The sequence below is a fragment of the Pseudoalteromonas sp. BZA4 genome (assembly GCF_040104395.1).
In the GTDB taxonomy this organism is placed as follows: domain Bacteria; phylum Pseudomonadota; class Gammaproteobacteria; order Enterobacterales; family Alteromonadaceae; genus Pseudoalteromonas.
This window is the reverse complement of sequence record NZ_JBECOT010000035.1, coordinates 1-44863: the sequence shown is the minus strand read 5'-3', so window position 1 is coordinate 44863 and position 44863 is coordinate 1. Positions and strand designations below refer to the sequence as shown.

Genomic DNA, 44863 nt, shown 5'->3' with positions numbered 1-44863 from the left:
ACAATCGCCAACTGGTTGAAGCGATGATCAAAGTGAAGGCGCTAAATAAGATCAACACCCTTGGTCTGCCTAAATATCAGTAAGTTAAGTGAGTTTATTAGAGAGCTGCATTTGATCAACAAGGCCACCTTGAAAGCATTCTGACTATTGTAATTTCATTACTTAGAGATAAGACTTTATACTCATGGCCGATAAAATTACCACCAATTTCAGTGCCAATTACCTAATAACAGCACACTAATCACCCTCTATTCTTAGAGGGCAATCCGCTATCAATAGAGATAGCAAGCTTATTCAAATCAACACCATCCATTTTCTGTAAGTTATGCTGCCATCGAGCAAACCTTTCAAGTAAAATATCACGTTGCTCACTCAGTCTATCATTCTCTGAGCTAAGCCTCTCATTTTCTCTCTCAAGCTTTTCAACTTGTTTTATGAGTTCAGCTATCGTTGCATCATCACTATCCAGTTTTTCAAGAAGATGGGTTAGCTTGTTTGAGCTTTCGAATAGCAACTTAGCTTCATCAATGGCAGCAGATTTTTTATTTCGTAATTCTGTTTTTTTCAAATCAAAAGCATGCTTTATCTCATCATGCTTTGTGAAAGTGTGCCGTGATGGGGGGCGTTTTAAGCCCAATTCTGATTGAAGTTTGTCAGAAAGAAGCTCATAAGTAAGTTTACCACTCCAACCATCGATAATCTCTAGAATCATTTCTTTGTTGTCTGTTACAAAAGCCATGATTACTCCTCCATATCAGCTAACGCTAAAGCGGTAAGATCAAACGTTGGGATAACACTCTGCTCGTCAATATTAAGTGAGCGCTTAACTGGTGAAGGATCTAACTTATCGGGAATTCTGATGGGTGTACCCTCAGGTCTGTTTGGATCTTCCATCATAGCAATAATGGTTTTAATCTTTGATAACCTAAAGCCTGTGGCAGTTACCCAACGATCAGCACCGAAAACTTTATCTCCAGCTTTAACGATTGCATCCTCTAGCTGCTCCTTATTAAGCTTCTCAAGGTTTTTAAGCTCTTCAAGAGTGTTTGGCAGCCCCTTAAGGCATTCATGGTCGCTACAGACCGCACAATCGCCATTTTTAACACACGGGCTTTCTGCATAATTGTGAACGCAATAGCCTAACCCTGTGAACTGAGCGACACCTGAGCGATTAATTCCGAGAGATTTAAGAGAGACTGGTAAGCCTAAATCATGCAACACGATTGCCGGAGGTGGCGACTCTGATGTGTATGGCGATAAAAACTGATTGGCTTGAGCAACCGTCATAACACCTTCACTCTTAACTACATTCCCAATTCGCTTTGTTAAACGAGATTTTTGCTCTTGAGTTCTTCCATCATAGGCCTTATTTTGTTCAATATCAGCGCGCCCAGACCACTTAGCAATAAGCCAGTCCTCTTCACCTGCGAGCTTTAACTTTGTATTAAGCCAGTGTCTAAACTGATGTGTTGTTAATTTTAATTTAGAACCATCTTCATCTTTAATTCCTAACTCAACAAAAATAGATTCGATTGAATCTTCAGATGCATCTCTATCAGATCCTAAAGCATCACTTATTGCACCATGCCCTGTGAGTAGCCACGAAAAAGGTTTTACATTAAACTCTCTATGAAACTCATTTTCTCTAACCAGAGTAATACAGTCCCAAAGCTTAACGTCACCATAGTTAGGAAAATCGCTTGTTTTATATTGCTGATCTACTACGGCTCTCAAGTCATTGTACGAGGGAAATTTGATCTTAATGCCGAGATGCTTTTTACTATATCTATTAACAACATCATTGTTAGGTAGAATGCTAGCATTAGTGCATAGTTCTTTTTTCCAATTTGCAACACCATTTAAATTACTAATTAGTTTCTTTAGCCAAGCGACATTTGTGCCATATGTTACCCAAGTTATGTCGGCTCCTCTCGAGGATTTTCCTGTTTTAAACCCCATAGCATGAGCGAATTGATCATAAGTTAAAGGCTTATCATGTGAGAAATCGTTTGGTGTAATACATTTACTGTGTTTCATGAATAATTTAGGCTTTTCATAAGCAAAGCGAGCTGCATACCTAGCCGGAGCGGATATATCTATTAATCTTTCAAATGCCTGCCTTACAACATCTTCCATTAACTTCGGTATCCACTTTCGTACAGGGTCACCGCCTTTAGCTGGATTCCACATCAGATACCAACGCCCTTTATCACTTTTCTGTAGTGAGTTTATTGTTAAGCCACTTAGTTCTTCGTTTCGGCTTGGCTGGCACATCAACATTACACATAAACTGCTAAAGTATTTTTGCTTTAAAGTCTTAGCTTTATAAAAAGCATCTGCGACCTGAAACATTTGATAATCAGAAGGACATTTATCTTCCTCTGTCTGACGACTCACTTTATCAAGTTTAATTTTTGAGTCGGACGGACGAGGGAAAGGATTTGACCACTCTTGTAAATCTAGTTTGAATCGCTTGTCCTTAATAAACTTCAATATTTTTTCAAATGACAGGCCAATATTGCGCTTGCCTCCAGCACTCAATCCGCTGTTCTTAATCTGCTCTTCCACACGATTAATTACCGTGTTATTGAGGTACATAATATCAATGGCGACTCTACCATTTTGAGTCGCATTTTCTTCTAATGCATTGTGAAGCCATACCAATGAAGAGGCCCACATAACTGAGTCTTTGTGATTGAGCGACTGTTGGTATCGTACATAGGCTTTGGCAAAGTCAGCAAATGGCTGCTTAAATGGTGTATATTTCGAATGATTTTCGCTGTTACCAAATACGATGGTTAATTTCTTTCCTCTTGCTGTATTCCAAGACCACTTATCACATTCCCATCCCTTTTGAATTCCGCTAGGGCTTTCAAACTCATGATCATCAAAAAGCGTTAACTTATTCTTCGAAAACTCAATAAAATCATTGTAATTTTTTTGTAATTCAAGCTTGTGTTTAGGTGTAAATATCAATACATCAGACATTTAACGCTCCCTCTTTTTCCAACTCTTGTTTTCTAGCTTCACACTTTCTGATCACAACTTTGATCGCATCAATGCTGCGATTATGGCCTTGTAACACAAATTCACTTGCGCCCATTTTACGCTTTCGATCACGCTCCATCGTGACATTATTAAGTACTTCAATGTGTGGTGCATTTACCCATGGTTGAAATTTATTGCATGTATAGCAATGAATTGTCCCGTTCGCACAAAAGCCATACTTACCGCAGTTTCCTACCGTTCCACCCTCATCTGAAATTACTCGGCTTCTAGGATCATTCGCGCGGATTGCGTCTTTTTCACTATCGATCAGAGTTCCAGAAAACGCTTGTGCTAAAGGTGTTAAATTGGGTTCTAATGCTTCATCGATTCGATCTGCCATTTCTTCATTAAATTCTGTATATACAGTTACATGCTGAGTATCTTCATGACCTAACTCTTCAGCAATAATATGAGCACTTGCACCTAGCATTGCCATGTTTGTTGCATGAGTATAACGAAATCGCCTTGCGTTTATATGTAAGTCCCCAAAGGCTCCATTCATTTTAATACGTGAAGTTTTAAGAGGGCATAACCTTGCAATGTTTTGGATAAGCTTGCCAGCTCCACTCTTTGTAAGACATAACAAGTCTGGAGTTTTTGACTGAACATTTAGAAAATCTTCAAATTGATTCAACCCTTCAATTTCATTTTCATTTAAAAAAATTGGGATAGTCTTCTTTCGTGAATCAGACAACTTAATACCAAAATGATTTTCGATGAACGAAATACTACTTTCTGACTGGGCTTTTAATACTAGATATAAGTCTTCATTAATGTCATCTTTGACCTGAAATGATTCTCTAAAACTCGCTTTATGTTTTTTAGCATGTGGAATTTTTAGATCGAAGCAACTCATTGCATCTTGTTCTCGCTCAATCAAATCCTCATGATACATATAACGTAATTGTACAGGCCTAGCCCCTGTATATTGCAGCGCAATCAAAAAAGAGTAGCCTTTCAAAGATATAAGTTCCGATGTAAATGCATCAACATACCAGTTAATAAACGCAGTTTGCTCATCAAAAGAGTACGCCCCACTATAAGGGCAACCGATTGCGACCGCTTTTCCTTTTTCTGCCCCTTTTAACTTTATAGAACTGAGCAGTTGAACCGCTTTTTTATCTACCCCCGGTATCCCTCTGTCATGCCAGTCCAATATAAAAGCTCGTATCTGTCCTAATTGCCATTCGTGGCTTTTATCCAATGTAGCTCTAAAGTTGATTATATGCTCTTCATTAATGACATCTGAAACCCCACTTATAGCAAATAAATGCCTTATATTTACGTAAATAGATTGAACATAACCTGCTGACAATTCAGACACATAATTTGCAAGAGCAATTCGAAAGTTATTTATAAACGAAGAGTTCAACTTTAAAGGTGTTAGTAATTTAAAGTTTATTTGTAAGTCTGAATTTAATCTCCAAACATCCTGATAAACATCAAACTCATAGTTACTTTTAGTTAAGCGAATGTCACTTTGACGGTTTTTGATTGCCGCATTAGCTCTTTTCATTTTATCCCTTATAATTAGTTATTATGGCTTTATGTCGCAAATTTTTATGCGTCTTTTTTCGTAACTGGCTTGCTTTCTTTCTAGATGTTCTTTTTAAGTAAAAACGGCCTGATTTCAATGATGAGTGCCCATTTAACTCCGCTCGAATTTCGAGCTCTCGTTGTTCAGAAATTAAATTTTCATGCGAGTACAGCTTCGCTTCCTCATGTAGGCCGGCCTCCTTTAATCTCTTTACTTCTGCACGAACAATCTGTCTTTCTTTATCAATACAATGAGATAGTTGATCATTGAAAAAATGCCGAAACAGGTGTGGAGTAATTCCCCAGAACCGCTCTGGATTGATGCTCTTTATACGGTTGAAAATATCATTTATTGTCTGTTGAATAATTGGTTGACCTGACTCATAGTGCCCAGCCTTACCTTTGTGTGATACAAAAATGAAAGGGTGGGCTTTGGCTGTCTTTGTCTTAGACCGATATGATCTGATATAAATATTTAATAAATCCCTTAACTCTTTTGAAATTTCGATAGTCCGACCAAGTGTTTTCGCTGTTGGCTCCTTTAACCTTGGATCATCCTTACTATCATGTCTCCTAACGACCGAAAGTGTGGGAGTTTTAATGTCTGTACCTATATCACTAATCCGAAGTGCTAACAATTCAGAGCATCTCAAACCTGTCTCATATAAGACTTGGACAATTAAATAATTTCTAAGTTGAATCGTAGAGTTTTTGAATGGGTTGTGCTTTGAATTAGGCTTAGATACTTCAACAAAATCTTCAAATGCATCATCGGGAATACCTGATTTGTCTAGAGGCACACTCTTCAATCGACCGTCTGACATATTCTTCTTAAAATCAGCTTTCATTTTATCTAATGCATCGAATAGTTCTGTAGCAGTTGCTTTATTCTTAAGTCTCTCTTTACCAATAAAGGTTAAGAATTCTGCAATGTGGGCAATTCGAGCAATGTACTGAGGTTTTTTTATCGTTGGCTTTTCTTGCGATTTGGAAAGATAGAATTGGCCCAGATCAACAATATTACTTACAGGTTTTATTTTGAGCGCTTTAGCTTGATAGGTGCAATGCTCTTTTATTTTATTCAAATCGTTACTATTAGGTATCTTGCCATTATATATTTCGTCAAGAAGATCTCTATCGTTGATTTTCTCCCATAACCTGAGGTGTTTAATATTTTTCAAATATTGCACTATTGATGTTACTGCCTTATTCATTCGTAATTTTTGAGTAACAAAATGAGTAACCCAAAAATCAGGAACACCATCATCACCTAACAAAAATGCATAACGTTCACCACTTTTAAATTTTTTCACTACGATACGCATAAGCACCAACTAATCAACATTTTAATTTGTTATAAAGTAATATACACAGCAAAAAATATTTTTCAACATTATTTTTAGTTAAAAAAAAGAGAGCCGCTATTTAGCGGCTCTCCTATACATTTTTCAACATTTTCAACTTTGTCTTAGGTCAGAACGGAATATCGTCATCAAAGTCGATTGGTGGTTCCATTGGGTTTGATGCGCCGCCTTGTGGTGCATTTTGTGGTTTAGGAGCAAAACCGCCTTGTTGAGGTGCGCTGCTTTGCTGCTGACCATAACCGCCACCATACTGGTTATTACTTTGTTGTTGTGGTGCAGATTGCTGTTGTGGACGCTGTTGCTGCTGTGCTGGCGCAGACTGTTGCTGTGGAGCATAGCTATTATTACTTTGTGATTGCTGTGCACCACCGCCGTAACCGCCACCTTGTTGTTGACCACCTTGGTAACCGCCTTGTGATTGACCACCTTGATAGCCACCACCTTGCTGCTCACCACGACCGCCTAACATTTGCATTTGACCGCCCATGTCTACCACGATTTCTGTGGTGTATTTTTCTTGGCCTGATTGATCAGTCCATTTACGCGTTTGTAAACGACCTTCAATGTACACTTGTGAACCTTTACGAAGGTACTCACCAGCAACTTCTGCTAGTTTGCCAAATAACACGACACGGTGCCATTCAGTACGCTCTTGCATTTGCCCTGTGTTTTTATCTTTCCAGCTATCTGTCGTAGCAATGCTGATATTCGCTACGCCATTGCCATTAGGCATATAACGTACTTCTGGATCTTGGCCTAAATTACCAACCAAGATAACTTTGTTCACACCGCGTGCCATGGAACTTCTCCTATAAAACGTTAGATTAAACCAGCCACTTTGCGTGCTTGGTCTAGGTCAAATTCTTTATCATTAATCTTTAAATAGCTGCGATTTTCATCACAGACAACCGTTGCTTCAATTACGCCCGGTAAAGCAACAAGACGAGAAGCAAGCGCTTGTGCCTGCTGCTCTGAACTTAATTCAGTCATTAAGCTAATTATTTTACTTCTTGGTGGGACTTGCATATTCCAAGCAAGGATAAGCCATATTACCCCAACAAGTGCCGCCGCCGCAAACACTGCTTGCGCACTTAATGCTTGAGCAACGTAACCCCCTAATAAACCACCTAAAAAGGCACCAAAAAACTGCGTAGATGAAAATACCCCCATCGCAGAACCTTTCTGGTTTGCAGGGGCAATACGCGAAACAAGTGCAGGCATGGTTGCTTCTAAAAAGTTAAAAGCAATAAAGTAAACCAACATACAAATACCGATGCCAATCACCGAATCAACCCATAACGACATCGCGAGCATGCTTAAAACAAGCAGTGCGATTGAGCCAATAAAGGCTTGTTTTTCTTTTTCTTTACGAATAGCCACAATCATCATTGGTGCCATCAAGAAAAACGCTAAAAACAGTACAGGGATATATAAATACCAATGGTGGTCTGCGACTAAGCCATCTTTTATTAGCTGGCCCGGTAAGGCTACAAATACGGTAGTTAATGTAAGATGAAGCAGCATCACGCCAAAATCAAGGCGTGCTAATTGTGGATGTTTAATTAGTTGCTTAATATCATCAAGGGTAGCAAGTGTGTCACCTTTTGGCGCCTTATTGACAGCATTTGGCACTAAAAACAACACAATTAAAATACCTAAAATGGCCAGTCCTGCAGTAAGCCAAAATACTCCAGCAACTCCCCACGATGCAGCAACAATTGGCCCTAGTAGCATAGCAATGGCAAAGCTCATACCAATACACATACCAATAACGGCCATAACTTTCGGACGCTGTTCATCACGGCTTAAATCAGAAGCAAGCGCCAATAAGGCACTGGCAATTGCCCCCATGCCTTGTAGTGCACGCCCTAGCGTAACCATTTGCACAGACTCAGCGGTTGCAGCAATAACAGAGCCAAGTGCAAACACACAAAGGCCACCAATAATCACTTTTTTACGACCAATTTTATCAGACAACCAACCCATAGGGATTTGCAGCACGGCTTGCGTTAAACCATAAGCACCAATAGCAAAGCCAATCCAAAGCGGCGAAAACCCTTCTAATTGCTGACCATAGATAGCCAATACTGGCATCAGCATAAATAGGCCAAGCATACGGAATGCAAAGACGCTCGCCAACGAAACGGCAGCGCGTTTTTCTCGAGAGTTGAGTGAAGATGCTGTCATGAATTACTTATCTTGCTGTCTATTAAAATTTGAGCGTGGATTCTACCACAAGCGAAAACTAAATAATCACCTGTAAGTGATGATTTTTTCTTTGATCAAGGATTAATCTTATCGCGTATTATGAGATACTGAAAAAATAATTAGGTAATAAAACGAGATAGCATGGAAAACATTGAAGTCCGAGGCGCCCGTACGCACAATTTAAAAGACATCAGCCTAACCATTCCCCGTGATAAGCTGATAGTTATCACTGGCCTATCTGGTTCAGGGAAATCATCTTTAGCGTTTGATACTTTGTATGCAGAAGGGCAACGTCGTTATGTTGAATCACTGTCAGCGTATGCAAGACAGTTCTTATCGCTAATGGAAAAACCCGATGTTGATCACATCGAAGGTTTATCGCCAGCTATCTCTATTGAGCAGAAATCAACGTCGCATAACCCGCGTTCAACGGTCGGTACTATTACCGAGATTTACGATTACCTACGTTTATTATTTGCCCGTGTAGGTGAGCCTCGCTGCCCTACTCACGATTTACCTCTTGCCGCACAAACTATCAGCCAAATGGTCGACACGGTTTTAGCTCTACCAGAAGGTAGTAAGCTAATGCTATTAGCGCCAGTAGTAAAAGATCGTAAAGGTGAGCACGTTAAGCTGCTTGAGCAACTCGCAAGCCAAGGCTTCATTCGCGCCCGTATCGATGGCGAAGTCTGTGACTTATCAGATCCACCAACTCTTGAGCTTCATAAAAAGCATACTATCGAGGTCGTTGTTGACCGCTTTAAAGTTAAAGATGGCCAACAACAGCGTTTAGCTGAATCATTCGAAACAGCCCTTGAGCTATCAGGTGGTATTGCCCATGTAGCGGCAATGGACGATTCACTCAGCGAAGACATGCTGTTTTCTGCTAATTTTGCCTGCCCAACGTGTGGCTATGCCATGAGTGAACTTGAGCCGCGCTTATTCTCGTTCAATAACCCTGCGGGTGCGTGTCAAAGCTGTGATGGTTTAGGTGTGCGTCAGTATTTTGATCCAAACCGTGTTGTGCAAAACCCTGAGCTAAGCTTATCGGGCGGTGCAATCAAAGGCTGGGACAAACGTAGCTTTTATTACTTCCAAATGCTGCAAGCTGTCGCAGAGCATTATAAGTTTGACCTAGAAGTGCCTTTCCAAGAACTTGGTAAAGATGCTCAAAAGGTGATTCTAGAAGGTTCTGGCAAAACTAAAATTGCCTTTAACTATCGTAACGACCGTGGCGACTTAATTACGCGTAACCATGAGTTTGAAGGCGTTTTAAATAATATGAATCGCCGCTACCGTGAAACCGAGTCAAACTCAGTTCGCGAAGAGCTTGCTAAATACCAAACAAGCCAAGCGTGTCCGAGCTGTCATGGCTCTCGATTACGCGAAGAAGCTCGTCACGTATTTATTGGCCAAACAAACCTGCCAGCTATCACCACAATGAGTATTGGTGAAAGCATGGCATTTTTTGATGGTTTGAATCTAACTGGTCAGCGCGCCCAAATTGCCGAAAAAATCCTCAAAGAAATTCGTGACCGTTTATCTTTCTTAATTAATGTAGGCCTTAATTATTTATCACTTGAGCGAAGTGCCGACACCCTGTCGGGTGGTGAAGCGCAGCGTATTCGTTTAGCAAGTCAGATTGGTGCAGGTCTTGTTGGTGTTATGTACGTACTGGATGAGCCTTCAATTGGTTTGCACCAACGCGATAACGACCGCCTACTAAAAACCCTTATTCACTTACGCGATTTAGGTAACACCGTCATTGTGGTTGAGCATGACGAAGATGCTATTCGCGCTGCGGATCATATTATCGATATCGGCCCGGGTGCCGGTGTTCATGGCGGCCATGTTATTGCACAAGGTACCCATGACGATATTCTAGCGAGCAAAGATTCAATCACGGGTCAGTACCTCTCTGGCGAAAAGAAAATTGAAGTACCTGAGGCTCGCCATCAAACTACCGACAAATGGCTTGAGTTATTTGGTGCCACAGGTAACAACTTAAAGAACGTTGATTTACGTATTCCATTTGGCTTAATGACCTGTATCACAGGTGTATCAGGCTCAGGTAAATCGACGCTTATCAACGACACTTTATTTAAGCTGGCTCATACCGAGTTAAATGGCGCAACTACCGCAGAAGCGGCACCTTATAAGTCAATTAAAGGCCTAGATCATTTTGATAAAGTGATTGATATTGACCAAAGCCCGATTGGCCGTACTCCGCGTTCAAACCCTGCAACTTACACTGGCATTTTTACCGGTATTCGAGAGCTATTTGCGGGTACTCAAGAAGCCCGTTCACGTGGCTATAAGGTCGGTCGCTTTAGCTTTAACGTTAAAGGTGGTCGTTGTGAGGCTTGCCAAGGTGATGGCGTGATCAAGGTAGAAATGCACTTTTTACCTGATGTATATGTACCTTGTGATGTATGTAAAGGTCAGCGCTACAACCGTGAAACCCTCGAAGTACAGTACAAAGGTAAAAACATTCACCAAGTACTCGAAATGACCGTAGAAGATGCCCGTGACTACTTTGATAAAATTCCGGCTATTGCACGTAAACTGCAAACATTAATGGATGTAGGCTTGTCGTATATTCGCTTAGGTCAAGCTGCTACTACCCTCTCCGGTGGTGAAGCGCAGCGTGTGAAACTGGCTCGCGAACTTTCAAAACGTGATACCGGTAAAACCTTATATATTCTTGATGAACCAACTACGGGTTTACACTTTGCTGATATTCAGCAATTATTAGTAGTACTTCACCGCTTACGCGATCATGGTAATACCATTGTTGTTATTGAGCATAACCTTGATGTGATCAAAACCGCAGACTGGATTGTCGACTTAGGCCCAGAAGGTGGCTCTGGCGGTGGTGAAATTTTAATTTCTGGTACACCTGAAGACGTTGCCGAGTGTGAGCGTTCACACACAGGAAGGTACTTAAAACCACTACTATAAAAAGGATATTGCGTGCGTAGGTATTTAAAAATTGCAAAATGGCGCGCTAATAAACAGTTTCAACAACAGCAACGTAGCTGGCAGCCTCATAAAACGAGGCTGGTTGAACGATTACAAGCCATTTGGTTTAACTTAAGTACCGCACAAAAGCTCTATCTTTTAGCATTAAGCAGCCTGATTGTTCTGCAATCGGGCTGGTTAAGTGCCACCATCACCATTATTGCGCTTGTTATTGAATTTTGGCCCAAGTTTAACCAACTTTGGCACTCGCTTGCCGGCAAAGCACTAATTTTAATCTTCTATGCCAGTATCGCTAATTTTGTCTTGGCCGGTGCGAGCGGCATAGTTAATGATGTGACTCATGTGTCTTCCAGTCATTTTAACTACACCCATAACTTTGCCACCCTGTTATATTTACCCCCTTGGGCAATGGGAATAACCCTAGGTACTTTATTGTTATTTCAACTTTTTTTACCTTTCTATATCTTTGTTTTATTACTAATAAAGCCATTTGGCTCTGAGCGAATTAAATTTATAAGCCAAAGCTACTCACCTCTATTAACTGCCATCGTGCGCTTTGTTTTAGCATCAGTGGTATTTATTAACCTGATTTCGTTTATCGACGATCAGCCACCTGAAGAAGTGCTCGACAACATGGTTAGCACCTTTTTGGATAGCAAAGTCATTGCCAAAGAATCTGGTGAAGAGCAGCAAATAGCAGTCGAAGAACTCGGTGAAAAGCTTGAGCAACAACTTCCTGAAAGTGAAGAAAGCTCAGCCCCTAACCAAGACGTCAATATAGAAGGTGACAGCGAAACCGCCGAAAACCTTCGTCAGTTTTTAGATACCAAAGGTTACTTTGAGCGTAGCAAACGTTTAATTGCGATGTTTGCTTACAGCTTTGAAGCCGATAGCTATTCACGCTGTTTAAAAGCAGAAAACAGTAAAGCCGTTGAGCTGAATGATTACGAAATAGTGCAAGTAACCCCTGATCACCATGCTGAGTATGGCTATCGATTTGAAGTCATTGCTTGTGACTCGCCAGGCGTTACCCCTGTAGAAAAATAGCGCAGCAATCAATATTACTCGCTTGGCTTACTGATCATCAAAAAGAGCTGGTGCTTGTTGACGCAGCCCACTTGGCCGGTGACGATAGCTTGAGGCTCACTAAAAAATAAAGGCTATGCAATTAAACAGTTGAATGCTGATGAGGAATAACAAGATGGAAAAAACAGACAAAACCGCTGCTGCACTTATCTGTTTGTTTACAGTATTAATCGTGCTGAGTTTTTAATAGATAAAAAAATACCGCTATTAAGCGGTATTTTTATTTCAATAATTTGTGCCAGTTTACGGACAAGGAATAAAACCTACCGCATCGTAGACTGCTTTTAATGTTTTTTCAGCGCGAATACTCGCCTTTTCAGCACCTGACTTCATAATGCTATCAAGTAGTGACTGATCTTCGCGAATTTCTTTAAAGCGCGCTTGGATTGGCTCAATCATATTAACGACCGCTGCTGCAGTGTCTTTTTTCAGGTGACCATACATTTTGTCTTCATATTCAGGCACTAAGTCTTCAATTGAGCGCTTAGTTGCGACTGATAATAAAGTAAGTAGGTTTGATACACCTGGTTTTTCTTCACGATCAAAGTAGATACGAGCTTGCTCGTCTGAATCGGTTACTGCTTTCTTCAGTTTCTTTTCAATCTTCTTCGGCTCATCTAATAACATGATGTAACCGTTTGGATTTTCATCTGATTTAGACATTTTCTTGAGCGGATCTTGTAAGCTCATTACACGCGCGCCAAACTCAGGAATGTAAGGCTCAGGTAGTTTGAACACGTCACCGTATAGGTTGTTAAAACGTGTTGCGATATCACGTGTCAATTCAAGGTGTTGCTTTTGGTCTTCACCCACTGGCACTTGATCTGCTTGATATAACAAGATATCAGCTGCTTGCAGTACAGGGTAAGAGAACAAGCCCACATTCACGTTATTCGCATGCTTAGAAGACTTATCTTTAAACTGCGTCATACGGTTAAGCTCACCCATTTGCGCGTAACAGTTTAACACCCAACTAAGCTGTGCATGTTCTGGCACTTGAGATTGTACGAATAACGCCGCTTTTTCTGGGTCGATACCACATGCAGCATAAAGCGCAATACCGTCCAGCACGCGCGAGCGTAGCTGCTCAGGATCTTGGCGTACAGTAATGGCGTGTAAATCTACTAACATAAAGAAACTCTCGTGGTCTTCCTGTAGCTTAAGCCACTGGTTAATAGCGCCAACATAGTTGCCTATTGTCATACCACCGGTTGGCTGAATGCCACTTAACACTACTGGTTTACTCATGATGTTCCTTTATATTTTTACTAAACTAAAAAGACGAAATTAAAATGCACTTACCTTTGGGTAAGAACGGGTATTATATCTAAGAAATTCTCGCAGAGGTACTCTGGATTGAAATCAGCGAGGTTTTCACCTTGGTTATAGCCATAACCGAGTGCGACAACGTCAACCTTAGCAGCTTTTGCTGCCAAAATATCACTTTTTGAGTCGCCTATCATAACCGCTTTGGCTGGGCTGACATCTAATTGCTGACAAGCAAATAGTAAAGGCTCAGGTGATGGTTTCTTTGCCATATCATCACCACATACAATCAACTGAAAATGACTAGTCAGTGAAAGCTTATCAAGTAACTTTTCGGTAAAACGACGTGCCTTATTGGTGATCACCACTTTAGGAATACCAGCAAGTGCAGCAAGCCCAGTTTCTACATGTTGATAAAGCGCACTGTAGTCACCTACAACTTGGTCATAGTGCTGATAAAACAAATTAATTGCACGCTCAGCAAGGGCTTCATCTAAATGCTCACTGATTTGCATATCGCCACTTAAACCACGCTTTACAAGTGTTTCTATGCCATTACCTACCCAGCTCTCAACTAGCTTTTGTGTAACAACCGGAAATGCGAGGTCAGTTAGAGTCAGATTCATCGCAATGTATAAATCGTAAACACTGTCGACTAAGGTGCCATCTAAATCGAAAAATGCCGCATCGTATTTCATGACTCAACCTTTGCAAGCTCGCTGCGCATCGCATCAATAACAGCTTTGTAATCTGGTTGATTGAAAATCGCTGAGCCTGAAACAAACATATCAGCGCCCGCTTCTGCAATTTCAGCAATGTTATCAACACCAACGCCACCATCAACTTCTAAACGAATATTGCGACCTGAGTCATCAATAATTTTACGCGCTTGGCGAAGTTTTTCGAGGGTACGAGGAATAAAGCTTTGGCCGCCAAAGCCAGGGTTAACCGACATTAATAGTACTACATCAACTTTATCGAGCACGTGCTCAAGGTAGCTAAGGCTGGTTGCAGGATTAAATACAAGCCCTGCTTGGCAACCACTGTCTTTTATAAGTTGCAAGGTACGGTCAATATGCTCGCTAGCTTCTGGATGAAAGCTAATAATAGAAGCGCCTGCTTCAGCAAAGTCGGGAATTAGGCGATCGACAGGCTTAATCATGAGATGCACATCTATCGGGGCTGTAATACCGTAATCGCGCAGTGCTTTACAAATCATCGGGCCAAAGGTTAGGTTTGGCACATAATGGTTATCCATCACATCAAAATGTACAACATCTGCCCCACTTGCGAGTACACGATCAACATCTTCACCTAAACGGGCAAAGTCAGCTGATAAAATAGAAGGGGCTATTAAATACTTTTGTAATGTTTCCAACATGAGAGATTCCATCATAATTTGCGACTGCAAGAAGAGCGCATAATGTAACCCAATCGACAGCTGATTAAAACACCACAGCTAACTGTTAAAACGCTATTACTCAAGGCTAATCCTTTTAGCTTATTGAATTAATGTAAATTTAATCAAAAATTGAACAATCGTTCTATTCAGCTGCTTTCATAAATGCATTTAAATGAAACAAAATATAAACATAAAATTTACTTTAAAAGACTAATTTTATTAAATTTTTATTTAATTCAGCCGTAATTAAGTTTGTTATTTGAGCAATTGTTATGTATGCTTGTCTAAATAACACAAACAAGGGTTATTCTCATGCGTGCTTTTAAAATAGGGATCTTAATCGCGTCCGCACTTACGGTTGCTGCGTTTGTATCTTTTTCATCTGCTGATGAAGACGACTTTTTAGCAGCGGCGTCTGGCTTCTCATGCAATACGCTTAACGCATCATCATCTTCTGCTCAATGTATGAAAGCAGAACAAGAAACAGGATGGTTTTCTTGGTTAACGGGTGATAGCCGCAGCGCTCAGTTCCATTATCTTGATTTACTTGAGTTATTAACAAGTAGTGAAGAGTCAAAGAAAGTTAGCGGTTTAGGTTCTAAGTTCTAAATCGCATGAACAAATTCATTAGTGCATTACAAAGTGTCTTTGCGGCATTTTTTGGTGTGCAATCAGAAAATAAGCGTCAAGCTGACTTTAAAGAGCATTCGCTCAGTACTATTATCGTCATTGCCCTAGTTTTATTCAGCCTGTTTGTAGCAGCGATTTATTTCACCGTTTCTTTGGTGCTAAATACATAGCCATTAGCTCATTCACTTTATTACGCGACCCACCCTTCGGGCTAATCGTGCGTTTTACCTGAATTTCATCTAGTGATGCTTGGCTGTAAATTTTACGAGTCCACACTGTATCGTGGTTAGAAATAAGTACCGGCGTGTTATTTTCGAATGCAGCCTGCTCAGCTAAATTCGCCAAGTTAGCTTGATCATCTAAATTGAAACCGCCTTTAGCGTAAGAAGTAAATGAAGCTGTTTTACTCAAAGGCACATAAGGTGGATCGCAATACACAACCGCATTATTAGGAATAAGCTTAAAGACCTCGTCATAGCCTAAACACGTAAAGGTGGCTTGCTGGGCTTTTTCAGCAAAGAAGTGCATTTCTTTTTCAGGAAAATACGGGCGCTTATATTTACCAAAAGGAACGTTAAAAATACCTTTAAGATTGTAGCGGCACAGACCGTTATAACCATGACGATTCATGTATAAGAATAAAATTGCGCGCTCATACACATCGCTGCTCTGATTAAACTGAACACGGTACTCATAATAGGCTTCTGGATGGTTATTGAGCTCTACAAATAGTTTTTTTGCATCGCTAATAAATTCGTCAGGCGTACGCTTTAGCTCGGTGTACAGGTTGATCAGATCCGCATTAATATCATTTAAAATATAATGCTTAAAATCAGTATTTAGGAATACAGAGCCAGCACCAACGAAAGGTTCAACTAAGGTGTCAGCATCCATACTCGCTTGCTTTAAGCGGGTACGAATATCTTCAACTAGGCTGTATTTTCCACCCGCCCATTTAAGGAAGGCTCTGGTCTTTTGCTGCATCTGCTCTTAACTTCAATTCGGTGTTGCGCGATTTTACACTAATCAGTTTTAATTTACTGATTTAGTGAAGCGATTTCTTGTTTAATTTTACTTATTTTTTTATAAAACGGCTGATTTTTACGCACATTCTCAGAAAGTGTTGTTACGCCCTTCTTAGCCTCATTCAGTGTGGCATAACTGCCATAAGTGACAATCCACCACGGCTTACCGCTCCGTAAGCTTTGGTAAGTATTTACCTGCCCTTGCAAGCCATTTTCATTAATAAACTTATCACTGATCTCTTGCTTAGTCACCGCTAGTAATTGGATTACAAAATTGTCGTCTGGCTGAGACAAATACCACGCATTCCCCACTAATGGCTGCTCAGGCTCAATTGCAGACTCAGCTTGCTCAGCATCGCTGATAATGGCTGCTACAACTTCATCTGTGGTTGGTTGCTCATTCTCTTGTGTAACTGGCTCTGCTGGCAAAAGGCTATCAACAATCGCAGCCACGTTATTGTTATGACTTTCATTGTTATGGTTTTTACTGTCAGAGCCATCAACTGGCATCTCGGCAGCCTGAGTCGTGTTGTTATCATCATTAGTAGCAACTGGCTGCTGGGCTTGAGGCTCATCTTCAACTTGTTCTAGAACAGGCTCTTTGCTTGCTTCTGGGCTATTTATTACTGCTTCTGCAGGCAGTGCTGTTGCCACAGAGCTTGTTGTATCTTGTTGGTAATGTGCTTTCCACCACTCGGTCATATCAGCTTTATATAAAAAGCCAATGATCAACAGCATGGTTGTGATTAAGAGCAAAATTAAATAAAGCAGTTTATAGCTTTTCTCGGGTGTACGAATATCCGCAGTTTGCTGTTCAGGCTCCCAAGCTAGCAATAAGGCTGGGTTACCATACGCTTCTTGTAAAAAGGTGCGAAAAACAGGGTCTTCTTCAACTGGCAGGTTGTCGAAAAACCAACGCATAAGTTGCTTACTTTCGCTCAAGTTAAGCGCTTCAAGGTGAATTTCGACCGCTTGGCTGAACTGGCCGACCGATTGTGATGCAATCAATATGTATAACGTGCTCGGGCTTTGCTTGGCAAGAATTTCTAATTGCTGAATTAACTCTTCAGATAAATGACGCCCTCCATCAATCACCCATAAACAATCACCACAAGGCTGTTGCTTATAGAGTTGATAGAAGTTTTCAGACAAACTTAAAGAATGATCAATTAGCGGATTGCTAAAGCTTTGTTCTAACAGTTCAGTCATAAACTGTTGGTCGGTCATTTTTCCTGACAACTGAACAAACGCTTTATTAAAGTCGAGGTATTTATCAGTAATGAAGGTTTCTAATAAATAGCTTTTACCAAGGCCTGATGGGCCAAGTAAGCAAATTAGATTTTGCCCATATTCAAACTGCAGAGCGATTCGATCAACTAGCGCAGCACGGCTAGGCAATATTTGCGATTGCATTAGCGCGCTATTAAATCACAAACCTGCTGATCAGTAACATCACTTACCAGCGCACATTGACCAAATTGAGTAGGTAGAATAAAACGAATCGTACCTTTTTTGTTTTTCTTATCTTTACGCATGTGCGTTAAAAACTGCTCGCTTGTCATTTCTGCCGGAATATCGACTGGTAAATCATACTCAGCAATCAATTTAACAATGCGTTCAACTTCTGCGGCCGTTAAATCATCACGGGTATGTGCAAGGCGTGCTGCCAGCACCATACCTGCGGCAACGGCTTCGCCGTGTAGCCAGTTACCGTAACCCATTTGTGCTTCGATAGCATGACCAAAGGTATGCCCTAGGTTAAGTAAGGCGCGTAACCCTGCTTCTTTTTCATCTTGTGCAACAATCAAGGCTTTGATTTCACAACAACGGTAAATCACATGCTGTAATGTTTGCTCATCAAGTGATTTAAGGTTAGCGATATTTTGCTCTAGGTAGGCAAATAATTCGGTGTCGTAAATGAGGCCGTATTTAATTACTTCAGCCATACCTGCTGCGAATTCACGCTCAGGTAAAGTATGCAACGATTGCGTATCGATAAACACGGCTTGCGGCTGATAAAATGCACCAATCATGTTTTTACCAAGCGGATGGTTTACTGCCGTTTTACCACCAACCGATGAGTCCACTTGCGAAAGCAAGGTAGTTGGTACTTGAATAAAAGGCACGCCACGCTGATAACATGCAGCAACAAAACCAGTTAAGTCACCTACAACACCGCCACCTAAGGCAATAAGGCAAGTATCACGACCACAGTTATGTTCAAGTAAGAACGCCGATATCTTTTCAAACCACTCAAGTGATTTATATTGTTCGCCATCAGGGATGGTAAAAGATAACGGGTTAAGATCAGCCAACGACGTCATTACATCATCAAGATATAAAGGTGCAATGGTGTCGTTGGTGATAATGATAGGTCGACAATCGCCGATGTGCTCGCGTAGCCGACCAGTCTCTTTAAGAGCAGATTGACCAATATAAATAGGATAACTTCGCTCGTCCAAATTAACTGTTAATTCAAGCATAGCTAGTTTCCTTTTTATTATTGGTTTTTAAAAATCTAATTTCTCGATGATTTGATTAGCAACAACTTTCGCGCTTTGCTCATCAGTGCGGACAACAAAATCAGCAACTTCTTTGTATAACGGTTCGCGTTCTTCAGCTAAGCGTTCTAATACATCACGCGGTGCTTCTTCTGTTTGCAATAATGGGCGACGCTTGTCGCGCTGCGTGCGTGCAACTTGCTTTTCGATTGGTGTCTCTAGGTATACAACGATACCGCGAGCAGATAGCTTGTTACGCACTTCTTTACTGATCACAGAACCACCGCCAGTTGCAAGAACAATACCTTGCATCTCAGTTAGGTCTGAAATTACAGTTTCTTCACGAAGTCGAAAGCCCTCTTCACCCTCAAGATCGAATACCCAAGCAATGTCTGCTCCAGTACGACGCTCGATCTCTTGATCTGAATCGAAAAATTCAAGGTGTAATTGGTCAGCAATGTGACGACCAATTGTGCTTTTGCCAGCCCCCATAGGGCCCACTAGAAATATATTACGTTTCTCAGCCATATCTTTTTAGTACAAACGAACTCTAAAATTTGAAATAAAACCCCGCCTAACGACCTGGCCCCAAAATTAAGGAGGGGATTATCTCAGTAATTGCTTGGGTATTTCAAGTCAATTAGCATAAAAAGCCAGATAACGAGCAATTAAACATGCTAATTGCTCGTTGCTTAAGAAAAAATCACTTATTCGATTTGAATTTTTGGCGTTACAAAGATTAACAGCTCTTTCTTCTCGTTAAATTCACTCGTACTTTTAAACAATGCACCAAGGTATGGAATATCACCTAACAGAGGTACTTTCTTAGTTGAGTTAACGATTTGCTGTTGGAAGATACCACCAAGCACTACAGTTTGGCCGTTTTCTACTAATACCTGAGTTTGGATCTCTTGGGTATTAATTGCCACAGCAGAACCCGTTGGTGTTTGTACCGTATCACCACGTGTATCTTGCGTAATAACGAGATCTAAAATTACTTTGTTATCAGGGGTGATATGTGGCGTTACTTCTAAGCTCAATACTGCTTTTTTGAAGGTTACTGTCGTTGCACCACTTGATGCTGCTTCAACGTAAGGGATCTCAGTACCTTGCTCAATACGGGCTTTTTGTTGGTTAGCCGTCGTAATACGAGGACTTGCTATAATCTCACCACGGTTTTCTTCTTCAAGGGCACTTAGCTCTAAATCTAATATTGTGCCATTGGCTAACTTAGCTATTTGTACACCAATACTACCGGCAGGGCTAGAAACAGGTAAGTTAACATTTAAGCGGTCAGAAATACTCGGAATATTATCGTAAGAGCCAGCACCAAACATGCCACCAGCACCTTCTAGTGTGCCAGAGATAGCGCCGTCACTACCTACATCGCTTATACCCCAGCGCACACCTAAGTCTTCTTGCACATTATCATTCACTGTTACCATGCGGGATTCAATCACCACTTGCTTAACAGGAATATCTAAGGTTTCCACCATACGGCGCACGCTTTCGATGCTTTTCGCTGTATCTTTGATAAGTAAGGTATTAGTACGTTTATCAACAGACACACTGCCTCGCGCAGAAATAATGCTGTTGGTGTCTGTTTTCAATAAGTCAGCAAACTCTTCAGCTTTAGCATAGTTAAGGCGGATATATTCACTATAAAGCGGCTCTAAATCCTCAACTTGCTGTTTTGCCTTAAGCTCTTTTGCTTCACGCGCAGCAAGTTCTTCTGATGGTGCAACCATCAAAATGGAGCCATCCATACGCTTATCAAGACCTTTAATTTTAAGCACTACATCGAGAGCTTGATCCCAAGGAACACCGTCTAAACGTAATGTAATGTTGCCTGTTACTGAATCACTTGTTACTAAGTTAAACTCGTTATAGCCCGCAATAATCTGTAGCACAGAGCGAATAGGAATATCTTGGAAGTTAAGGCTCATAGGGCGACCTTGATATTCAATACCACCTTCAAGGTATGCCCGCTGTGTATCATCTTTTTCAACAGTTAGTGTAAAGATGTTCTCAATTTGTTGATGAGTAAACTTAAACGCGGCATTGGGTTCAACCACGATGCGCGTCATGTTGCCTTCTTTGAAAGTTTCGATGTTACTGACAACCGTGCCAAAATCCATTACATCTAATTGATACAATAAATCATCTAAAATATCTGTATGGTGGAACTCAGCAATAATTTTACCGCCACTTTCATGTACATCAATTGCAGCTTGGGTATCTTGTAAGAAAACTAAAAGACGTGCTTCACCTTTTTCACCACGACGAAAATCAATAGACTGAACTGTATTGATAAAGTTACTTGATGCAGTCAATCCATCCGCAGATTCATCTGTTGCGATTGGGTTATCTGAAACATGTAAAGTAACGATATTGTCTTTCGCCATTGTTTTGTAAATTTTTAGCTTATCTAACGTTACAACAACTTTTAAACCGTCTGCGGTCATGGTGCTAGTTACATGCTGGATACCTGCTTGGTTAACAGGCACATCACGTACTTCATTATCAACACCTACATTACTGAAAAGCATTTCAATACGAGCTGGGGCGTTATATACCTGAACTTTTGGTTCAAATGTTAGCGCTTCATCAAATACTAGCTGTAATTGTGTTTCGCCTTTCATTAGCGGGTTATAACGTACGTCATACAGTAAAGGAGCAGCGATTGCTGTCTGCGTCAAAATTAAGGCTAATGCAGCTAACATGAATTTATGCATGTGTTTTAACCAAGCCATTCCTTTATGCATCTTCTTTTTACCTTTCATAAGATTAACTTGCACCATTTGTTTTCGCCTCTAACATTTCTAGCTTAGTCAGGCGCTCTTTCCAACAACCAGCCCCATCAGGGATTAATTCTAATAATTCTATATAATTGTCGTGCACTTGCTTTATTTCACCATGATACAAACCAATATAATTACCTACAGTGACTCGATAAAGCGTATCGTCTGCAGCTTTTATCAGCGCCCACGTATTACCAACACGACCAATAGTCCCTTGCATAACAAGGTTATCTAGCGGGTACTTTTCAAGTGGCTGGCGAACACGATTAGGATCGGGGTGTAAGCAGTTTTTAACTTGCACTAAATTGCTTTGGATAATTTCCGGTTTCGGCGCCACAAATGGGCTGCGTAATTTCCCGGCATTATATGCAAAATGCTCGAATTTAGTGATCTCAGGTATGGGTTCAACTTTAGGCGTTGTACTTGCTTTTACTTGATCAATAAACTCTTTTTGTTCTGAAGTATCGTCATTACATGCACTGAGCACAAGAGTCATGGCAATAATTAAGGGAAGTTTCTTCATTTTTTAGTCCCCCCTTCATAACGATAAGTCTTGGCAACAACACTAAAAGTAAGTTCGCCATTACCAAGCGTTTGGATTGTAAAGTCATGCAAACTCACAATACGTGGTAACTGAGCAACTTTGCCTACGAACTCACCAAACTCATGATACGTCCCTACCACTTCTATTTTGATAGGTAGTTCTGTATAAAACTCTTTTTCTACTTCAGGTAACCAGCCAATTTTCAAAAAGGTTAAACCACTGGTGGTGCCAACGTAAGATAAATCGTCTAACAAACCCGGTGTTTCGTTCGAGGTTGGTAAGCGCTTTAATAGCTGCGAGAACTTATCTTCCATTTCAACCATTTGCTGACGATAAATCTCTAAATTACTCGCAATAGCATATTTTGCTTTATATGTTTGGCGAAGCTCAGTTTCTTTGGCTACGGCGCTATGGTAACTGGCAATTTCATCTGACACCAATAAGCTATAGCTAAAATATAAAACCAGCGCAGCAACAAAAGCGCAACATATAGCTTTTACGGCAATAGGCCAGTCGCCCATATTTTCGAGTTCGATTTCATTCCAATCTATTTCAGTTAACGCTTTGATATCAAGGTTCATTGCGCGCCTCACCTATCTGATCAAACGGCTTAACATAAAAGTCCATATTAAAATCACTCAACAATCTTGAGGTTTGCTCACCGGCAACGATACCTTGCATAATAGGTCGCTCTAATAAATACGAGCCTTGAACTTGACGCAGCATGGTAGATAAGCGGTTATTTGACTCACTGCGACCGATTACATGAATGCGGTCATCACGACGTTCCAGTTTAGTTAAATAAACCCCAGCAGGAACAATCTTAGCGACTTCATCCATAATTTGCGTACCTAAGTTACGGTTACTCTGTAACTCTTCGATCAGACGCATTCGCTGTTGTAAGTTTTCTTTTTTCTTATCGAGTTCGTTAATTTCACGAATACGTTGGTTCAATAAAGCAATTTCTGTATTTAAAAAGTTATTTTTTTCATTTTGTCCTTCGCGTAACCCACTATAAAAAGAGCTTAGTAAGTACATACTTAGGAAACTAACAACAACTACGCCAAACAGTATAGTAATGAACTTATTCTGGGAGTCTTTTCGTTGTTGTTCGCGCCATGGTAGCAGGTTTATATGTGGCATGATGAAAAACTCCTTAATGCCAAGCCAGTAGCTATCGCAAACTGAGTACGATGGCGCTGCAACATATTGCGGTCAACTTTTGGCGAAATCTCAATGTTGGCAAATGGGTCAGCAACTATGGTGTGAATGCCTAATTCCTCAATTAGTAGCCTATCTAAGCCATCAATCATGGCTGTGCCGCCTGTAAGCACAATGTAGTCTACTTGGTCTTTACCACTGGTTGTTAAGAACATCTGCACAGCACGTCGAACTTGTTGTAACAATGATGTCTGGAAGGGAGCTAAAACTTCGAAAGTATAATTTGGTGGTAAGTCACCTGTTGTTTTACCAATTTCAGCTTCATCAAAGCTCTTGTTGTAATATGCAACAATACTGTTGGTATATTGGTCGCCACCAAATACTTGGTCACGGGTGTAAATTGTCTCGCCTTCTTGCACTACACTTACAAGCATTAGTACAGCGCCAATATCAACCACAGCTACGCACTTATTATACGCGTCACTAGGTAATTGTTGGTAGTAAATATCCATAGCTCTGCTCAGTGCATAGCTTTCTACATCAACAACCCCTGCTTTCAAATTTGCAACTTCTAGAGCCCCTACTCGCGCTTGCACACTCTCCGTTCTCGCAGCTGAAAGCAATACATTCACTTTACTTGGATCAGCTTCGTTAATAGCTAGTTTTTCAAAATCGATGTTGACTTCATCGAGTGGGTAAGGAATTAAACTATCAGCTTCAATCGCTATTTGTGACTCTAATTCAGCATCAGTTAATGTTACATCCATAAAAATCACCTTAGTGATTACTGTTTGCCCTGACACGGCAACGGCAGCGGTTTGAGCTGATTTAGGAATTTTTCTTTTTAGTTTAGCGATAACATTACCTATCGCTTCAATATCTTGAATAGAACGCTCAGACATAGCGCCTTTTGGCATAGGTTCAATAGCTAACGCTTCAAGCCGCAAACCTGCGTCTGTCTCTTGCAACAACACTGCTTTAATACAGTGCGACCCAATGTCGATTCCTACCATCATAGATGAAGGCTTTTTAAATAGCTGACTTAGCATGTTTGCAACTTGGCCTTTGTTTTAATAATAAACAAGTTATAATTTTTGTCTAAAAAAATATTATTCATTTTTTAATCAATATATACTAGCAGTCTCCGATTCTAATTGGGAGTCCATGTAGGGAAAATATAAGTGATTTTATTAAAGCGAACTTTACAATTTATTATCATTTGCTCATTCTTAGGGCTAATCACTTTAGTTGGTCTATACTATTACGTTAAACCTGACATTCCTAGCGTTCAGGTTTTAAAAGACGTTCAATTACAGACACCTATGCAAGTATTTTCACGTGATGGTTTGTTAATCAACCAATTCGGTGAAAAACGCCGCATTCCCGTTACAATAGATCAAATTCCTCAACCATTAATCGATGCAATTTTAGCAACTGAAGATAACCGTTTTTACGAGCATATCGGTATAGATCCAATTGGTATCGTTCGTTCAGCTATTGTACTCATATCTACAGGTGAAAAGAAACAAGGCGCAAGTACTATAACAATGCAGCTTGCCCGTAACTTCTTCTTAACTAGAGAAAAAGCATATATCCGTAAGGTCAAAGAGATCTTCATTGCTTTACATATCGAAAGTATATTAACTAAAGACGAAATTCTCGAATTATATTTAAATAAAATTGAGTTAGGTAATCGTGCTTTTGGTATTGGTGCAGCTGCACAAGTTTATTATGGCAAAGACCTCAATGAGCTTACTTTAGCACAAATGGCAATGATTGCAGGTTTACCTAAAGCTCCTTCAGCCCTTAACCCTATTCGCAACCCTGTACGCGCAAAGGCACGTCGTAACGTTGTACTAGGCCGTATGTATACCGAAAAGTATATTTCACAGGATGAATACGAAGAGGCGACCAATGCGCCAATTACAGCTAAATTCCATGGTGCAGAAATTGAAGTGTACGCCCCTTATATCTCTGAAATGGTGCGTGCTGAAATGGTTGAACGCTATGGCCATGAGCGTGCTTACAATACTGGTTTTAAAGTTTACACCAGTGTTGATTCAAATATTCAGCAAGCTGCACAAGATGCCATTGTTGATAACCTACACGCTTACGACATGCGCCATGGCTACCGTGGTGCGACGGCTCAGTTATGGGACAGTGAAAACGAAAGTCCACTTAGCCAAGAAGAGATCTTATCTAAATTAAAAGATGTCAAAGAGTTTGGTCCACTATTAGCTGGTGTTGTAACGAATGTCGCTGAGCAATCAATCAATGTATTACTAAAAAGCGGCGAACAAGTGACAGTTGAGTGGGATGGCCTAAAATGGGCACGTAAGTATATTACCCGTTACCGTCAAAGTTTCGCACCAAAAACGGCTACTGAAATTTTATCAGCGGGAGCGCAAATTTGGCTACGTAAGAATGCAGATGAAAGCTACATCCTTAGCCAAGTACCAGAAGCATCGAGCGCACTTGTTTCACTTGACCCACAAGATGGTCGTATTAAAGCCATTGTCGGTGGTTACAGCTTTGAACAAAGCCAATACAATCGTGCAGTTCAAGCAAAACGCCAAGTCGGTTCAAACATCAAGCCATTTATTTATTCAGCAGCACTTGAAAACGGCTACACACTAGCTTCAATTCTTAACGATGCGCCAATCAACCAATGGGATAAAAGCCAAGGTGTGGCATGGCGACCTAAGAACAGCCCTGCTGTTTATAATGGCCCAATCCGTATTCGCCGTGCACTTGCTCAATCGAAAAACGTAATTTCTGTGCGTCTGTTACGTGGTGTTGGCCTTGAACGCACTGCAGATCACTTACTTAAGTTTGGCTTTTCAAATAGCGATATTAATCGTAGCGAGTCATTAGCCCTGGGTAGTGCCTCAATCACTCCTCTTGAACTAGCTCGCGGGATGAGTACTTTCGCCAATGGCGGCCACTTAATTACCCCTTACTTTATTTCTGAAATTCAGGATTCTGCTGGTAATGTGTTATTCAAAACAGAGCCTGAACTTGCCTGTGATGAACCTGAGCAAGTTGTTACACCAGAGTTTGCATCATTAGATGATAACCAATTGGATCAAGCACAAAGTGTGAACACGCCACATTGTGCTCCGCGTATCATTTCAAAGCAAAATGCATTCTTAATTTCGCAAGCTATGCACAGCGCAATTTGGGGTGGTGGTAGCTGGACTCACAAAACAGGCTGGAGCGGCACAGGTTGGCGTGCACAGGCGCTTGACCGTCGTGATCTAGCAGGTAAAACAGGTACCACCAATGACTCGGTTGATACCTGGTTCAGTGGCTTTAACCGCAACGTGATGACCTCGGTATGGGTTGGTTTTGATAACCCAGGTATCACACTTGGCCGTTCGACCTACAATAGTAACCTCGATAAATCACAAATATCAGGTGCAGAATCTGGCGCTAAAACCGCACAACCTGCATGGGTCGACTTTATGCGTGCAGCCCTTGATGGCATGCCTGAATCACCTATTGAGCCACCTGAAGGTTTGGTATCGGTTCGTATCGACTTAGCAACAGGCCTTTTAAGCCATAAAAATGACTACACCAGCCGTTTTGAGTACTTCATTAAAGGCACAGCACCAACCAAGTACGCACTTGATCAACCAACAGACGTATTTGAAGAAAAGCTCAGCACTGAAGAAGAGTTGTTCTAAATAAGTGAATTGCTATTTTGAAACAATAAAAAAGCGCCCTTCTGGGCGCTTTTTGCTTAGCTATTTAAACTAAGATCAGCAAAATTATTTTAGGTTATTTACCAGCCAATATAGGTCTGAGTGAACCCCAGCGGCAGTGACCTCTTTACCCGCTCCTGGGCCTTGGATCACCAATGCATTATCTGTATACCACTGTGAATTGATCACAAAGATGTTATCGCCCGGTTTAAGGCTGGCTAATACATCATCTTTACCAACATTGACTAAACCAACCTGAGCTTGAACCTTACCATCAACGAGTGTAATAGCTCCGGTGTAGCGCACCACTTTGTCTTCTGCCCCAGCTTGGGCTGCTTTTTCTGTCATGAATTCATCAAGTAGCTGTTTGTTTGCAAGAAAATCTTGCCAGCTACCTGCTGCAAGCTGTTCAGGCATCAGAGGTGTCAAAGCAATATCATCTAGCTCTAAATCTAGGCCTAAGTCACGTGCTAGAATTAGTAGTTTACGCTGCATATCACGGCCAGATAAGTCTTCACGAGGATCTGGCTCTGTATAGCCCATTTGCTGAGCTTGAAGCACTAAATCTGAAAACGGCACGCTGCCATCGTAACTGCTACATAACCACGATAAAGTACCCGAGAATACCCCTTCAATACGGTTAATGCTGTCGCCGCTATTTTGCAAATCAGCTAAAGCAAAGTTAATCGGTAAACCTGCGCCCACACTGGTGTTATAACGCCATAACAGATTTCGCTCAGCCAAATTAGTGCGTAGGTTTTGATACCAGCTATTTTCTGCAGTGCCCGCATATTTGTTTGCACTGATCAAATGACAGTTAAGCTCTACAAAGTCAGGATATAACTGACTGAAAGCCTCACTAGCAGTGATATCAATCACCACTTTGTGCTCATAATCTAGCTCATTGATACGTGCTAATAACTCAGCTTTATCGTAGCTTTGCGCTTCATTGTGCCACTGCTCTTGCCATGTTTCGGTATTTAAACCACTAGCACTAAAAAGCATTTGCTTAGAGCGTAAAAGAGCTACTACTTTTACTTTGTACTGAGCAGATAAACGAGCAAACTGAGCTTGTAGTTGCGATAAGAACACTTCGCCTACATTACCAAGGCCTGCAACGATAATGGCCAACTCTTGACCTTTGTTTACCAGCTTGTCATGTAGAAGAGTTAAAACATCACTATCAATTGCCTGATCGTTTAAGATCAACACATAGTTATCATCTTGCTGTACAAAACGCGGATGAATGCTTTGCTCTTTTAAAAGCGCTGTTGCTTGCTCTGTCAGCGCAATGACATCTGCCGTTGGTGCAACCACTGCACAACCACTTAAATTAGACTCGACAATATTTGCACGGCCCGCTAAGTGGCTTACAACTTGGTGAGTGCTTTGACCTGGCACTAATAAGTAAGTATCGCCATCTTTAGTAAAGTGGTGCAGGCTGTGTTGAATTAACTGACTAAGTTCACCGACTTCACCACCGCTTAGTTTATCAACCCGTAATAAATCGATGTTATCTAAGGTAGTAATAAAACGCTTTGCTTTACTGTAACCTTCTTTTACTACTTCGGTTGGCGTTGCATCACAATCAAAACTACTTCTTACCACCAGTTTGATTTCTGAGTCTTTTAACGGCGACAAGGTTTTTGCATGCAATACTGGGTTACCTAAACGCGCTAATAAGTTAGCTTGCTCGCGGCACACCTTGGCATACTTAACTGCATTTTTAACTTTACGAGGGTCAGTACTAAATACCCCTTGTGTGTCTGTCCAGATAGACACTTGCTTAGCAAAAGTATAACTCGCTAACAAGGTGGCGCTGTAATCACTGCCATTGCGGCCTAATGTCACCGTATTACCTTGGCAATCTGAAGCTATAAAACCCGTTACTACGTTGATATGTTTTCTGCTAATCGCATCACTGCATTGCTGTTGGTTTTTTTGATGTAAAAGCTGACCATCATTTAGGGTAAATAACTGCCTTGCATCAACATCTTGCGCAGCGACACCTAACTGATTTAGGTAAGCGGCCAATAACCGCGCCGACCACACTTCACCATGAGCAAGTAAAGGTGCTTCAAGTAACTGCTGCAGACTAATTAATTCATTTAATACAGCAAGTTCATCTTTTAACTGTGCCAAGGCCTGTTGTTTATTCTGACCTGTAAGTAGCTGCTCAATTAAAGCCCGTTGATTGTTATCAATAAGCAATAGAATATCGCTAACAGCTTGGCTATCTTGCTGCTGGTAACTTTGCCAAAGCTTTACTAGGGTATCGGTTGTTTTACCCGATGCCGACACAACAATGCAATCGCCCTGCTCAGTATTCGCAAGAACAATGTTCGCTACTGCATGATAACGATCCGCCGAGCTTAAGCTTGAGCCACCAAATTTATGAACAATATTTACCATTTCTTCTACCACAATGCCGTATGTGCTGGCGTTAACTTAAATGAAGCGTTTTGCTGTGTATCTTGCTGTGTTTGCTTAGCTTCAGCTGTTGTAACTTGCTGGCCTTGACCTGGTTTTACTAAATTGAAAACACGGTCTAAATCTGCAATGAGATCTTTTACGTCTTCAATACCTACAGAAATACGGATCAGCGTATCGCCCACACCGGCTTCAAGGCGCGCTTTAGGCTCCATGCCTGCGTGCGTCATTGTTGCAGGGTGACAAATCAAGCTTTCTACCCCACCTAGCGACTCAGCAAGGCTAAAGTCTTTAAGGCTTGTTAAAAACGCTGCTGCATCGTTAATGTCGCCTTTAATATCAAAGCTCACCATGCCACCAAAGCCACGTTGCTGTGCTTTAGCAAGCTCATGTTGTGGGTGAGAAGCAAGGCCTGGGTAATAAACTTGGCTTACATAAGGTGAACTCTCTAAATACTCAGCAATGGCAAAGGCATTTTCTTGGTGCTGCTTTAGGCGTACATTTAAAGTACGTAAACCACGAAGCGTTAAGTAGCTGTCAAATGGTGCACCAGTAATACCGATATTATTCGCCCACCAAGCAAGTTCGTCGCCTAGCTCTTGCGTTGCAGCAATCACTGCACCGCCCACTACATCAGAGTGACCATTGATGTATTTAGTGGTTGAATGCACAACAATATCAACACCAAACTCAATTGGGTTTTGTAATGCAGGTGATAAGAAGGTGTTGTCAGCCGCAACCAAAGCACCACACTGCTTAGCAATACTAGTAATTGCTTTAATATCTGTTAAACGCAAGATTGGGTTACTTGGCGTTTCAATCCAAATCAACTTGGGTTTAATCGCTAAAATTTCTTGGAGATTTTCAGTTTTAGTTAAATCCAAAACTTTTAGTTTTAACAGGCCACGTTTTTCAAGCGAGGTGAATAAACGGTAACTACCGCCATAACAGTCATGTGGGATCACTAACGTATCGTCACTGTTTAATAGCTGAGTGGCTAAATGCACAGCAGACATACCTGTTGCAGTTATAATACCTCTAGCACCACCTTCAAGCTCAGCTAAGGTTTCAGCTAAGATATCGCGATTTGGATTACCGCTGCGACCATAGTCATACTGGCGCTTAGTATCAAAATCAGCAAACGAATAGGTGGTTGATAAGTAAATTGGTGGTACAACCGCACCATGATGTTTATCGGCTTCGATGCCGTGACGAACAGCAATCGTCGCTTTATTTTTTTCGCTCATTTCATCACCTATTCTTAAATTGGATGTTTAGACGTCTAAAAGGTTAGATGATCAAATATGAGAAGTCAAAGCATTTATGGCTTACACATAGAAGTTTATACATTTACACCACTAGATGGCTAAATAACTAGTATTTGACTATCTTTTTTAAAGAGATAGAATTTCCGCATCTTGCGCTGTGAATAAGGCGTAAATCACTGACAACCGAGGCAACGAAACAACTTATGGCTAAATGGAACGGTGAATACATTCACCCATATGCAGAACACGGTAAAAAATCAGAACAAGTAAAAAAGATTACCGTATCAATCCCACTCAACGTATTAAAAGTATTAACTGACGAGCGTACACGCCGCCAGATCAATAACCTGCGTCATGCGACGAACAGTGAGTTATTGTGTGAAGCTTTCTTACATGCTTTTACAGGTCAACCATTACCAAATGATGACGACCTACGTAAAGACAACCCTGAAAAGGTACCTGAAGAAGTTAAAAAAATTATGCAAGAAATGGGGTTAGATATCCCAGTGCTTGATTCAGAATAAGTATTTCGGCCATCGGATCACCGCCGATAATCGCAGATATAAAAAAACTCAGCCTAGGCTGAGTTTTTTATTGTGCGATATACCTAATAGCTAATTAAGCTTAACGCATGTAATCTTCTGGCATGTCGATTTGCGCCACACCCGACTCTACTGCTGCTTCAGCAACAGCACGTGCAATACGTGGTAATAAACGCGGATCCATAGGCTTAGGAATGATGTACTCGGCACCAAACTCAAGTGACTCAACGCCAGCTGCTTTTAATACTTCACTTGGTACAGGCTCTTTCGCGATGCCGCGAATAGCATGAACTGCAGCAATTTTCATTTCATCATTAATTGCCGTTGCACGAACATCTAACGCGCCACGGAAAATGAATGGGAAACAAAGCACGTTATTTACTTGGTTAGGGAAATCTGAACGACCCGTTGCCATAATTAAATCGTTACGCGCACTGTGTGCAACTTCTGGAGCAATCTCAGGATCTGGGTTTGAACATGCAAACACGACTGGCTTATCTGCCATCAGCTTAAGATCATCTGCAGTTAACAAGTTAGGACCTGATACACCAACGAATACATCAGCATCAGCAATTACATCTTGTAATGTACGCTTATCGGTATTGTTAGCAAATAATTGCTTATACTCGTTTAAGTCATCACGACGTGTATGGATCACACCTTTACGGTCAAGCATATAAATGTGTTCACGCAGTGCGCCACACTTAATTAAAAGCTCCATACAAGCAACAGCAGCAGCACCGGCACCTAAACATACGATGATAGCATCTTCGATATCTTTACCTTGCACTTCAAGGGCGTTAAGCATACCAGCAGCAGTCACAATAGCTGTACCATGTTGGTCATCGTGGAAAACTGGAATATCACAGCGCTCAATAAGCGCTTTTTCGATTTCAAAACACTCAGGCGCTTTAATATCTTCAAGGTTGATACCACCAAACGTATCAGCGATGTTAGCAACCGTATTAATGAAATCTTCTGTTGTGCGGTGTTTAACTTCAATATCAATTGAGTCAAGGCCAGCAAAACGTTTAAATAGTAACGCTTTACCTTCCATTACAGGTTTTGATGCAAGCGGACCTAAGTTACCTAAACCTAAAATTGCGGTACCGTTTGAAATAACCGCAACCATGTTACCTTTGCCTGTATATTTATAGGCATTTGCTGGATCAGCAGCAATTTCACGGACTGGTTCAGCCACACCTGGGCTATAAGCTAAAGCGAGATCGTTAACCGTTTCGGCTGGCTTGGTTAGTTCAACACTAATTTTACCTGGAACGGGGTGAGCGTGGTAATGTAATGCTTGTTCACGAAAATCTGACATAACGCGATAGTATCCTGCAAAAAGTTAAAAAGTGAGAGAGCTTGCATCAGTACGATACCTGTAATGTATAAAAATTCCAAGTATTATCAGGTCTATCCTGTTATATGCTATATCGCTTAATTTTAAAGGATTTCCCAACAGTTTCTGCGCATAGTTGCGATTAACCAGACATAAAAATTCACCTATTTATGACCTTTTAAGCACGTGTTTTTGTATTTTATACGCACGTACACTGCAATTAGCCGAAATTAGCCCAAAATAGCCATTTCAACGAAGTTCACAGCATTTACTCACAAAGTTATTTAAATTTATTATTTTTAATAACTTTTATGAAAGTTTATACAAAAAAGAATATAGCCAAGGGGTGGCACTTTGTCTGCAAAATTAGCGACATAATGGGCATAACAGCCAGAAATAGTTATGCAAGATACATAAGTGAAGATGATGAGTAAGTGGCAGCGTTAATAATGTCGTTTGTGAATTTTAGGCATAAAAAAAGCACCCTAAGGTGCTTTTTTTAACTAAACAGCAGAGATTACTTCTTGCTGCTAAGTGCACCGAAGCGCTTGTTGAAACGATCAACACGGCCGCCAGTGTCTAAAATCTTTTGCTTACCAGTGTAAAACGGGTGACACTCAGAACATACGTCTAAGTGGATGTCTTTACAAAGAGTTGAGCTAGTTTCGAATTTGTTACCACATGAACAAGTTGCAGTGATAGCTTCGTACTTAGGGTGAATACCTTCTTTCATAGGGAACCTCTAGTTAAGGCCGTATCGCTCTCCAAACCCGAAGTCTGGCACCATACGCAGTTAATACAATTAATAGGCCGCGTATTTTATAGCTCAAGAAGCCTTACGACAAGCTTTAAATACATCTTTCGCTAAAAAAATAACCAAGTGGTCTGTTGTTCAGTATTTGTTGGTAGGTTTTTAACTGCAATTTTAGTACATTATCTTTCTATCTTTGTTTCAGTTGAGTTGTTATGCACTTTGTAGAAGTTGCCATAAAAGTCCCTTTACAGCGTACCTTCGATTATAAAGTTGAACAGCTGCTGCATAGCCCTGAGTTAAAGCCAGGTATGCGCGTTCGCGTGCCATTTGGTAGCCAAAAAAAGGTTGCCGTGGTCTTGGCTCTTAAAACATCAACCGATGTTCCCGCAGACAAAATAAAGCCGATTATTGATGTTATAGACGACACGCCAGTGTTATCTGAGCAACACTTAGCATTACTAAAATTCACAGCACGCTACTACTGTTACCCATTGGGCGAGACCATTCATACGGCACTTCCGGCTGCATTAAGACAAGGCGAATGCCCAGATAAAACCAGCATTAACATGGTTGAGCTGACCGATAAAGGTGCAAAGCTGCCGTCGCTGAAAGCAAAAACCCAGTTGAGTTTATTAAAACAGCTAGCCGAATCAGGCAAATCATCGGTTACAGAATTAAAAGCACTCGGATTTACCAAAAAAACCATCGACAGTCTGCTCGATAAAGAACTGATCACTCAATTTATTGAACATGATAACCAATGGCAGCAACGCGCGCCGAGTGTTGGTAGCAAGCCAGTGCTTAATAAAGAGCAAGCTGTTGCCTGCACCAGCATTAACCAAGCTCGTGGCTTTACCAGCTTTTTGCTTGAAGGGGTTACCGGAAGCGGTAAAACCGAAGTGTATTTGCAATGCCTAGAAGAAGTGCTAAAAAAAGGTCAGCAAGCCTTAGTATTAGTGCCTGAAATTGGCTTAACACCACAAACGGTTAATCGTTTTCGTCGTCGCTTTCCTGATACCCCGATTATGCTATGGCACTCAGCTCTAACAGATAACGAACGCTTGCAAACTTGGCGTTTTTGTGAAAAAGGCAGCTGCGCTATAGTGATCGGCACACGTTCGAGTATTTTCTTGCCCTTTTTATCTCTTGGCATGATCATCGTTGATGAAGAGCACGACAGCTCGTTTAAGCAACAAGATACACTACGCTATCATGCTAGAGACCTAGCCGCTTATAGAGCATACCAACATAATATTCCGCTCGTTCTAGGCAGTGCCACACCAGCACTTGAGACCTTACATAAAGCAATTAATAACAAATATCAGCTGTTGAGCCTCACTGAACGGGCCCAAACCAGCACCGATAACCAGTTTCAATTAATGGATATGAAAGGCCAGCCTGAGCAAGCAGGGATTGCCCATGCCAGCCTTGCCTACATGCGTCAGCATTTAGAACGTGGCAAGCAAGTGATGGTATTTTTAAACCGTCGTGGTTTTTCGCCTACGCTTATATGCCATGAGTGTGGTTGGCTAAGTGAGTGCTCACGTTGTAGCACCAGTGCAACCTTTCATAAAGCCATTGGCCAGATGATTTGTCACCACTGTGGTGAACAACATCAGGTGCCCCACCAATGCCCTGATTGCGGCAGTACGCAGATTTTTCCAAATGGCAAAGGCACTGAACAAATCGAAGAGTTTTTAACACAAACCTTCCCTGATATTCCGATTAGTCGTATCGACCGAGATTCAACTCGTCGTAAAGGCAGCTTAGAAAAAGCGCTTGATGATATTAACCAAGGCGGTGCGCGTATCTTAGTTGGCACGCAAATGTTGGCAAAAGGCCACCATTTTGCCGATGTTAGCCTTGTTTTAATCCTAGATGTCGACAGTGGATTATATTCGTGTGATTTTCGCGCCACAGAGCATTTAGCGCAACTTGTTACGCAAGTGGCAGGCCGTGCAGGTCGAAGTGGTGAACCTGGGCAAGTATTATTGCAAACTCACTTTCCTGAGCACCCGCTACTGCAAGACTTAGTTAATAATGGTTACCAAGATTTTGCCCGTTACGCACTCACAGAGCGAGAAGACGCGCAACTTCCGCCAGTCACCAATATGGCTATGGTTCGTGCCGAAGGACATAACATAAATCAAGTGATGGATTTTTTAACTGATTTGGTTCCTGTCCAGAACGTATCTGGTATACAATTGCTCGGTCCGATACCTGCACCACTGGAACGTGTAGCAGGTAAATATCGCTTTCAGTTACATATTCAGGCGCAGGAACGCTCCCACTTACACCAATATTTAGCGCAAATGGTCGACTATATAAGTACCAGTAAATTAGCGCAAAAGGTGCGTTGGAGCTTAGATGTTGATCCTATAGATATGATTTAAAGGCCAATTAAGAGTCATGGCACAACACGATTACATAAATAAAAAACCAGCAAATCGAAATAATAAAAAACAAGCCCCGGCGAAAAAGCCCTTCCCTATTATTCTTGTTTTAATTGCGCTTATCTTAGTAGGCGGGTTTGGTTACGGCCTATGGTATATCAAACATAATGCTGATCCTGAGTTAGTAGAGCAGCAAGCAAACCCGACTAAAAAAGAAGAAGTAGTTATTCCACCACCTAAGACACCTGAATTTATCAAAGAAATTAAAGAGCACGAAGTTCAGGTCGAAGTAAAAGAGATTGAACAAAAAGGCCCATATGTAATGCAATGCGGCTCTTTTAGAACATTAGAGCAAGCACAAACATTAAAAGCTAAAATCGCTTTTGCCGGCTTAGTGGCCGAAGTTAAGAAAACACAAGGCAGCAATGGTGTTTGGTATAAAGTGCGCTTAGGCCCATACGAAACCAAACGTTTAGCCGAAAGTGACAAAAATAAACTTAAACGCATCAAAATAATGGGCTGCGGAATTTGGCTTTGGACTTGATTTTAGTTCATTCACCCATATAAACACCTCATCAATCGCTTTTTACGAGCGGCTTTGCCGCTCGATGATGAGGAATAATCATGACCACTATTGTAAGTGTACGCCGCGACGACAAGGTCGTTATTGGTGGCGACGGCCAAGTTTCACTTGGTAACACCGTAATGAAGGGCAATGCCCGCAAAGTTCGACGTCTTTATAATGGCAAAGTAATCGCTGGTTTCGCTGGCGGTACTGCTGATGCCTTCACCCTTTTCGAACGATTTGAAAGCAAACTAGAAATGCACCAAGGCAACTTAACCAAAGCTGCCGTAGAAATGGCCAAAGATTGGCGTAGTGATCGTGCACTTAGAAAGCTCGAAGCACTATTAGCAGTTGCAGACGAAACTGCTTCATTAATTATCACAGGTAACGGCGATGTTGTGCAGCCAGAAAACGACCTAATTGCGATTGGCAGTGGTGGTAACTTCGCGCAATCAGCAGCCACAGCGCTACTAGAAAACACCGACCTAAGTGCACGTGATATTGTAGAGAAAAGCCTTACTATTGCAGGCAACATCTGCGTATTCACGAATAATTTCCAAACTATTGAAGAATTGTAATAGGAACTGCCATGTCTGAGATGACGCCAAGAGAAATCGTTCACGAGCTTGATCAACATATTATTGGCCAAGCTAAAGCTAAAAAAGCAGTTTCAATCGCGCTACGTAACCGCTGGCGCCGTATGCAACTGAGCGATGATTTACGCGCAGAAGTAACACCAAAAAACATTTTAATGATTGGCCCAACAGGTGTGGGTAAAACTGAAATTGCTCGCCGCCTAGCTAAACTTGCTAATGCGCCTTTTATTAAAGTTGAAGCAACAAAGTTCACCGAAGTGGGCTATGTTGGTAAAGAAGTAGAAACGATCATCCGCGATTTAGTTGATATCTCGATTAAAATGACGCGTGAACAGCAAACCAAAAAATTCAAACATCGCGCTGAAGAAGCGGCAGAAGAGCGTATTCTAGATGCCCTTTTGCCACCAGCACGCGATACCTTTGGTGAGTCAAAAACAGAAGAGAACTCTTCTACTCGTCAATCTTTCCGTAAAAAATTACGAGAAGGTCAGTTAGACGATAAAGAAATTGATATCGATGTTGCACAAGCTCAGCCAAATGTTGAGATCATGGCTCCTCCTGGTATGGAAGAAATGACCAACCAGCTTCAGAGCATGTTCCAAAACATGGGTGGCGATAAGCGCAGCAAGCGTAAGCTAAAAATCAAAGAAGCATTTAAGCTATTAGTTGAAGAAGAAGCAGCAAAACTTGTTAACCCTGAAGAGTTAAAAGAGCAAGCTATCTTCGCAGTTGAACAAAACGGTATCGTGTTTATCGATGAGATCGATAAAATCTGTAAACGTGGTGAAGCATCTGGCCCAGATGTTAGCCGCGAAGGTGTACAGCGCGACTTACTTCCATTAATCGAAGGTTCAACAGTAAGCACTAAACATGGCATGGTTAAAACTGACCACATGTTATTTATTGCATCTGGCGCATTCCAAATGTCTAAACCATCAGACATGATCCCAGAGCTGCAAGGCCGTTTACCAATCCGCGTTGAGCTTGAAGCACTAAGTGCTGATGACTTTAAACGTATCTTAACTGAGCCTCATGCTTCATTAACTGAGCAACAACGTGAACTGTTAAAAACAGAGCAAGTTGACGTTGAGTTTACTGATGATGCCATTGAACGTATCGCGAAAGCGGCTTGGCAAGTAAATGAAAAAACCGAAAACATCGGTGCCCGTCGCTTGCACACAGTGATGGAAAAACTAATGGAAGAAATTTCATTTGATGCCTCAGAAAAAGCAGGTTCAACACTGACAATTGATGCCAATTACGTTGAGCAGCACTTAGGTGCACTTGTTGAAGATGAAGACTTAAGTCGTTTCATTCTTTAATCAACAAATTAGCGTTATAATTAAAAGCCTCCTGTTGGAGGCTTTTTAGTTTATAAATCGTATATTCGAGGCTCACATGAAAGAAGTCACTAAAGTGCATTATCACAGCGTTAGCAAAGTATTAGATGTTCATTTTGATGATCAGACTATTGCTCAATTTAGTGCTGAATTTTTGCGTGTTCACTCACCGTCTGCTGAAGTGCAAGGTCATGGCAATGAACCTATGAAACTCGTACTCGGTAAGCAACAGGTAGGAATTAGCAAGATTGAGCCGGTTGGTCATTATGCGATTCGACTAGTGTTTAGCGATAATCATAATAGCGGTTTATTCAGCTGGCACTATTTAAGTGAGCTGCAAGCTAACCATGATGAGCTTTGGCAGCAATACCAAACAAGAGTCTCTGAACACGAAGCAAGCAAAGACAGCGTGCCTATTAAGTTTGTGCCTTAATACCAACCCGCAATAATACTTAATCATTTTGAGGGATTAAACCTGTCGCTAACTGCGTTAAAAATTTCTCATTTAGAACAACTAAATAACGAAATTTTTGCCTTGTTATCAACGAGGTTTTATTGCCTCAAAATAGACTACTTAATTAAGCGGATTGGTATTAAAATCTTGTCGCGGTATACACCCCCAAACAAAAAAGCGCGATGACGACACCGTCACCGCGCTCTATTTATATACAAAGTATCAAGTCATTATTAAACTTTAAACTTATCGATTGCCTGATAGAGCACACGTGCTTGCTCAGACACCTCTTCGCTGGTTTGCGCATTAGTCGCCGCATGACCAGATGCCTCTTGAGCGATATCACGAATGCGTACCACGTTTTTATTCACCTCAGAAGCCACTTGGCTTTGCTCATCAATTGCGGTGGCAATGTGGGTACTCATATCCATAATGGTTTGTACATCTTCGGTGATTGAGCGAAGTAACTCACCGGCTTTACTTGCCTGTGCTGCACTTTCGCCACCTTGCGTACGACATTGCTGCATAATGCTTACCACTTCTTGCGTACGCCCTTGTAAGGTCGAAATAATGCTCTCGATCTCTTGCGTTGAATCTTGGGTACGCTGCGCAAGTGAGCGAACTTCATCTGCTACTACCGCAAAGCCACGGCCTTGTTCACCGGCACGCGCCGCTTCAATGGCTGCATTGAGTGCCAGTAAGTTTGTTTGCTCAGCAATGCCACGAATAACATCAAGTACAGAGCCAATGGTTTCAGCGTCTTTTTCTAACTGCGACACCACGCTTGACGCATTACCGAGTGAATCAGATAAGTGGTTAATTTGCACCACCGTTGATTCAACCTCAGAACGACCTTGCTGCGCGCTTAAGTTAGTCGACTCAGCTTTTTTCGCTGCAGCTTCTGTATTGTGTGAGATATCTTGAATCGTTGCCTGCATTTCGGTGGCTGCTGTGGCAACCATATCAGCTTCGTGCAGCTGCTCTTGCATACCTGAGCTAGTTGCTGCTGTCGTTTCAGATAAATGTTCTGTTGCCACGTTAAGAGTACTTAGCGCTGTATTTACCTCGTAAATCAGCTTTTTAAAATCACTGATCAAGCTATTAAAGTCGATCGTCATAGTGGTGATTTCGTCTTTACCTGATTGAGTAATCGACATACTTAAGTCGTTATTGCGACGAATTTCGTTAATCGTGTGGTACACACGTTCGATAGGCTGAATAATTGAGCGGCTAGTAAAGTAAACTAATAACATCACTAAAATGCTCGCAATTATAAACACAAGAATGGCAATCAACTGCGCACTAGCCGCACTCGATTCTACAAACTCTTTTGTTTGTTCTGTAAGCTCCGTAACAATTGCATCACTAAGCTCAACACTGCGTTTCATCTCACCGAGTGCCCCTGATTCTAAATCAAGACCCAAGGTAACTTGTGCATCAACTAAGGCTTTAAATTTACTTTGATAAGTCGTAAGCAAACTAAGCAATTGGTTTTCGTAATTTGCATCGAACCCAGCGTTTTTAATCTCTGAGCTAAAACGAGCAACTAAATCATCAAACTTGCCCATATACTTTAAATCAAAGCGCAGCATAAAGTCTTTTTCTGCACGGCGAAGCTGTAACATTAAAGCCAGTAATTTATAGTTTTCGCGCTCACTTAATAATGTTTCTACTTGATGCACCGCACCACGTAAATCACCATAAAGTGCATCTTTAGGGTGTAAACCTATTTTCTTTTGTAGTACCACAACTTCATTGAAGTCATCGTAATAAGTTTTCGCAAGACGTCTAAATTCATTTAGCTTAGATGAGTCCATCGACAAATCTTTTACTAACTCGTCTAGTCGTGCCATTTTAATTTTAAGTTGCGAATACTCTTTCTCAAAAAGCTCAAGGCTATCGACATCTTTGTAAAACAAAAAGTTTTTTTCATGTTTACGCATTGCAAGTTCATGAATGTCGAGCTCCTCCGCATTTTGAATTGTTTCGTTGAGCTTAAGCATCATGCGCGACTCAAAGATAATTACACACAGCATCACAATCATTGCAAGACCAACAACGAGCGCGTTTAACTGCAAACGTCGCTTTATAGTTAAGTTTTGTAATACATTCATTCAAAGTGCCCTATAGAAACATGCATTTAAAGTATAGCTAAACTATTTAAAGCAGCTAATAAAAAGTGGTTAAACTTGCCGCGCATTTTCCAATATAAGGTACTTTTAAACAATCAGTTTTTGTTCTAAATCAACCTGTTGCCATAGATGATTATGCAATTTATCCAGCTTTTCCCATTGTTTTTTTTGCAACCAATCAACCAAAGGTGCTGGATCACTCGGAAAATTGAGTTTTTTGTTCTGTGGCGATTGCAACCAATCATCCATAGCATTGGGGTTTAAATAGCTCATCACATGGGCTGCACCCATCGACAATAGCGTCTGCGCATTAATCCCCTGCTCAAATTGTTTTCCAAGTGGTTTTAGCAATAGCTTTTTACCTAATTGTAACGCTTCACTCGCAAGTTCAAATCCGGCGTTGCCAATTACACCACCAGCATTGGCCAAATCATTTAAAAAGCCAACGCGTGAAGGCGCTCGCAGGTGAATATTTCCGATTGAGCAATCCTGCGCATCTGGGTGATAACAGTAAAACTCACGCTCAGGAAAGTCTTTAAGGTAGTCGACCACACTGTCTAAATTCTCAAAAGGTAGATACACCAATACCTTATTTTCGACCATCACCGGGTTATCATGGTGATGACTTGCAATAAATGGTGGAATGATGTTTTCTGCATAAGGCTGCCAATGCACCCCTAAATAAACACTCGCTGGCGCATAATTACGGATCAGGGCACGACGAAAGAAAGCTCGGCCAAACATCGGCACTTTATCAGATAAAAACGCCGCTTGATGGCTCATACCAATAACAGGGATACCTTGCTGTTTAGCAGCCCATGCGGTAATCGGCTCAAAGTCATTAAACACCAAGTCATAGTGACGTAAATCAAGGTTTTTTATATCTTTAATCAATTGTAGTGGGCGCGCATTCTTTAAAGTTTTAAAGCTATCAACTTGCCCCGATTTGCTGGTAAACGACAAACCTCGAAAAGCTCGGTAGTCGGCAAAGTCATCCATATCAAAGTAGTCTTGCTCTTTACGACCCGAAAACACATAGTCAACATCGACTCCTAATGCTTTAAAGGTCGTTGCCATTACTCGTGCTCGAGTAATATGGCCATTACCCGTACCTTGAATACCGTACAAAATTCTCATATAGATCCCACCACCATTACAGCTAATACTGCACAACTTGAACCCATCACTGCGCCAATCACCACATCGGCGGGGTAATGCACACCAATAATCACTCTCGATGCCGCCACCCCTGATGCCCACATCAGCCACAGCACAGCAAATTCCGGAAAATAGATAGTCAAAATCGTCGTCACCACAAATGCCCCTGCACTATGCCCCGACGGTAAGCTAAATTGGTCGCTCGGCACCAAATACGCGCCTTGCACTAAGCAGTCGCAAGGTCTAACCCGCGCGATACGCTTTTTAGCTAAAAAGTAAATAGGTCGCTCAATAGCAAAGCCCACCAATATACTCATCGCCAGTTGTTGAAAGTGCAGCTGCTCGGTGAACCACCAAAAACCAAGAAACAACACCACGTAAAGTCCGCCATCGCCGCTTTTCGAAAAGCCAAGCGCTGATCTTCTAAGCCAAATTGGCGAAGCGTCGTTGAATACACTTAAAAACAGCTGTTCATCCACTTTTGCCAATTTAGTAAGTATGTTGTTTGCCATGGTGAGCTCCTTGTCATACTTTGCGTCTAATTTTTATACTCATCTCAGCTTAGGCGCTAAAAATAACAATTAGGTGACGCTTTTGAGACACTAATGTTGCGATGGCGAAATTCCTTTGATTTAAACCAATAATCCGCTATTAAGTCGTTGTTATTGAGTTGTATCAGGGTATACTGAGTACTAAACAGACAGTCTCTTTAGAGGATGAAAAAATGGATTACAGCACTTCTGATTTATGCGACCACTTTGCAGATGTGGTTGATGTGCTCGAACCAATGTTTATCAATTTTGGTGGACGCCCAAGCTTTAGTGGTCGAGTAAAAACCGTTAAATGCTTTGAAAATAACGAGCTGATCCGCGAAATTTTATCAACAGATGGCACCGACAGCGTGTTATTGATTGATGGTGGTGGTTCAACCCGACGCGCCCTTATTGATATAGAGCTGGCTGAAATCGCATTAGAAAACAACTGGCAAGGCATTATCGTTTACGGTGCAATTCGCCATGTTGATGAACTTGAAGAGCTAGACTTAGGCATTCAAGCAATTGCGTCTATTCCTGTTGCTGCCGATAGTGAAGGTGCAGGTGAAGATGGCATTGGCGTTAACTTCGCAGGCGTATCTTTCTTTGATGACGACTTTGTTTACGCTGATAGCACCGGTATTATATTATCTGCTGAAGAATTAGAGTTAGAAATAATAGAAGACTAATCTCGGTGACAAACTACCTTAAAATTTATGATGAAGCGGCGGTAAAGCACTTATGCGTCCGCCGCGCTAACGAACTTAAAGCTTGGCAAGCCCTTGCCCTTCTCGACACTCAAGTTAACGCCCCACAAGCTCTCATCGATGCAAAACACTTCGGTATTCGCTATGTTTTAGTTGGCGTATGTGAAGATATTGGCCCTCGCGCTAACTTAGGTAACAGTGGCTCAGGGCAAGCGTGGCAGGCGTTTTTAAAACGCTTTTTAAACCAAACGCATAACCAGTTTTTAAATCATGAGCGTGTGTTATTGCTCGGCGAAGTGGCCCTTGATGATTTAAACCAACAAGCTGCCAACCTTGATAATAAAAACGACGCTGATTTAGCCAAACTCCGTGAATTATGCGCTGATATAGACACCCGCGTTGAGCAAGTGCTTGCGATGATTTTTGCAGCTGGCCTTGAGCCAATTGTGATTGGTGGCGGCCATAACAACTGCTTAGGTATTTTACGCGCCCTTAGTAAGCAACATGGCAAACCAGTCAACGCTATCAACTTAGACCCTCATGCTGACTTCAGAAAGTGTGAAGGTCGTCATAGCGGTAATGGCTTTAGATATGCTTACAGCGAAAACCACCTCGCTGATTACCATGTGATGGGATTACACGAATTTAAAAATAACCAAGCGATTATGGATGCCCTGACAAGCGCAAACTTCACTTTTGATAGTTACCAAGACATTCAAGTACGTCGCAACGTTGATTTCTCTTCAGCATGTAAACACGCATTAGCGCAGTTTGATAATGCACCGCTTGGAGTCGAAGTCGACCTAGACAGCATTTCTTTAATGCCGGTTAGTGCATACACTAACTGTGGCTTTAGTGTAAGTGATGCAGAACATTTTGTGCATTTAGCAGCTAGCCAAACAACTGCTCGCTACCTTCACTTATGCGAAGGCGCCCCATCACAACACCCAGTTGGTTTAGAAGCAGGTATGAACGACGCAGGCCAAATAATCACCGCCCTAGTGAATGCGTATTTGCAGGCGAGAGAGGCAAGTTAGAAAGAAGCGAGAAACGAGGTAACGACTGATTTTTGTGGGGTGGGTTGAACGTAGCGATGCTCAACACATAGAAGCGGTCAGCTCTCAGCCTTCAGCGGTCAGACGCGCGAAACAAGTTTCACGCCTACCTGTAGCAGCGGCTTTATGCCGCGACCCTTTAATGGGCAGTAAGGTTCGAGATAAAGCGCGATGTAACGAGTCAAACTACTCGCCAACTTTCAATCTGATTGATCTGACTCCATAAAAGTAGACACCTTTTTGGAGTCAGTAATCATGAAAGTAAAACCATATCGTAAACATTCACTCGAATTTAAAATAAAAGTCGTTCAAGAGTCGTTAGACACCACAGATACA

Annotated in this window: 39 protein-coding genes; 14 read left to right on the top strand and 25 right to left on the bottom strand. The window is 41.4% G+C overall.

What is annotated here, in order from left to right:
- Positions 1 to 241: 241 nt before the first annotated feature.
- The 6 genes from ABMY41_RS14420 to ABMY41_RS14395 all read right to left on the bottom strand — a co-directional run bounded on the left by ABMY41_RS14420 (position 242) and on the right by ABMY41_RS14395 (position 8135).
- Positions 242 to 739 (bottom strand): hypothetical protein, encoded by a 498-nt coding sequence (locus tag ABMY41_RS14420; RefSeq protein WP_063529399.1) that lies wholly within the window; start codon positions 737 to 739, stop codon positions 242 to 244.
- 2 nt (positions 740 to 741) lie between these two features.
- Positions 742 to 2988 (bottom strand): hypothetical protein, encoded by a 2247-nt coding sequence (locus ABMY41_RS14415; RefSeq protein WP_063529400.1) that lies wholly within the window; start codon positions 2986 to 2988, stop codon positions 742 to 744.
- Complete coding sequence (locus ABMY41_RS14410; RefSeq protein ID WP_063529401.1) at positions 2981 to 4564, bottom strand: site-specific integrase; 1584 nt, start codon at positions 4562 to 4564, stop codon at positions 2981 to 2983. Before ABMY41_RS14410 ends, ABMY41_RS14415 begins: the two co-directional genes overlap by 8 nt.
- Position 4565: 1 nt before the next feature.
- Positions 4566 to 5909 (bottom strand): site-specific integrase, encoded by a 1344-nt coding sequence (locus ABMY41_RS14405; protein WP_235377831.1) that lies wholly within the window; start codon positions 5907 to 5909, stop codon positions 4566 to 4568.
- A 148-nt stretch (positions 5910 to 6057) separates the two neighbouring features.
- Positions 6058 to 6747, bottom strand: a complete 690-nt coding sequence (gene ssb / locus ABMY41_RS14400; protein ID WP_054563349.1) for a single-stranded DNA-binding protein — start codon at positions 6745 to 6747, stop codon at positions 6058 to 6060.
- Between the two features lie 20 nt (positions 6748 to 6767).
- Positions 6768 to 8135, bottom strand: coding sequence for an MFS transporter (locus ABMY41_RS14395; protein WP_062565992.1), 1368 nt, complete (start codon positions 8133 to 8135; stop codon positions 6768 to 6770).
- Between the two features lie 162 nt (positions 8136 to 8297).
- Between ABMY41_RS14395 and uvrA the strand changes: the two genes are divergently transcribed.
- On the top strand, positions 8298 to 11117 hold the full coding sequence (gene uvrA / locus ABMY41_RS14390) for an excinuclease ABC subunit UvrA (protein ID WP_251602987.1): 2820 nt from the start codon (positions 8298 to 8300) through the stop codon (positions 11115 to 11117).
- 12 nt (positions 11118 to 11129) lie between these two features.
- The gene (locus ABMY41_RS14385) at positions 11130 to 12185 is read left to right on the top strand and encodes a hypothetical protein (protein WP_175083229.1); all 1056 of its coding nucleotides are present in this window, start codon (positions 11130 to 11132) and stop codon (positions 12183 to 12185) included.
- Positions 12186 to 12467: 282 nt separating this feature from the next.
- On the opposite strand, the gene trpS is transcribed toward ABMY41_RS14385, so the two are convergent.
- The 3 genes from trpS to rpe are packed head-to-tail and all read right to left on the bottom strand — an operon-like array spanning position 12468 to position 14871.
- Complete coding sequence (gene trpS / locus ABMY41_RS14380; protein WP_349275175.1) at positions 12468 to 13472, bottom strand: tryptophan--tRNA ligase; 1005 nt, start codon at positions 13470 to 13472, stop codon at positions 12468 to 12470.
- Between the two features lie 50 nt (positions 13473 to 13522).
- Positions 13523 to 14188, bottom strand: coding sequence for a phosphoglycolate phosphatase (locus tag ABMY41_RS14375; protein ID WP_063527519.1), 666 nt, complete (start codon positions 14186 to 14188; stop codon positions 13523 to 13525).
- Positions 14185 to 14871, bottom strand: a complete 687-nt coding sequence (gene rpe / locus ABMY41_RS14370; protein WP_349275173.1) for a ribulose-phosphate 3-epimerase — start codon at positions 14869 to 14871, stop codon at positions 14185 to 14187. Before rpe ends, ABMY41_RS14375 begins: the two co-directional genes overlap by 4 nt.
- Before the next feature lie 333 nt (positions 14872 to 15204).
- Between rpe and ABMY41_RS14365 the strand changes: the two genes are divergently transcribed.
- A complete protein-coding gene (locus ABMY41_RS14365) occupies positions 15205 to 15501 on the top strand; it encodes a hypothetical protein (protein WP_349275171.1) in 297 nt (98 codons plus the stop codon).
- A 5-nt stretch (positions 15502 to 15506) separates the two neighbouring features.
- Positions 15507 to 15692, top strand: coding sequence for a DUF2970 domain-containing protein (locus tag ABMY41_RS14360; protein WP_054563341.1), 186 nt, complete (start codon positions 15507 to 15509; stop codon positions 15690 to 15692).
- On the opposite strand, the gene ABMY41_RS14355 is transcribed toward ABMY41_RS14360, so the two are convergent.
- The 9 genes from ABMY41_RS14355 to ABMY41_RS14315 form a co-directional block, all read right to left on the bottom strand.
- Entirely contained in the window at positions 15664 to 16506 is an 843-nt protein-coding gene (locus ABMY41_RS14355; protein ID WP_054563340.1) for a Dam family site-specific DNA-(adenine-N6)-methyltransferase, read from the bottom strand. The genes ABMY41_RS14360 and ABMY41_RS14355 overlap by 29 nt on opposite strands.
- A 53-nt stretch (positions 16507 to 16559) precedes the next feature.
- Positions 16560 to 17960 carry an AAA family ATPase gene (locus ABMY41_RS14350; RefSeq protein WP_349275169.1) on the bottom strand — a complete coding sequence of 467 codons (1401 nt, stop codon included), beginning with the start codon at positions 17958 to 17960 and terminating at the stop codon, positions 16560 to 16562.
- Entirely contained in the window at positions 17960 to 19030 is a 1071-nt protein-coding gene (gene aroB / locus ABMY41_RS14345; RefSeq protein WP_058583849.1) for a 3-dehydroquinate synthase, read from the bottom strand. Before aroB ends, ABMY41_RS14350 begins: the two co-directional genes overlap by 1 nt.
- Positions 19031 to 19057: 27 nt before the next feature.
- Positions 19058 to 19576, bottom strand: a complete 519-nt coding sequence (aroK, locus tag ABMY41_RS14340; protein ID WP_036973192.1) for a shikimate kinase AroK — start codon at positions 19574 to 19576, stop codon at positions 19058 to 19060.
- 179 nt (positions 19577 to 19755) lie between these two features.
- Positions 19756 to 21849: a type IV pilus secretin PilQ family protein gene (locus ABMY41_RS14335; protein WP_349275168.1), complete on the bottom strand. Its 2094-nt coding sequence runs from the start codon at positions 21847 to 21849 to the stop codon at positions 19756 to 19758.
- Positions 21836 to 22372 carry a pilus assembly protein PilP gene (locus ABMY41_RS14330; RefSeq protein ID WP_175080805.1) on the bottom strand — a complete coding sequence of 179 codons (537 nt, stop codon included), beginning with the start codon at positions 22370 to 22372 and terminating at the stop codon, positions 21836 to 21838. Before ABMY41_RS14330 ends, ABMY41_RS14335 begins: the two co-directional genes overlap by 14 nt.
- The gene (locus ABMY41_RS14325) at positions 22369 to 22974 is read right to left on the bottom strand and encodes a type 4a pilus biogenesis protein PilO (protein ID WP_349275166.1); all 606 of its coding nucleotides are present in this window, start codon (positions 22972 to 22974) and stop codon (positions 22369 to 22371) included. The genes ABMY41_RS14330 and ABMY41_RS14325 overlap by 4 nt, the downstream gene beginning before the upstream one ends.
- Positions 22964 to 23536 carry a PilN domain-containing protein gene (locus tag ABMY41_RS14320; protein ID WP_349275164.1) on the bottom strand — a complete coding sequence of 191 codons (573 nt, stop codon included), beginning with the start codon at positions 23534 to 23536 and terminating at the stop codon, positions 22964 to 22966. Before ABMY41_RS14320 ends, ABMY41_RS14325 begins: the two co-directional genes overlap by 11 nt.
- A complete protein-coding gene (locus ABMY41_RS14315; RefSeq protein WP_287242586.1) occupies positions 23524 to 24603 on the bottom strand; it encodes a pilus assembly protein PilM in 1080 nt (359 codons plus the stop codon). Before ABMY41_RS14315 ends, ABMY41_RS14320 begins: the two co-directional genes overlap by 13 nt.
- 132 nt (positions 24604 to 24735) lie before the next feature.
- Here ABMY41_RS14315 and ABMY41_RS14310 point away from each other — a divergent pair, with 132 nt between their 5' ends.
- Positions 24736 to 27240 (top strand): PBP1A family penicillin-binding protein, encoded by a 2505-nt coding sequence (locus ABMY41_RS14310; RefSeq protein ID WP_349275162.1) that lies wholly within the window; start codon positions 24736 to 24738, stop codon positions 27238 to 27240.
- A gap of 84 nt (positions 27241 to 27324) precedes the next feature.
- Here ABMY41_RS14310 and metL read toward each other — a convergent pair whose 3' ends face one another.
- Together metL and metB are read right to left on the bottom strand one after the other, a co-directional pair.
- Positions 27325 to 29670 carry a bifunctional aspartate kinase/homoserine dehydrogenase II gene (gene metL, locus ABMY41_RS14305; RefSeq protein ID WP_349275160.1) on the bottom strand — a complete coding sequence of 782 codons (2346 nt, stop codon included), beginning with the start codon at positions 29668 to 29670 and terminating at the stop codon, positions 27325 to 27327.
- Between the two features lie 5 nt (positions 29671 to 29675).
- Entirely contained in the window at positions 29676 to 30935 is a 1260-nt protein-coding gene (metB, locus tag ABMY41_RS14300) for a cystathionine gamma-synthase (RefSeq protein WP_287242175.1), read from the bottom strand.
- Positions 30936 to 31159: 224 nt separating this feature from the next.
- Between metB and metJ the strand changes: the two genes are divergently transcribed.
- Positions 31160 to 31480 carry a met regulon transcriptional regulator MetJ gene (metJ, locus tag ABMY41_RS14295; protein ID WP_054563330.1) on the top strand — a complete coding sequence of 107 codons (321 nt, stop codon included), beginning with the start codon at positions 31160 to 31162 and terminating at the stop codon, positions 31478 to 31480.
- Between the two features lie 100 nt (positions 31481 to 31580).
- Here the strand turns inward: metJ and ABMY41_RS14290 are convergent, their stop codons facing one another.
- Positions 31581 to 32822: a malic enzyme-like NAD(P)-binding protein gene (locus ABMY41_RS14290; protein WP_054552813.1), complete on the bottom strand. Its 1242-nt coding sequence runs from the start codon at positions 32820 to 32822 to the stop codon at positions 31581 to 31583.
- Between the two features lie 535 nt (positions 32823 to 33357).
- On the bottom strand, positions 33358 to 33573 hold the full coding sequence (rpmE, locus tag ABMY41_RS14285; RefSeq protein ID WP_036973208.1) for a 50S ribosomal protein L31: 216 nt from the start codon (positions 33571 to 33573) through the stop codon (positions 33358 to 33360).
- A 233-nt stretch (positions 33574 to 33806) separates the two neighbouring features.
- Here rpmE and priA point away from each other — a divergent pair, with 233 nt between their 5' ends.
- The 5 genes from priA (at position 33807) to ABMY41_RS14260 (ending at position 38921) form a co-directional block, all read left to right on the top strand.
- On the top strand, positions 33807 to 35987 hold the full coding sequence (gene priA, locus ABMY41_RS14280) for a primosomal protein N' (protein ID WP_349275157.1): 2181 nt from the start codon (positions 33807 to 33809) through the stop codon (positions 35985 to 35987).
- A gap of 16 nt (positions 35988 to 36003) precedes the next feature.
- On the top strand, positions 36004 to 36531 hold the full coding sequence (locus tag ABMY41_RS14275) for an SPOR domain-containing protein (RefSeq protein ID WP_054563328.1): 528 nt from the start codon (positions 36004 to 36006) through the stop codon (positions 36529 to 36531).
- A gap of 80 nt (positions 36532 to 36611) precedes the next feature.
- Positions 36612 to 37130 carry an ATP-dependent protease subunit HslV gene (gene hslV / locus ABMY41_RS14270; RefSeq protein ID WP_054552816.1) on the top strand — a complete coding sequence of 173 codons (519 nt, stop codon included), beginning with the start codon at positions 36612 to 36614 and terminating at the stop codon, positions 37128 to 37130.
- A gap of 11 nt (positions 37131 to 37141) precedes the next feature.
- Entirely contained in the window at positions 37142 to 38470 is a 1329-nt protein-coding gene (gene hslU, locus ABMY41_RS14265; protein ID WP_062566006.1) for an HslU--HslV peptidase ATPase subunit, read from the top strand.
- A 76-nt stretch (positions 38471 to 38546) separates the two neighbouring features.
- Positions 38547 to 38921, top strand: coding sequence for a gamma-butyrobetaine hydroxylase-like domain-containing protein (locus tag ABMY41_RS14260; RefSeq protein ID WP_055021375.1), 375 nt, complete (start codon positions 38547 to 38549; stop codon positions 38919 to 38921).
- Positions 38922 to 39175: 254 nt separating this feature from the next.
- Here ABMY41_RS14260 and ABMY41_RS14255 read toward each other — a convergent pair whose 3' ends face one another.
- The 3 genes from ABMY41_RS14255 to ABMY41_RS14245 form a co-directional block, all read right to left on the bottom strand.
- On the bottom strand, positions 39176 to 41056 hold the full coding sequence (locus ABMY41_RS14255) for a HAMP domain-containing methyl-accepting chemotaxis protein (protein WP_349275154.1): 1881 nt from the start codon (positions 41054 to 41056) through the stop codon (positions 39176 to 39178).
- 105 nt (positions 41057 to 41161) lie between these two features.
- Positions 41162 to 42211 (bottom strand): MJ1255/VC2487 family glycosyltransferase, encoded by a 1050-nt coding sequence (locus tag ABMY41_RS14250; RefSeq protein WP_349275153.1) that lies wholly within the window; start codon positions 42209 to 42211, stop codon positions 41162 to 41164.
- Positions 42208 to 42744, bottom strand: a complete 537-nt coding sequence (locus tag ABMY41_RS14245; RefSeq protein ID WP_349275151.1) for a phosphatase PAP2 family protein — start codon at positions 42742 to 42744, stop codon at positions 42208 to 42210. Before ABMY41_RS14245 ends, ABMY41_RS14250 begins: the two co-directional genes overlap by 4 nt.
- 212 nt (positions 42745 to 42956) lie before the next feature.
- Between ABMY41_RS14245 and rraA the strand changes: the two genes are divergently transcribed.
- From rraA to ABMY41_RS14230, 3 genes are read left to right on the top strand one after another with little or no spacing between them, the layout of a single operon-like run.
- The gene (rraA, locus tag ABMY41_RS14240) at positions 42957 to 43454 is read left to right on the top strand and encodes a ribonuclease E activity regulator RraA (protein ID WP_054552822.1); all 498 of its coding nucleotides are present in this window, start codon (positions 42957 to 42959) and stop codon (positions 43452 to 43454) included.
- A 5-nt stretch (positions 43455 to 43459) separates the two neighbouring features.
- Complete coding sequence (locus ABMY41_RS14235; RefSeq protein WP_349275148.1) at positions 43460 to 44509, top strand: formimidoylglutamase; 1050 nt, start codon at positions 43460 to 43462, stop codon at positions 44507 to 44509.
- Between the two features lie 34 nt (positions 44510 to 44543).
- Entirely contained in the window at positions 44544 to 44753 is a 210-nt protein-coding gene (locus tag ABMY41_RS14230) for a hypothetical protein (RefSeq protein ID WP_349275146.1), read from the top strand.
- Positions 44754 to 44863 lie beyond the last annotated feature (110 nt).

Excerpts from the sequence above, each read along its gene's own strand:
- ABMY41_RS14420 (WP_063529399.1), bottom strand. The coding sequence starts at position 739 with ATGGCTTTTGTAACAGACAACAAAGAAATGATTCTAGAGATTATCGAT.
- ABMY41_RS14415 (WP_063529400.1), bottom strand. The coding sequence starts at position 2,988 with ATGTCTGATGTATTGATATTTACACCTAAACACAAGCTTGAATTACAA.
- ABMY41_RS14410 (WP_063529401.1), bottom strand. The coding sequence starts at position 4,564 with ATGAAAAGAGCTAATGCGGCAATCAAAAACCGTCAAAGTGACATTCGC.
- ABMY41_RS14405 (WP_235377831.1), bottom strand. The coding sequence starts at position 5,909 with ATGCGTATCGTAGTGAAAAAATTTAAAAGTGGTGAACGTTATGCATTT.
- ssb (WP_054563349.1), bottom strand. The coding sequence starts at position 6,747 with ATGGCACGCGGTGTGAACAAAGTTATCTTGGTTGGTAATTTAGGCCAA.
- ABMY41_RS14395 (WP_062565992.1), bottom strand. The coding sequence starts at position 8,135 with ATGACAGCATCTTCACTCAACTCTCGAGAAAAACGCGCTGCCGTTTCG.
- uvrA (WP_251602987.1), top strand. The coding sequence starts at position 8,298 with ATGGAAAACATTGAAGTCCGAGGCGCCCGTACGCACAATTTAAAAGAC.
- trpS (WP_349275175.1), bottom strand. The coding sequence starts at position 13,472 with ATGAGTAAACCAGTAGTGTTAAGTGGCATTCAGCCAACCGGTGGTATG.
- ABMY41_RS14375 (WP_063527519.1), bottom strand. The coding sequence starts at position 14,188 with ATGAAATACGATGCGGCATTTTTCGATTTAGATGGCACCTTAGTCGAC.
- rpe (WP_349275173.1), bottom strand. The coding sequence starts at position 14,871 with ATGTTGGAAACATTACAAAAGTATTTAATAGCCCCTTCTATTTTATCA.
- ABMY41_RS14365 (WP_349275171.1), top strand. The coding sequence starts at position 15,205 with ATGCGTGCTTTTAAAATAGGGATCTTAATCGCGTCCGCACTTACGGTT.
- ABMY41_RS14360 (WP_054563341.1), top strand. The coding sequence starts at position 15,507 with ATGAACAAATTCATTAGTGCATTACAAAGTGTCTTTGCGGCATTTTTT.
- ABMY41_RS14355 (WP_054563340.1), bottom strand. The coding sequence starts at position 16,506 with ATGCAGCAAAAGACCAGAGCCTTCCTTAAATGGGCGGGTGGAAAATAC.
- ABMY41_RS14350 (WP_349275169.1), bottom strand. The coding sequence starts at position 17,960 with ATGCAATCGCAAATATTGCCTAGCCGTGCTGCGCTAGTTGATCGAATC.
- aroB (WP_058583849.1), bottom strand. The coding sequence starts at position 19,030 with ATGCTTGAATTAACAGTTAATTTGGACGAGCGAAGTTATCCTATTTAT.
- aroK (WP_036973192.1), bottom strand. The coding sequence starts at position 19,576 with ATGGCTGAGAAACGTAATATATTTCTAGTGGGCCCTATGGGGGCTGGC.
- ABMY41_RS14335 (WP_349275168.1), bottom strand. The coding sequence starts at position 21,849 with ATGGTGCAAGTTAATCTTATGAAAGGTAAAAAGAAGATGCATAAAGGA.
- ABMY41_RS14330 (WP_175080805.1), bottom strand. The coding sequence starts at position 22,372 with ATGAAGAAACTTCCCTTAATTATTGCCATGACTCTTGTGCTCAGTGCA.
- ABMY41_RS14325 (WP_349275166.1), bottom strand. The coding sequence starts at position 22,974 with ATGAACCTTGATATCAAAGCGTTAACTGAAATAGATTGGAATGAAATC.
- ABMY41_RS14320 (WP_349275164.1), bottom strand. The coding sequence starts at position 23,536 with ATGCCACATATAAACCTGCTACCATGGCGCGAACAACAACGAAAAGAC.
- ABMY41_RS14315 (WP_287242586.1), bottom strand. The coding sequence starts at position 24,603 with ATGCTAAGTCAGCTATTTAAAAAGCCTTCATCTATGATGGTAGGAATC.
- metL (WP_349275160.1), bottom strand. The coding sequence starts at position 29,670 with ATGGTAAATATTGTTCATAAATTTGGTGGCTCAAGCTTAAGCTCGGCG.
- metB (WP_287242175.1), bottom strand. The coding sequence starts at position 30,935 with ATGAGCGAAAAAAATAAAGCGACGATTGCTGTTCGTCACGGCATCGAA.
- metJ (WP_054563330.1), top strand. The coding sequence starts at position 31,160 with ATGGCTAAATGGAACGGTGAATACATTCACCCATATGCAGAACACGGT.
- ABMY41_RS14290 (WP_054552813.1), bottom strand. The coding sequence starts at position 32,822 with ATGTCAGATTTTCGTGAACAAGCATTACATTACCACGCTCACCCCGTT.
- rpmE (WP_036973208.1), bottom strand. The coding sequence starts at position 33,573 with ATGAAAGAAGGTATTCACCCTAAGTACGAAGCTATCACTGCAACTTGT.
- priA (WP_349275157.1), top strand. The coding sequence starts at position 33,807 with ATGCACTTTGTAGAAGTTGCCATAAAAGTCCCTTTACAGCGTACCTTC.
- ABMY41_RS14275 (WP_054563328.1), top strand. The coding sequence starts at position 36,004 with ATGGCACAACACGATTACATAAATAAAAAACCAGCAAATCGAAATAAT.
- hslV (WP_054552816.1), top strand. The coding sequence starts at position 36,612 with ATGACCACTATTGTAAGTGTACGCCGCGACGACAAGGTCGTTATTGGT.
- hslU (WP_062566006.1), top strand. The coding sequence starts at position 37,142 with ATGTCTGAGATGACGCCAAGAGAAATCGTTCACGAGCTTGATCAACAT.
- ABMY41_RS14260 (WP_055021375.1), top strand. The coding sequence starts at position 38,547 with ATGAAAGAAGTCACTAAAGTGCATTATCACAGCGTTAGCAAAGTATTA.
- ABMY41_RS14255 (WP_349275154.1), bottom strand. The coding sequence starts at position 41,056 with ATGAATGTATTACAAAACTTAACTATAAAGCGACGTTTGCAGTTAAAC.
- ABMY41_RS14250 (WP_349275153.1), bottom strand. The coding sequence starts at position 42,211 with ATGAGAATTTTGTACGGTATTCAAGGTACGGGTAATGGCCATATTACT.
- ABMY41_RS14245 (WP_349275151.1), bottom strand. The coding sequence starts at position 42,744 with ATGGCAAACAACATACTTACTAAATTGGCAAAAGTGGATGAACAGCTG.
- rraA (WP_054552822.1), top strand. The coding sequence starts at position 42,957 with ATGGATTACAGCACTTCTGATTTATGCGACCACTTTGCAGATGTGGTT.